55 protein-coding genes (1 of these 55 cut by a window edge) are annotated in these 57103 nt (G+C 71.7%); 36 read left to right on the top strand and 19 right to left on the bottom strand.

Features of this window, described 5'->3' with window-relative positions:
• Window positions 1-420 carry the 5' portion of a type IV toxin-antitoxin system AbiEi family antitoxin domain-containing protein gene (locus ABD671_RS19865; RefSeq protein ID WP_344735218.1) on the bottom strand. 513 nt of this gene lie to the left of the window's left edge, so only the first 420 of its 933 coding nucleotides appear in the window; it begins with the start codon at window positions 418-420; its stop codon lies beyond the left edge, outside the window.
• Between the two features lie 218 nt (window positions 421-638).
• Entirely contained in the window at window positions 639-1802 is a 1164-nt protein-coding gene (locus ABD671_RS19860) for a steroid 3-ketoacyl-CoA thiolase (RefSeq protein ID WP_344735217.1), read from the bottom strand.
• 120 nt (window positions 1803-1922) lie between these two features.
• Here ABD671_RS19860 and ABD671_RS19855 point away from each other — a divergent pair, with 120 nt between their 5' ends.
• A complete protein-coding gene (locus ABD671_RS19855; RefSeq protein WP_344735216.1) occupies window positions 1923-3161 on the top strand; it encodes a cytochrome P450 in 1239 nt (412 codons plus the stop codon).
• Between the two features lie 37 nt (window positions 3162-3198).
• On the top strand, window positions 3199-4446 hold the full coding sequence (locus ABD671_RS19850; protein ID WP_344735215.1) for a cytochrome P450: 1248 nt from the start codon (window positions 3199-3201) through the stop codon (window positions 4444-4446).
• Window positions 4447-4497: 51 nt separating this feature from the next.
• Here the strand turns inward: ABD671_RS19850 and map are convergent, their stop codons facing one another.
• Complete coding sequence (gene map / locus ABD671_RS19845; protein ID WP_344735214.1) at window positions 4498-5265, bottom strand: type I methionyl aminopeptidase; 768 nt, start codon at window positions 5263-5265, stop codon at window positions 4498-4500.
• A 101-nt stretch (window positions 5266-5366) separates the two neighbouring features.
• Between map and ABD671_RS19840 the strand changes: the two genes are divergently transcribed.
• Window positions 5367-5975, top strand: coding sequence for a ClpP family protease (locus ABD671_RS19840; RefSeq protein ID WP_344735213.1), 609 nt, complete (start codon window positions 5367-5369; stop codon window positions 5973-5975).
• On the top strand, window positions 5972-6571 hold the full coding sequence (locus ABD671_RS19835) for a ClpP family protease (RefSeq protein ID WP_344735212.1): 600 nt from the start codon (window positions 5972-5974) through the stop codon (window positions 6569-6571). Before ABD671_RS19840 ends, ABD671_RS19835 begins: the two co-directional genes overlap by 4 nt.
• Window positions 6572-6577: 6 nt before the next feature.
• Here the strand turns inward: ABD671_RS19835 and ABD671_RS19830 are convergent, their stop codons facing one another.
• From ABD671_RS19830 to ABD671_RS19815, 4 genes are all read right to left on the bottom strand, one after another.
• A complete protein-coding gene (locus ABD671_RS19830; RefSeq protein WP_344735211.1) occupies window positions 6578-6940 on the bottom strand; it encodes a helix-turn-helix domain-containing protein in 363 nt (120 codons plus the stop codon).
• A 149-nt stretch (window positions 6941-7089) separates the two neighbouring features.
• The gene (locus ABD671_RS19825) at window positions 7090-8253 is read right to left on the bottom strand and encodes a thiolase domain-containing protein (protein ID WP_344735210.1); all 1164 of its coding nucleotides are present in this window, start codon (window positions 8251-8253) and stop codon (window positions 7090-7092) included.
• Window positions 8253-9305, bottom strand: a complete 1053-nt coding sequence (locus ABD671_RS19820) for a thiolase domain-containing protein (protein WP_344735209.1) — start codon at window positions 9303-9305, stop codon at window positions 8253-8255. The genes ABD671_RS19825 and ABD671_RS19820 overlap by 1 nt, the downstream gene beginning before the upstream one ends.
• Before the next feature lie 12 nt (window positions 9306-9317).
• Entirely contained in the window at window positions 9318-10283 is a 966-nt protein-coding gene (locus tag ABD671_RS19815; RefSeq protein WP_344735208.1) for a Zn-ribbon domain-containing OB-fold protein, read from the bottom strand.
• A gap of 59 nt (window positions 10284-10342) precedes the next feature.
• Here ABD671_RS19815 and ABD671_RS19810 point away from each other — a divergent pair, with 59 nt between their 5' ends.
• The 4 genes from ABD671_RS19810 to ABD671_RS19795 all read left to right on the top strand — a co-directional run bounded on the left by ABD671_RS19810 (window position 10343) and on the right by ABD671_RS19795 (window position 15215).
• Window positions 10343-11386, top strand: a complete 1044-nt coding sequence (locus tag ABD671_RS19810; RefSeq protein ID WP_344735207.1) for an LLM class F420-dependent oxidoreductase — start codon at window positions 10343-10345, stop codon at window positions 11384-11386.
• 64 nt (window positions 11387-11450) lie between these two features.
• A complete protein-coding gene (locus tag ABD671_RS19805; RefSeq protein ID WP_344735206.1) occupies window positions 11451-12314 on the top strand; it encodes an oxidoreductase in 864 nt (287 codons plus the stop codon).
• A gap of 50 nt (window positions 12315-12364) precedes the next feature.
• Complete coding sequence (fadD8, locus tag ABD671_RS19800) at window positions 12365-13975, top strand: fatty-acid--CoA ligase FadD8 (protein ID WP_344735205.1); 1611 nt, start codon at window positions 12365-12367, stop codon at window positions 13973-13975.
• Window positions 13968-15215 (top strand): hypothetical protein, encoded by a 1248-nt coding sequence (locus ABD671_RS19795; RefSeq protein WP_344735204.1) that lies wholly within the window; start codon window positions 13968-13970, stop codon window positions 15213-15215. The genes fadD8 and ABD671_RS19795 overlap by 8 nt, the downstream gene beginning before the upstream one ends.
• 150 nt (window positions 15216-15365) lie before the next feature.
• Here the strand turns inward: ABD671_RS19795 and ABD671_RS19790 are convergent, their stop codons facing one another.
• The 3 genes from ABD671_RS19790 to ABD671_RS19780 are packed head-to-tail and all read right to left on the bottom strand — an operon-like array spanning window position 15366 to window position 17467.
• Window positions 15366-15929, bottom strand: coding sequence for a LemA family protein (locus ABD671_RS19790; protein WP_344735203.1), 564 nt, complete (start codon window positions 15927-15929; stop codon window positions 15366-15368).
• Window positions 15926-16603, bottom strand: a complete 678-nt coding sequence (locus tag ABD671_RS19785) for a DUF3137 domain-containing protein (RefSeq protein WP_344735202.1) — start codon at window positions 16601-16603, stop codon at window positions 15926-15928. Before ABD671_RS19785 ends, ABD671_RS19790 begins: the two co-directional genes overlap by 4 nt.
• A gap of 42 nt (window positions 16604-16645) precedes the next feature.
• Window positions 16646-17467: a crotonase/enoyl-CoA hydratase family protein gene (locus ABD671_RS19780; protein ID WP_344735201.1), complete on the bottom strand. Its 822-nt coding sequence runs from the start codon at window positions 17465-17467 to the stop codon at window positions 16646-16648.
• Window positions 17468-17513: 46 nt separating this feature from the next.
• Between ABD671_RS19780 and ABD671_RS19775 the strand changes: the two genes are divergently transcribed.
• Genes ABD671_RS19775 through ABD671_RS19765 form a run of 3 tightly spaced genes read left to right on the top strand, consistent with a single transcriptional unit; the run spans window position 17514 to window position 21759 of the window.
• Entirely contained in the window at window positions 17514-19154 is a 1641-nt protein-coding gene (locus tag ABD671_RS19775) for an acyl-CoA synthetase (RefSeq protein ID WP_344735200.1), read from the top strand.
• A gap of 6 nt (window positions 19155-19160) precedes the next feature.
• Complete coding sequence (locus tag ABD671_RS19770; RefSeq protein ID WP_344735199.1) at window positions 19161-20264, top strand: NAD(P)H-dependent flavin oxidoreductase; 1104 nt, start codon at window positions 19161-19163, stop codon at window positions 20262-20264.
• A gap of 7 nt (window positions 20265-20271) precedes the next feature.
• Window positions 20272-21759: an LVIVD repeat-containing protein gene (locus tag ABD671_RS19765; protein WP_344735198.1), complete on the top strand. Its 1488-nt coding sequence runs from the start codon at window positions 20272-20274 to the stop codon at window positions 21757-21759.
• Between the two features lie 27 nt (window positions 21760-21786).
• On the opposite strand, the gene ABD671_RS19760 is transcribed toward ABD671_RS19765, so the two are convergent.
• The 5 genes from ABD671_RS19760 to ABD671_RS19740 all read right to left on the bottom strand — a co-directional run bounded on the left by ABD671_RS19760 (window position 21787) and on the right by ABD671_RS19740 (window position 27646).
• Window positions 21787-21918, bottom strand: a complete 132-nt coding sequence (locus ABD671_RS19760; RefSeq protein ID WP_344735197.1) for a hypothetical protein — start codon at window positions 21916-21918, stop codon at window positions 21787-21789.
• 85 nt (window positions 21919-22003) lie between these two features.
• On the bottom strand, window positions 22004-23599 hold the full coding sequence (gene fadD1 / locus ABD671_RS19755; RefSeq protein ID WP_344735196.1) for a fatty-acid--CoA ligase FadD1: 1596 nt from the start codon (window positions 23597-23599) through the stop codon (window positions 22004-22006).
• 93 nt (window positions 23600-23692) lie between these two features.
• A complete protein-coding gene (locus ABD671_RS19750; protein WP_344735195.1) occupies window positions 23693-25321 on the bottom strand; it encodes an AMP-binding protein in 1629 nt (542 codons plus the stop codon).
• Complete coding sequence (locus ABD671_RS19745; protein ID WP_344735194.1) at window positions 25318-26424, bottom strand: acyl-CoA dehydrogenase family protein; 1107 nt, start codon at window positions 26422-26424, stop codon at window positions 25318-25320. The genes ABD671_RS19750 and ABD671_RS19745 overlap by 4 nt, the downstream gene beginning before the upstream one ends.
• Before the next feature lie 34 nt (window positions 26425-26458).
• Window positions 26459-27646 carry an acyl-CoA dehydrogenase family protein gene (locus tag ABD671_RS19740; RefSeq protein ID WP_344735193.1) on the bottom strand — a complete coding sequence of 396 codons (1188 nt, stop codon included), beginning with the start codon at window positions 27644-27646 and terminating at the stop codon, window positions 26459-26461.
• A gap of 145 nt (window positions 27647-27791) precedes the next feature.
• Between ABD671_RS19740 and ABD671_RS19735 the strand changes: the two genes are divergently transcribed.
• The 5 genes from ABD671_RS19735 (at window position 27792) to ABD671_RS19715 (ending at window position 31734) form a co-directional block, all read left to right on the top strand.
• On the top strand, window positions 27792-28955 hold the full coding sequence (locus ABD671_RS19735; RefSeq protein WP_344735192.1) for a 3-ketosteroid-9-alpha-monooxygenase, oxygenase component: 1164 nt from the start codon (window positions 27792-27794) through the stop codon (window positions 28953-28955).
• On the top strand, window positions 28955-29257 hold the full coding sequence (locus ABD671_RS19730; protein ID WP_344735191.1) for a hypothetical protein: 303 nt from the start codon (window positions 28955-28957) through the stop codon (window positions 29255-29257). Before ABD671_RS19735 ends, ABD671_RS19730 begins: the two co-directional genes overlap by 1 nt.
• Before the next feature lie 89 nt (window positions 29258-29346).
• The gene (locus ABD671_RS19725) at window positions 29347-30423 is read left to right on the top strand and encodes a 2Fe-2S iron-sulfur cluster-binding protein (RefSeq protein ID WP_344735190.1); all 1077 of its coding nucleotides are present in this window, start codon (window positions 29347-29349) and stop codon (window positions 30421-30423) included.
• Between the two features lie 132 nt (window positions 30424-30555).
• Window positions 30556-31023, top strand: a complete 468-nt coding sequence (locus ABD671_RS19720) for a hypothetical protein (RefSeq protein WP_344735189.1) — start codon at window positions 30556-30558, stop codon at window positions 31021-31023.
• 159 nt (window positions 31024-31182) lie between these two features.
• The gene (locus tag ABD671_RS19715; RefSeq protein WP_344735188.1) at window positions 31183-31734 is read left to right on the top strand and encodes a hypothetical protein; all 552 of its coding nucleotides are present in this window, start codon (window positions 31183-31185) and stop codon (window positions 31732-31734) included.
• Window positions 31735-31923: 189 nt separating this feature from the next.
• Here the strand turns inward: ABD671_RS19715 and ABD671_RS19710 are convergent, their stop codons facing one another.
• On the bottom strand, window positions 31924-32277 hold the full coding sequence (locus ABD671_RS19710; RefSeq protein WP_344735187.1) for a hypothetical protein: 354 nt from the start codon (window positions 32275-32277) through the stop codon (window positions 31924-31926).
• A gap of 195 nt (window positions 32278-32472) precedes the next feature.
• Window positions 32473-33159 (bottom strand): MBL fold metallo-hydrolase, encoded by a 687-nt coding sequence (locus ABD671_RS19705; RefSeq protein WP_344735186.1) that lies wholly within the window; start codon window positions 33157-33159, stop codon window positions 32473-32475.
• Between the two features lie 252 nt (window positions 33160-33411).
• On the opposite strand from ABD671_RS19705, the gene uvrA reads away from it, so the two are divergent.
• The 6 genes from uvrA (at window position 33412) to whiA (ending at window position 42082) form a co-directional block, all read left to right on the top strand.
• Window positions 33412-36498: an excinuclease ABC subunit UvrA gene (uvrA, locus tag ABD671_RS19700; RefSeq protein ID WP_344735185.1), complete on the top strand. Its 3087-nt coding sequence runs from the start codon at window positions 33412-33414 to the stop codon at window positions 36496-36498.
• A 123-nt stretch (window positions 36499-36621) separates the two neighbouring features.
• Window positions 36622-37086 (top strand): Rieske (2Fe-2S) protein, encoded by a 465-nt coding sequence (locus tag ABD671_RS19695; RefSeq protein ID WP_344735184.1) that lies wholly within the window; start codon window positions 36622-36624, stop codon window positions 37084-37086.
• Between the two features lie 84 nt (window positions 37087-37170).
• The gene (uvrC, locus tag ABD671_RS19690) at window positions 37171-39129 is read left to right on the top strand and encodes an excinuclease ABC subunit UvrC (protein ID WP_344735183.1); all 1959 of its coding nucleotides are present in this window, start codon (window positions 37171-37173) and stop codon (window positions 39127-39129) included.
• The gene (gene rapZ / locus ABD671_RS19685; RefSeq protein WP_344735182.1) at window positions 39126-40004 is read left to right on the top strand and encodes an RNase adapter RapZ; all 879 of its coding nucleotides are present in this window, start codon (window positions 39126-39128) and stop codon (window positions 40002-40004) included. The genes uvrC and rapZ overlap by 4 nt, the downstream gene beginning before the upstream one ends.
• Window positions 40001-40999 carry a gluconeogenesis factor YvcK family protein gene (locus ABD671_RS19680; RefSeq protein WP_344735181.1) on the top strand — a complete coding sequence of 333 codons (999 nt, stop codon included), beginning with the start codon at window positions 40001-40003 and terminating at the stop codon, window positions 40997-40999. Before rapZ ends, ABD671_RS19680 begins: the two co-directional genes overlap by 4 nt.
• Window positions 41000-41095: 96 nt before the next feature.
• A complete protein-coding gene (gene whiA / locus ABD671_RS19675; RefSeq protein WP_344735180.1) occupies window positions 41096-42082 on the top strand; it encodes a DNA-binding protein WhiA in 987 nt (328 codons plus the stop codon).
• 18 nt (window positions 42083-42100) lie between these two features.
• Here the strand turns inward: whiA and ABD671_RS19670 are convergent, their stop codons facing one another.
• Together ABD671_RS19670 and ABD671_RS19665 are read right to left on the bottom strand one after the other, a co-directional pair.
• Complete coding sequence (locus ABD671_RS19670; RefSeq protein ID WP_344735179.1) at window positions 42101-42820, bottom strand: endonuclease/exonuclease/phosphatase family protein; 720 nt, start codon at window positions 42818-42820, stop codon at window positions 42101-42103.
• Complete coding sequence (locus tag ABD671_RS19665; RefSeq protein ID WP_344735178.1) at window positions 42817-43317, bottom strand: M23 family metallopeptidase; 501 nt, start codon at window positions 43315-43317, stop codon at window positions 42817-42819. Before ABD671_RS19665 ends, ABD671_RS19670 begins: the two co-directional genes overlap by 4 nt.
• Before the next feature lie 369 nt (window positions 43318-43686).
• On the opposite strand from ABD671_RS19665, the gene gap reads away from it, so the two are divergent.
• From gap to ABD671_RS19595, 14 genes are all read left to right on the top strand, one after another.
• Window positions 43687-44682, top strand: a complete 996-nt coding sequence (gene gap / locus ABD671_RS19660; RefSeq protein ID WP_344735177.1) for a type I glyceraldehyde-3-phosphate dehydrogenase — start codon at window positions 43687-43689, stop codon at window positions 44680-44682.
• Between the two features lie 2 nt (window positions 44683-44684).
• Window positions 44685-45896 carry a phosphoglycerate kinase gene (locus ABD671_RS19655; protein ID WP_344735176.1) on the top strand — a complete coding sequence of 404 codons (1212 nt, stop codon included), beginning with the start codon at window positions 44685-44687 and terminating at the stop codon, window positions 45894-45896.
• Between the two features lie 3 nt (window positions 45897-45899).
• Entirely contained in the window at window positions 45900-46697 is a 798-nt protein-coding gene (tpiA, locus tag ABD671_RS19650; protein WP_344735175.1) for a triose-phosphate isomerase, read from the top strand.
• A gap of 30 nt (window positions 46698-46727) precedes the next feature.
• Window positions 46728-46958: a preprotein translocase subunit SecG gene (gene secG / locus ABD671_RS19645; protein WP_344735174.1), complete on the top strand. Its 231-nt coding sequence runs from the start codon at window positions 46728-46730 to the stop codon at window positions 46956-46958.
• 122 nt (window positions 46959-47080) lie between these two features.
• Window positions 47081-47440 carry an RNA polymerase-binding protein RbpA gene (locus ABD671_RS19640; protein WP_344735173.1) on the top strand — a complete coding sequence of 120 codons (360 nt, stop codon included), beginning with the start codon at window positions 47081-47083 and terminating at the stop codon, window positions 47438-47440.
• A gap of 46 nt (window positions 47441-47486) precedes the next feature.
• Window positions 47487-48524 (top strand): N-acetyl-gamma-glutamyl-phosphate reductase, encoded by a 1038-nt coding sequence (gene argC / locus ABD671_RS19635; protein ID WP_344735172.1) that lies wholly within the window; start codon window positions 47487-47489, stop codon window positions 48522-48524.
• Window positions 48525-48558: 34 nt separating this feature from the next.
• A complete protein-coding gene (gene argJ / locus ABD671_RS19630) occupies window positions 48559-49710 on the top strand; it encodes a bifunctional glutamate N-acetyltransferase/amino-acid acetyltransferase ArgJ (protein WP_344735171.1) in 1152 nt (383 codons plus the stop codon).
• Complete coding sequence (argB, locus tag ABD671_RS19625) at window positions 49707-50639, top strand: acetylglutamate kinase (RefSeq protein WP_344735170.1); 933 nt, start codon at window positions 49707-49709, stop codon at window positions 50637-50639. The genes argJ and argB overlap by 4 nt, the downstream gene beginning before the upstream one ends.
• Window positions 50636-51841 (top strand): acetylornithine transaminase, encoded by a 1206-nt coding sequence (locus tag ABD671_RS19620; RefSeq protein ID WP_344735169.1) that lies wholly within the window; start codon window positions 50636-50638, stop codon window positions 51839-51841. The genes argB and ABD671_RS19620 overlap by 4 nt, the downstream gene beginning before the upstream one ends.
• Window positions 51838-52776, top strand: coding sequence for an ornithine carbamoyltransferase (gene argF, locus ABD671_RS19615; protein ID WP_344735168.1), 939 nt, complete (start codon window positions 51838-51840; stop codon window positions 52774-52776). Before ABD671_RS19620 ends, argF begins: the two co-directional genes overlap by 4 nt.
• 2 nt (window positions 52777-52778) lie before the next feature.
• Window positions 52779-53363 (top strand): arginine repressor, encoded by a 585-nt coding sequence (locus ABD671_RS19610; protein ID WP_344735312.1) that lies wholly within the window; start codon window positions 52779-52781, stop codon window positions 53361-53363.
• Entirely contained in the window at window positions 53360-54790 is a 1431-nt protein-coding gene (gene argG, locus ABD671_RS19605) for an argininosuccinate synthase (RefSeq protein WP_344735167.1), read from the top strand. Before ABD671_RS19610 ends, argG begins: the two co-directional genes overlap by 4 nt.
• Entirely contained in the window at window positions 54790-56214 is a 1425-nt protein-coding gene (gene argH, locus ABD671_RS19600; RefSeq protein WP_344735166.1) for an argininosuccinate lyase, read from the top strand. The genes argG and argH overlap by 1 nt, the downstream gene beginning before the upstream one ends.
• A gap of 1 nt (window position 56215) precedes the next feature.
• Window positions 56216-56818 (top strand): DNA-3-methyladenine glycosylase, encoded by a 603-nt coding sequence (locus ABD671_RS19595; RefSeq protein WP_344735165.1) that lies wholly within the window; start codon window positions 56216-56218, stop codon window positions 56816-56818.
• Window positions 56819-57103 lie beyond the last annotated feature (285 nt).

Raw genomic sequence — 57103 nt, 5'->3', positions numbered from 1 at the left:
AACGGTGCGCGCCGGTGAGGTGATCCAGTGGTCGTCGAAACGGCTGATGTCCTCGACTCGGCACTGACCGACATGGTGGTGCACCCGCGCTCGCGTGCGCTGTCCGGTGCCGTCCAGGTCGGTCAGATGGACCGTCGACAGGTCGAGCCCCCAGGACGGGCCGCCCCACGCGAGCGCTGCGCTCACGTGCGAGAGCGCGACCTCGGAGGTGTACAGCCGCATCACGCCGTGACTGAGGATGCGGTGGCGATCCTCGGGTGTGGCGACCCGCCACGCGCCGGCATCGCAGTAGACGCCGTGGCGCAGTCGCACGAGCTCGCCGCTCCGGACCATCCGATGGAGCACCAGATCGTTCACCCCGGCCATCACGGCGTCGCGGCGGAGGAGCACTCCGAGGTCGTCGAAGAGGGGAATCAGCATGGGTGCCAGGGTCACCAGCCTGCCGCACCAGGAGAAGTGCCCTCGCGCTCCCTGGGGATGACGGGCCCGGCGACGCGGCTGTGGAGGAAAGGTGTGCCGCGTGGGCACGTTGCCGAAACTTTCGGCTCGCGTGTGAAGGTTCGGCCGGGAACCGAAAGATTCAGCGGGTACCCGCCGAAACTTCGGCGGTCACCCGCCGAATCTTTCGGCCACCACCCTCACACCCGCTCCACCACCGTCCCCGTCGCCATGGCACCCCCGGCGCACATCGAGAGCAGGGCGGTGGTGCCGTCGCGGCGCTCGAGTTCGTGGAGGGCGGTGGTGATGAGGCGGACGCCGGTGGCGCCGACGGGGTGGCCGATGGCGATGGCGCCGCCGTTGACGTTGACCTTGTCCATGTCGGGGCGGTGCACCGAGGCCCACGACAGGACGACGGAGGCGAAGGCCTCGTTGACCTCGAAGAGGTCGAAGTCCGACATCGCCATGCCGGTGCGCTCGAGGATGCGGCGGGTGGCGTCGACCGGCCCGTCGAGGTGGAAGTAGGGGTCGGAGCCGACGAGGGTGTAGGAGCGCAGCCGCGCCCGCGGGGTGAGGCCGAGGGCGCGGGCCTTGTCCTCGTCCATGATGAGCACGGCCGAGGCACCGTCGGAGATCTGGGACGACGTCCCGGCGGTGTGCAGCCCGTCGGGCAGCACCGAGCGGAGCCCAGCGAGGCCCTCGAGCGTGGTCTCGCGCAGACCCTGGTCGGTGTCGACGACGCGGGTCTCGCCGGTCGGCTTGCCCTCCTCGTCGAGCACGGGCGCCTCGAACGGCGCGATCTCGCGCTTGAAGCGGCCCTCGTCGACGGCGATGCGCGCCTTCTGCTGGGAGGCGAGGCCGAAGGCGTCGAGGTCGGCGCGGGTGATGCCGCGGTGGGCGGCGATGCGGTCGGCGGCCTCGAACTGGTTGGGCATGTCGATCGTCCAGTCGTCCGGACGCGGGTCGCCCAGGCCCGGGGGCACGTTGGCGCCGAGCGGGATGCGCGACATCGCCTCGACGCCGCACGCGATGCCGACGTCGATGGTGCCGGCGGCGACCATGTCGGCGACGAGGTGCGCAGCCTGCTGGCCCGAGCCGCACTGGGCGTCGATCGCGGTGCCGGCGGTGTGCAGCGGCAGCCCCGCGTGCAGCCACGCGCGGCGCACCATGTCGTTGCTCTGCTCGCCGGCCTGGGTGACGCACCCGCCGATGACCTGCTCGACGAGCGCGGGGTCGATGCCCGCGCGCTCGCAGACCTGCTTCTGCACGAAGCCGAGCAGGACGGCGGGGTGGACGCCGGCCAGCCAGCCCTTGCGGCGGCCCAGGGGCGTGCGGACGGCGTCGATGATCACAGGGGTACCCATGCGCTCAAACTAGAACACGTTCTGATTCTGAGACAAGACACGCCGCGACTGGCTTCCGCGCGTACCGTCGGTATGTAATCCTGCTCACTAGAACCTGTTCCACCTTCGAGGGAGATCTCCGTGACCGTCGCCGACGCCCCGCTCGCCCCGTTCGACCCCACCGACCCCGACCTGATGGCCGAGCGGGTGCCGCACGAGGAGCTGCTGGCGCTGCGTCGCACGGCCCCGGTCTCCTTCGTCCGCCAGGGCGTCGAGGCGCGCGGCGGCTTCCCCGACCACGAGGGCTTCTGGGCGCTCAGCCGGCACGCCGACGTCGCCGCGGTCAGCAAGAACCAGGCCGACTTCTCCACCCGCGAGACCGGCGTGATCATGCGCTTCGCCCCGGAGATGACCAAGGAGGAGCGCGAGGCGTCGGGCTTCCTGCTCATCAACCACGACGCCCCCGACCACACCAAGCTGCGCCAGATCGTCTCGCGCGCCTTCACCCCGCGCGCGATCAACGCCCTGCACGACAACCTCAAGGACCGCGCCCAGAAGATCGTCGCCGAGGCGATCGAGAAGGGCGAGGGCGACTTCGTCGAGGAGGTGGCCGCCGAGCTCCCGCTGCAGGCCATCGCCGAGCTGCTCGGCGTCCCGCAGGAGGACCGCGGCAAGCTCTTCACCTGGTCGAACCAGATGATGTCCTACGACGACCCCGAGGTGGAGGGCGATCAGATGGTCGCCTTCGCCGAGATCCTCGCCTACTCGATGGCGCTGGCCGACGAGCGCCGCCGCCACCCGCAGGACGACATCGTCACCAAGCTCGTCAGCGCCGACGTCGACGGCCGCGGTCTGACCGACGACGAATTCGGCTTCTTCATGATCCTGCTCGCGGTGGCCGGCAACGAGACCACCCGCAACGCGATCACGTGGGGCATGCACGCCTACCTCACCAACCCCGAGCAGTGGGAGCTCTTCCGCGCCGAGCGGCCGCGCACCGCCACCGACGAGATCATCCGCTGGGCCACGCCGGTCACCGCCTTCCAGCGCACGGCGCTGCGGGACGTCGTCGTCGGCGGCCAGGCGATCCCGGCCGGCGAGCGCGTCGGCCTGCTCTACGCGAGCGCCAACTTCGACGAGGACGTCTTCGTCGACCCCTTCACCTTCAACATCCTGCGCGACCCCAACCCGCACCAGGCCTTCGGCGGCCACGGCGCGCACTACTGCATCGGCGCCAACCTGGCTCGTCTCGAGGTCGACCTGATGTTCAACGCGATCGCCGACACCGGCGTCGCCATCGAGCTGCGCGGCGAGCCCAAGCGCCTGCGCAGCGGCTGGCTCAACGGCGTCAAGGAGATGCAGGTCGCCTACCGGCGCTGACCTGCGGCCCGCCACCCATCTGCGAAGGAGCACCCCCGTGACCGTCAGCGACGTCCTGCCCGAGGGCATCTCGGACTTCACCGACCCCGACCTCATCGTGCAGGGCATCCCGCACGACGCGTTCCGTGCGGCCCGCCAGCAGCATCCGGTCACCTGGGTCGAGCAGGCCAAGGGCACCTACGACGGCATGTCGACGGAGTCCGGCTCGGGCTACTTCGCGCTGACCCGGCACGCCGACGTCGCCGCGGTGTCGAAGAACAGCAAGGACTGGTCGGCGGAGGAGAACGGCGCGATCATCCGGTTCTCCGAGGGCATGCTGCGCGAGCAGATCGAGCTGCAGCGGGTCATCCTGCTCAACCAGGACCCGCCGCACCACACCGCCCACCGGGCGATCGTCGCGCGCGGCTTCACCCCGCGATCCATCGGCGACCTCGAGAACCTGATGGAGCAGCGGGCCCGCCAGATCGTCGGGGACGCCGTCGCCCTCGGCTCGGGCAACTTCGTCGAGCAGGTGGCCGCCGAGCTGCCGTTGCAGGCGATCGCCGACCTCATCGGCGTCCCGCAGGAGGACCGGCACAAGCTGTTCGACTGGTCGAACCAGATGCTGGCCTCCGACGACGACCCCGACATCGAGGGGCAGCCCGACGTCGCGGCCGCGGAGATCCTGGCCTACTCGATGATGATGGCCGCGGAGCGCAAGGCCGACCCGCGCGACGACATCGTCACCAAGCTCATCAACGCCCACAAGGGCGATCGCGGCCTGACCGACGACGAGTTCGGGTTCTTCGTGATGATGCTCGCGGTGGCGGGCAACGAGACCACCCGCAACGCCATCACCCACGGCATGAACGCCTTCTTCGACTTCCCCGAGCAGTGGGAGCTGTGGAAGGCCGAGCGCCCGGCCACGATGGTCGACGAGGTCGTGCGGTGGGCCAGCCCCATCAGCGTCTTCCAGCGCACCGCGCTGAACGACACCGAGGTCGGCGGCGTGCCGATCGCGAAGGGCCAGCGGGTCGGGCTCTTCTACGCGAGCGCGAACTTCGACGAGGAGGTCTTCACCGACCCCTACACCTTCGACATCACCCGCGACCCCAACCCCCACGTCGGGTTCGGCGGTCACGGTGCCCACTACTGCCTGGGCGCCAACCTTGCCCGGCAGGAGATCCGGCTGATCTTCGAAGCCCTCGCCGACGCAGCCCCCGACATCCGCAAGCTCGCCGAGCCCAACCGGCTGCGGCACGCCTGGGTCAACGGCATCAAGACCCTCGAGGTCGCCTACCGCTGAGCGGCGGCGCGGACGCCGTCCGGGGCAACCCCAGGACGGCGTCCGGCCGGATCAGTCGCGCGCGGTGAGCACCAGCGGGCCGTCGGCGGTGATCGCCACGGTGTGCTCCATGTGCGCCCCGCGCGAGCCGTCGGCGCTGCGCAGCGTCCAGCCGTCGGGGTCGGTGAAGATCTCGTCGGTGGTGTGCAGGAACCACGGCTCGATGGCGATCACCAGGCCGGGCTTGAGCTTGAAGCCACGGCCGGGGCGGCCGTCGTTGGGCACGTGCGGCTCGCCGTGCATCGTGCGCCCCACGCCGTGGCCGCCGAACTGGGTGTTGATGCGCAGCCCGGCCTCGCGGGCCACGGTGGCGATGGCGTGGGAGATGTCGCCGATGGCGTTGCCCGGACGCGCGGCCGCGATGCCGGCCTCCAGCGCCCGCCCGGTGACCTCGATGAGACGCAGGTCCTCCTCGCGCGGCGTCCCGACGACGACGCTCAGCGCGGAGTCGGAGACCCAGCCCTCGACCTTCGCCGCGAAGTCGACGCTGAGCAGGTCGCCGTCGCGCAGGGTGTAGTCGAAGGGCAGCCCGTGCAGGACGGCGTCGTTGACCGAGGTGCACAGCACCTTGCCGAAGGGCGAGGCGCCGAAGCTCGGGTGGTAGTCGATGTAGCAGGACTCCGCGCCGCGCTCGCGGATCATCCGGTGCGCCTCGGCGTCGAGGTCGAGCAGGTTGACGCCGACGTCGGCGACCTCCGCGAGCCGCGTGATGACGTCGGCGACGAACCGGCCGGCGGCCTTCATCTCCTCGATCTGGGTCGGGGTGCGCAACTCGATCATGCGACCAGCCTAGGCACCCGGTGACCGGCGCTCTGCTGTGGGCTGATCGGCTCAGCGCAGAAGTCCTGGAACCGGCCCGGACGGCGCTCCACGGTGGAGTCATGACCACCATCGTGAACACCCCGTCGGCAGCCGACCGGCTGCTCCACCAGCGCATCCTCCTGCTCGGTCAGGAGGTCGACGACGACATCGCGAACCGGCTCTGCGCCGAGCTCCTGCTGCTCTCGGCCGAGGACCCGACCCGCGACATCTCCCTCTACATCAACTCACCCGGCGGCTCGGTGAGCGCCGGGCTCGCGATCTACGACACGATGCGCCTGATCCCCAACGACGTCAGCACCCTGGGCCTCGGCCTCGCCGCCAGCATGGGCCAGTTCCTCCTCGGTGCCGGGACGCCGGGCAAGCGGTTCGTGCTGCCCCACACCCGCGTGCTGCTGCACCAGGGCTCGGCCGGCATCGGCGGCACCGCCATCGATATCGAGATCCAGGCCGAGAACCTCGAGCACACCAAGAACGTGATGCTCGGGCTGATCGCCGAGCACAGCGGCCAACCGGTGGAGAAGGTCGAACGCGACTCGCGCCGAGACCGCTGGTTCAGCGCGCAGGAGGCGGTCGACTACGGCCTGGCGGACGCCGTCCTGGCCTCCGTGCCGTCGGTGACGCCGGGCGGCCGCGGCAGCACCTTCGGTCTGGCGGGGGTGCGGGCATGAGCACCTACACGATCCCGAGCGTGGTCGAGCGGACGCCGCGCGGCGACCGGGCCGTCGACGTCTACAGCCGGCTGCTGGGGGAGCGGATCGTCTACCTCGGCACCGAGATCGACGACGGTGTCGCCAACACCGTCATCGCCCAGCTGCTGCACCTGGAGGCCGACGACCCCGACGGCCCGATCAGCCTCTACCTCAACTCCCCGGGCGGATCGGTCACCGCCATGTTCGCCATCTACGACACGATGCGCTTCATCCGGCCGCCTGTCGGCACGACCTGTATCGGCCAGGCGGCGTCCTCGGCCGCGCTGCTGCTGGCGGCGGGGGAGCAGGGACGGCGTTTCGTGCTGCCGCGCTCGCGGGTCGTCCTCCACCAGCCGAGCGGCGGCGGACGCGGCACGCTCCCCGATCTGGCCGTGCAGGCGGCCGAGATCGTGCGGCTGCGCGCGGAGATGGAGGAGGTGCTGGCCGCCCACACCGGCCAGTCGATCGAGCGGTTGCGCGAGGACACCGAACGCGACCTCATCCTGCCCGCGCGGGACGCGGTGGCCTACGGGCTCGCGGACGCCGTCCTGGAGGCCCGGAAGGCCGTCGCGTGAACGGGCTCAGACCGCGAGGCAGAGGGGGCCGGTCGGCGCGATCCCGTGCGGCTCGCCGCCCAGCGTGCGGCTGACGGCCGTCGTCAGGTCGAGCAGGCCGAGCCCGAGGGCGCCGCTGACCGCCGCGAGCACCTCCGAGCTCGGCTCCTTCAGGCCCCGCTCGATCTCGGAGAGATAGGGCAGCGAGATGCCGGCCGCGGCCGCGACGTCGGCCAGCGTGCGGCCGGCGGCGAGTCGGGCGGCGCGGAGCTGGGCGCCGACCAGCTCGCGCCACAGCGGCTCGGGCTCGCTGCGCTCACTGGGCTCACTGCGCTCGATGGCTCGCGCCGGCGTCCGGTCGACGGGGGTGAAGGTCAGCAGCTCGCCCATGGTCCGAGGCTACGCCGGCTTCGTAGGAGAGGCCGAGAGGTTCTGCTGTGGGCGGAACGGCCCGCGAAACGTGCACTGGGACGGCGAATCCTCGCCGTCCCAGTGCACGGTTCTTCGGTCGACCGAAGGACCGTGCAGGCGCCACGGCCTCAGTTGCTCGGCTTCTCCGACCCCACGACCCACATCGCGAAGAACTGCGATCCGCCGCCGTAGGCGTGGCCGAGGGCGCGTCGGGCGCCGTCGATCTGGTGCTCGCCGGCCTGGCCGCGCACCTGGAGGGCGGCCTCGCCGAAGCGGAGCATGCCCGAGGCGCCGATCGGGTTGGAGGAGAGCACGCCGCCGGAGGCGTTGACCGGGATGCGCCCGTTCATCGCGGTGGCGCCGGACTCCGTGAGCTTCCAGCCGGCGTTCTCCTCGGCGAAGCCGAGCGACTCCAGCCACATCGGCTCGAACCAGGAGAAGGGCACGTAGATCTCGGCGGCGTCGATCTCGTCGATGGGCGAGGTGATGCCGGCCTGCTTCCACAGGGCGGCCGCGGCGTCGCGGGAGGCCTGCGGGTTCACCTGGTCGCGCTCGGCGGCCGTGGTGGCCTCCGACCGCATGATCGTGCCGTGGATCCAGGCCGGGTTCGGCGAGGCCGCGGCGGCGTCCTCGTCGACGATCACCAGCGCGCAGGCGCCGTCGGAGGACGGGCAGGTCTCGTCGTAGCGGATCGGGTCCCACAGCATCTGCGAGGCGAGCACCGATTCCACGGTGGTGCCCTCGTTGTGGAGGTGCGCGAACGGGTTCTTCAGCGCGTTGGTGCGGTCCTTGGCGGCCACGATCGCGCCGATGTGGTTCGGCGCGCCGGAGCGGCGGATGTAGGAGCGCACGTGGGGCGCGAAGTAGCCGCCGGCTCCGGCGTGCACGGGCATGTTGAACGGCACGGGCACCGAGAGCGCCCACATCGCGTTGGACTCCGACTGCTTCTCGTAGGCGACGGTGAGCACCTTCTTGTGCACCCCGGCCTGCACGAGGGACGCCGCCACGATCGCCGTCGAGCCCCCCACGGACCCGGCGGTGTGGACGCGCAGCAGCGGCTTGCCGGCCGCGCCCAGCGCCTCGGCCAGGAACAGCTCGGGCATCATCACGCCCTCGAACAGGTCGGGGGCCTTGCCGACGACGATCGCGTCGATCTCGTCCAGCGTCATGCCGGCGTCCTCGAGGGCGCGGTCGATGGCCTCGCGGCACAGCCCGGCCATGGAGACGTCCTCGCGCTTGGCGCGGTGGTGGGTCTGGCCGACGCCGACGACGGCGGCGGGTCGCTTGCTCATCAGTTGCTTCCTTCGAGGGTGCACAGGAGGTTCTGCTGGAGGGCCGGGCCGGAGGTGGCGTGCGCGAGCGCCTTGCCCACCTCGCCGTTCCAGATGCGGGTGGCCGCCTCGCCGACGCGGATGCCGCCGCCGGAGAACATCGGGTTGCCCGTCAGCGGGCCGCCGGAGGGGTTGATGCGGACGTCGTCGCCCAGGCCGAGCTCGCGGCGCAGGATCAGCTCCTGGTGGCTGAAGGGCGCGTGCAGCTCGGCGATCTCGACGCCGTCCAGGTCGAGGTGGCGGGCCGCCGCGGCGGTGGACGCCGACCGGGTCAGGTCGCGCGCGCCGAGGTGCATGGGGTCGATGTTGTGGGCGATGCCGGTGATCCAGGCCGGACGCTCCCGCACCTCGCGGGCCTTGTCGCCGGCGGCCAGCACGATCGCGGCGGCGCCGTCGGTGACGGGCGCGCAGTCGTGCTTGCGCAGCGGGTCGGCGTAGACCGGCCGCTCCAGCAGCGCCTCGACCGACGAGCCGCCCTTGCGGATGGCGTGCTCGTTCTTCTCCGCGTCGGTGAGCGATCGGTGCGCGACCTCGGCCATCGCCTGCTCGTCCCACAGGCCGGCGTCGATGCCCGCGCGCGCCTGGAGGCCGGCGAGGGAGACGGTGTCGGGCCACAGCGGGGTCATCGTGTACGGCTCGAGCTGCAGGGCCAGGGTTCGGCGCAGGACGCCGGCCGAGCTCTTGCCGAAGGCGTAGACCAGGGCGGTGTCGACCTCGCCGGTCTGGATCTTCAGCCAGGCCTCGTACATCGCCCAGGCGAGGTCCATCTCGACGTGCGACTCGTTGACCGGCGGGATGACGCCGATCGCGTCGACCGCCTGGACGAAGGAGAACGAGCGGCCCGCGAGGTAGTCGGAGGAGCCGGAGCACCAGAAGCCGACGTCGGCGCGGGTCCAGCCCGTCTGCTCGTAGCACTCCTGGAACAGGGGGACCAGCAACTCGACGCAGGTCGGGGACCCGTCGAACTCTGCCATCTGTCGCTGGGCGAACCCGACGACGGCCACGTCACGCATGCGCAGTGCCTTTCAGAGGTGGTTCTTGTAGGTCTCGAAGTCCGCGTCCGGCTCACCGGTCGGCGCGAAGTGGCTGATGTTCTCGATCGTGGTGCCCCACTCCTCGCGGGGCTTCCACACCGCCTTGACCCGCATGCCCATGCGGACCTCCTCGGCGGGGATGTCGAGGATCAGGTGCAGGACGGCGATGTCGGCGCCGTCGAGCAGCACGTACGCCGAGACGTACGGCGGGGTGATCCTCTGGCCGAGGAAGGGCACGTTGACGACGCAGAAGGTCGTGACCGTTCCGGTGTCGGAGAGCTCGACTTCCTCGTCGGTCGGCGTGCCGTCGGTGGGGCAGGCGGCCCGCGGCGGCACGTAGACCTTGCCGCAGCTGGGGCAGCGCTGACCGAGGATGCGGCCCTCGGCGAGGCCGCGGTAGAACGCGGACTCCTCGGGGGAGGCCGCGTAGACGTAGTCGAGGGAGACCGGGGTGATGACGCCGGTGACGGGGTGGTCCTCGACCAGCCCGCCGCCGGCCGGGGAGTCGCCCTCGGCTCCGGCAGGGAGCGGCTCGAATGCCTCGATGTCGGTGATCGCGCCGATCCGCTCGGCCGCCCAGCGGATGCGCACGCGCATGCCGGTGGAGACCTCCTCGGGCGAGGCGACGTCCAGGGCGTGCAGGAAGGGCCGCGTGGCGCCGTCGAGCCGCACCAGCGCGAAGGCGAAGGGACGGTCGAAGGGCTGCGCCTTCACCGGCTCGGGCACCCACGTCCACGACATCACGGTGCCGACGGGGGAGACCTCCACGAAGTCGGTGAGGGCCGCGTGGGTCACCGGGTCGTACTCCGGCGGCGGGACGACGACCTCGCCGTCGGAGGTGCGCCCGCCGACCACGACGCCGTCCCGGAGACCGGTCAGGAACCGGCCGATGACCGGGCCGGTCGAGCGGGTGTAGTCGAAGGCGACGGTGACGGGGGCCTGCAGCGTTCTCGACATGCGACCGAAAGTAGAACACGTTCTATCCGTGAGGCAAGCCTCGTGAGAAGGTGTCCGCCATGAAACTGGGACTTCAGCTGGGCTACTGGCAGGCGCAGCCGCCGACCAACCACGCCGAACTCGTCAAGGCCGCCGACGAGAGCGGGTTCGACGCCATCTTCACCGCCGAGGCCTGGGGCTCCGACGCCTTCACGCCGCTGGCCTGGTGGGGCCGCGAGACCCGCAACGTGCGCCTGGGCACCTCGATCGTGCAGATGTCGGGCCGCACCCCGACCTCGATCGCGATGCACGCGCTGACCCTCGACCACCTCTCCGGCGGCCGCATGGTGCTCGGCATGGGCGTGAGCGGCCCCCAGGTCGTCGAGGGCTGGTACGGCCAGCCGTTCTCCAAGCCGCTCGCCCGCACCCGCGAGGTCGTCGAGATCATCCGCAAGGTGCTGGCCCGCGAGGGCGCGGTCACCAACGACGGCCCCCACTACCCGCTGCCCTATCGCGGCGAGGGATCGGTCGGGCTCGGCAAGCCGCTCAAGCCGATCACCCACCCGCTGCGTGCCGACATCCCGATCTGGCTCGGTGCCGAGGGTCCGAAGAACGTCGCCCAGACCGCCGAGATCGCCGACGGCTGGATCCCGATCTTCTACACGCCGGGCTCGGCCGGCATGTACCAGCCGTGGCTCGACGAGGGCTTCGCACGGCCGGGCGCACGGCGCACGCGTGCCGACTTCGAGATCGCGGCCACCTGCCACCTCGAGATCGTGCCGGACGCCGCGGCCAAGCAGGCCGCGATCGACGCCATGAAGCCCTTCGCGGCCCTCTACATGGGCGGCATGGGCGCCAAGGACGCCAACTTCCACAAGCAGGTCTTCGAGCGGATGGGCTACGAGCAGCTCGCCGGCACCGTGCAGGAGCTCTACCTCACCGGCCGCAAGGACGAGGCCGCGGCGATGATCCCCGACGCCCTCATCGAGGACCTCCACATCATCGGCACCGAGGGCGAGGTCAAGGAGAAGGTGGCCCAGTGGGCCGAGACCGGCGTGACCACACTGATGCTCAGCCTGCGCACCACCGACGAGGTGCGCCGCATCGCCGACCTGCTCGCCTGAACCACCCCGCCGGGATCGCCGGACGGCGCCGGCGCGAGCTTGTGCCGCCGGGGAGAGTGGAGCCATGACGACTCTCCCCGGCGGTACGACGTCCCTCGGCCCGGGCGGGCCGGCGATCTCCCGGATGGGCTTCGGCGCGATGCAGCTGGCCGGACCCGGGGTGATGGGGCCGCCGAAGGACGCCGACGCCGCCCGCGCCGTGCTGCGCGAGGCGATCGCGCTCGGCGTCACGCACATCGACACCAGCGACTTCTACGGTCCGCACCTGGTCAACGAGCTCATCCGCGAGGTGCTGCACCCCTATCCCGAGGCCCTGACGATCGTCACCAAGGTCGGGGCCCGCCGCAACGAGAAGGGCGACTGGCTGCCGGCCGGCCGGCCCGAGCAGCTGCGCGACGCCGTCCACGACAACCTGCGCCACCTCGGCGTCGAGGCGCTCGACGTCGTCAACTACCGGGTGATGCCGCCGGTCGCCGGCGAGGCCCGGTTCGCCGACGGCTTCGGAGCGCTGGCCGAGCTGCGGCAGCAGGGCCTCATCCGGCATCTGGGGCTGAGCGAGGTGACGCCCGACCACCTGGCGTGGGCGCAGGCGATCGCGCCGGTGGTGTGCGTGCAGAACGAGTACAACCTCGCCCGGCGCGACGACGACCCCTTCCTCGACCAGCTCGAGGTGCTCGGCATCACCTACGTGCCCTACTTCCCGCTCGGCGGCTTCTCCCCGCTCCAGTCCTCGATCCTGGACGCCGTGGCGGCGCGGCGCGGCGTCTCGCGCCAGCGGGTGGCGCTGGCCTGGCTGCTCCAGCGCTCGCCGGCGATCGCCGTCATCCCGGGCACCTCCTCGGTCGAGCACCTGCTCGACAACGTGGCCGCCGTCGACCTGGTGCTCGACGAGCAGGACCTGCTCGACCTGGAGGAGATCGGCGGCTGACGCCGGCGCGATCCTTGCCGTGAACTAGAACGCGTTCTAGTGTGCGGAGCGTGACCGACACGCTCCGCACCCCAGCCCACAACGGCCACCTGATGGTCGCCGCGCTCAAGCGCCACGCGAACCGCCCGATCGTCCACCTCGGCGACGTCACGCTGACCGGCCGGGAGACCTCGGAGCGCATCTCGCAGTACATCCAGGCCTTCGAGTCCCTCGGCGCCGGGCGCGGCACCGCCGGTGCGCTGCTCGCCCTCAACCGTCCCGAGGTGCTCTTCATCCTCGGTGCCGGCCAGACCCAGGGCTTCCAGCGCACCTCCCTGCACCCGCTCGGCTCGGCCGACGACCACGCCTACATCATCAACGACGCCGGCATCTCGACCCTCGTGGTCGACCCGTACTTCGCCGACCGGGCCGTCGAGCTGCTCGGCGCCTGCCCCGGCCTCAAGCAGATCCTCACCATCGGCCCGGTGCCGCCGCAGCTCGCCGACGTCGGCACCGACCTGACCGAGGTGGCGGCGTCCTTCGCGCCGCAGCCGCTGCACGCCGCACTGCTCGAACCCGACCACATCACCTCGATCACCTACACCGGCGGCACCACCGGCAAGCCCAAGGGCGTCGTCGGCACCGTGCGGGCGTTCTCGACGATGGCGCAGATCCAGATGGCCGAATGGGAGTGGCCGGCCGAGCCGCGCTTCCTCATGTGCACCCCGCTCTCGCACGCCGGCGCGGCCTTCTTCGTGCCGGTGGTGCTCCAGGGCGGCACGCTCTTCGTCTCCGCGCGCTTCGACCCCGCCGAGGTGCTGCGCACCATCGAGGAGAAGCGCATCAACTCGCTCATGCTCGTGCCCACGATGCTCTACGCGCTCATGGACCACCCCGACTCGCACACGCGCGACCTGTCCTCCCTCGAGACCGTCTACTACGGGGCCTCGGCCATCAACCCGGTGCGCCTGAAGGAGGCCATCGAGCGGTTCGGCCCGATCTTCGCGCAGTACTACGGGCAGTCCGAGGCGCCGATGGTCATCACCTACTTCCCCAAGGGCGACCACGTGGACGCCGAGGGGCGCCCCGCCGAGCACCGGCTGACCTCCTGCGGCCGGCCGTCGGCGTACCTGCGCACCGCGCTGCTCGGCGAGGACGGCGAGCCGGTGGCGCCCGGCGAGCCGGGCGAGATCTGCGTGGCGGGGCCGCTGCTCTCGGCCGGGTACTGGCAGCTGCCCGAGGCGACGGCCGAGACCTTCCGCGACGGCTGGATGCACACCGGCGACGTCGCGCGCGAGGACGAGGACGGCTTCTGGTACATCGTCGACCGCACCAAGGACATGATCGTCACCGGCGGTTTCAACGTCTTCCCGCGCGAGGTCGAGGACGTCGTCGCCGAGCACCCGATGGTCGCCCAAGTCGGCGTCATCAGCACCCCGCACGAGAAGTTCGGCGAGGCGGTCACCGCGATCGTCGTCCTGCGCGCCGACGCGCCGCGCGACGAGGAGTCGATCGCCACGATGACGGCGGAGATCCAGGAGGCGGTCAAGCAGCGCAAGGGTTCGGTCCAGTCGCCCAAGCAGGTGATCGTCGCCGAATCGCTGCCGCTGACCGGTCTCGGCAAGCCGGACAAGAAGGCGCTGCGCGCGCAGTTCTGGACCGGCGAGCGCTCTGTTGGGTGAGGCCACCAGCCGCTACGCCGGGCTGACCCGCGAGCAGCTCGCCGTCCTGGTGCCCGAGCTGCTGCTCATCGGGCAGCTCATCGACCGCTCCGGGATGGCGTGGTGCATCTCCGCCTTCGGGCGCGAGGAGATGGAGCAGATCGCGATCGAGGAGTGGGCCGGCTCCTCGCCGATCTACACCCGGCGCATGCAGCGGGCGCTCGGCTACGCGCCCGAGGCGCCGGGTGAGGGCGACGTCGTCACCATCTTCAAGGGGCTCCAGCTCGACATCGGCGCCCCGCCGCAGTTCATGGACTTCCGCTACACCGTGCACGACCGCTGGCACGGGGAGTTCCACCTCGACCACTGCGGCGCGCTGATGGACGTCGAACCGATGGGGCCCGACTACGTGCGGGGCATGTGCCACACCATCGAGGACCCCACCTTCGACGCCACCGCGGTGGCCACGAACCCCCGCGCCCAGGTGCGCCCGATCCACCGGCCGCCGCGTACGCCGTCCGACCGGACGCCGCACTGCGCCTGGTCGGTGGTCATCTCGCCCGATCACCCGCCGGTCTCGCCGCTGGCGCCGTACTTCGCGATCGAGCGCACCCGGGCGGCGTCCCTCGAGCTCGCGCCGATCGACCCGGACGACGACGGCGCGGGCGACTACGCCGGCCCGCTCGTCTCCGACCTCGACTTCGCGGCGTTCTCCCACAGCGCGCTCGTGCGGATCGCCGACGAGGTGTGCCTCCAGATGCACCTGCTGAACCTCTCCTTCGTGCTCGCCGTCGAGGCGCGCGCCCGGGACGCCCAGCAGATGCACGAGATCTGCACCAAGCAGCTCGTCGGAGTCGCCGGCATCGCCGCCGAGCGCATGCGGCGCGCCCTCGACCTCCCGGCCGACGCCGACGGGGCGCTCGCTGTGCTCCGCCTGCACCCGCTGCTCAATCCGGCGGCCTATGTGGCGGCCGACGTCGCCGGAGGGGCGCTCACGGTCACGGGGGGAGCGGCCGCCGAGGACGGCGCCTGGATCACCCTGTGCGGCCCCGACGCGCCCGCGCCGCTGCGGGCGATCGTGCGGGCCGTCGACCCGCACCTCGACGTCGAGGTCGCGGGTGACGGCGAGGCATGGACGGCCCGCATCGTCGTCCGCGAGCAGCCGGCAGCCGAGGCCGGCGAGGTCGCCGTGACCCGCTTCTCCACCGGCGCGGCGTTCGCCTTCGAGCCCCGCCGCTCCCTGCCCCTGACGGTGGTCTGAGCGCGCCCGGAACGAGCGGTCGAGGTACGAGCGGAGCGAGCCGCGAGACCCCCGCACCTGGCCGCCGACCGGTACTGGAGGCCGTTCGTCTCGCCGGGTCTCGCGGCTCGTCGCTGGCGCTCCTCGCACCTCGACCACCGAGGTGGCACCTCAGCCCAGGTCGACCGACGGGACGGCGCGCACGGCGGCGTCGCGGATCTCGAAGAACTCCGCAGGCCGGAAGCCGAAGGCGTTCGCGACGAGGCTGGAGGGGATGGTGCGGCAGCGCGTGTTGTAGGCGCGCACGTTGCCGTTGTAGAAGCGGCGGGCGGCGGCGATGCGGTCCTCGGTGATGACGAGCTCGTCCTGGAGGTCGAGGAAGTTCCGCGATGCCTTCAGGTCCGGGTAGGCCTCGACCCGGGCCAGCACCTGGCCGAGGGAGCCGGTGAGGGCGTCCTCGGCGGGGGCGCGCCCGGCCGGCGAGCCCGCGGACGCCGCCAACGCGCCCTCACGGGCGGCGACGAGCGCGCCGAGCACGGCTGCCTCGTGGCTGGCGTAGCCCTTCACGGTGGCCACGAGGTTCGGGATGAGCTCGTGGCGACGGGTCAGCTCGACGTCGATGCCCGACCACGACTCGGCGATCAGCGCCTGCTGGGAGGCGAAGCGGTTGTACATGACCACGACCGCGATCGCGACGAGCACGACGACCGCGATCACGATGTAGAGCGCGATCATGCGCGACCCTCCTTCAACTCCTGCCACAGGAACTCGGGGACGAGGTCCAGGATCGAGTCCATCACGCCGAGTCGGGCGTCGATGCCGGTGGGGTCGTACTCGCCGTCCTCGACCAGCAGCATCGCGTCGCCCTCGAAGCGCCAGGCGATCTCGGTGAACCGCATCAGGTGCTCCATCATCCGCGGGTGGAGCACGGCGGAGGCGAACCGGCGGTCGGGGGAGTTGATGCGGAAGGCGCGGTTGAAGTCCTCGGACTCCAGCTCGATGTCGGTGTTGAACAGGCGTCCGGCGAAGCGTTCGAGGAAGTTCTCGGGGTCGACGACGAGCCCCGGCGTCCACACGCCGAGCTCGACGACGGTCAGGCAGTAGCGGTAGGTGACGGTGCGCGATTCCTTGCCGTTGCCGTGCCGCTCCTTGTAGCGGTAGTCGAACGCCGTGAAGCGCCGGTCGAGGTGGGTGCCGCGGATGACGTTGGTCGCGCGGCGCCCGAAGCCGCGGCCGAACGGGTCGCCGGCGAAGCGACGGGTCAGCGCGGGGTCCGCGGCGGTGTAGCTCCACCCGCGCCCGGCGGCGTAGGCGGCCAGCGCCTCGCGTCGGCGCTTCTCGGCCAGGTAGGAGAGGTAGGCCAGCAGCACGCCGACGAGCAGCACGCCGGCGATGATGAGTCCGAGCACGGGCCCAGCATGCCCGAGCGGGACCTCCGCACGCGTGCCGCGTCAGCGACCTTCGAACCGCGGCGCCCGCTTCTCCAGGAACGCCCGCGGGCCCTCCTTGGCGTCGGCGGAGGAGAACACGGCGGCGCCGATGCGGGCGTCGTCGGCCCAGCACTCGTCCTCGTGCTTGCCCTCCGACATGCGCATCGTCCGCAGGATCGCCTGGACGGCGAGCGGGCCGTTGGCCGCGATCTGGTCGGCGATCTCGCGGGCCTTGGCCAGCGCTTCGCCGTCGGGGACGACGTGCCCGATGAGGCCGAGCTCCTTGGCCTCGGGGGCGCCGAGGGTGCGGCCGGTGAGCAGCAACTCGGCCGCCACCGTGTACGGGATCTGGCGGGGGAGCCGGACCGCGGAGCCGCCCATCGGGTAGAGGCTCCAGCGGGCCTCGGCCACCCCGAACCGCGCCGACTCGCCGGCCACCCGGATGTCGGTGCCCTGGAGGATCTCGGTGCCGCCGGCGATGGCCGGGCCCTCGACCGCGGCGATGAGGGGCTTGGTGAGGCGGAAGCCCTTGAGCAGACCCTTGATGACGGTCGGGTCGTAGCTGCCGTCCTCGAAGCTCTCCGACGGGGGCTTCTCGTTCGCGGTCTTGAGGTCCATGCCGGCGCAGAAGTAGCCGCCGGCGCCGGTGAGGATGCAGACGCGGATCTCGGGGTCGTCGTTCACCCGGTCCCAGGCCGACTCCATGATCCGCAGCATCTCCGAGGAGAGCGCGTTGCGGCGGTGCGGCCGGTTCATGGTGACGATGAGGACGTGGCCGTCCTGCTCGACGAGGCAGTCGGGGGCGGTCTCGGCGGCGTCCGGCTCGGTGATCGCGGCGGTCATGGCCGTGATGCTAGCCACAAACGAGAACGTGTTCTAGTCTTCGGCCGTGGCCCTCAACATCGCCGATCTCTTCGAACACGCCGTCGACGCCGCGCCCGACAAGCCCGCTGTGAAGGTGGGCGAGCGCACGATGACCTACGCCGAACTCGAGGCGGAGTCCAACCGGCTGGCCCACTACCTCGCCTCCCGCGGCGTGGGCGCGGGCGACCACGTCGCCGTCTACGCCAAGAACTCCCTCGAGCACGTCGTCTCGGTGCTCGCGGTCTGCAAGATCCGCGCGGTCAACATCAACGTCAACTACCGCTACGTCGAGGGGGAGTTGGACTACCTCTTCGACAACGCCGACGTCGTCGCGCTGCTCGTCGAGCGCACCTACGCCCCGCTCGTGGCCTCCTGCTACCCCAAGCACGAGAAGCTGCAGACGGTCGTGGTGATGCCCGACGTCCTCGAGCCCGACGACACCTCCGACATCTCCGCCTTCGACGGCGTGCTGTGGGACGACGCCCTCGCCGACCAGAGCGCCGAGCGCGACTTCGGCCCGCGCAGCAACGACGACCTCCACATCATCTACACCGGCGGCACCACCGGCTTCCCGAAGGGCGTCATGTGGCGTCACGAGGACTTCTGGCGCGTTCTCGGTGGCGGCATCGACTTCATGACCGGTCAGCCGCTGGAGGAGTACGACCAGTCCGCGCAGGCCGCCCAGGACGGCCGCATGGTCACCTTCCCGCTGAGCCCGCTCATGCACGGCGGCGCGCAGGCCGGCCTGCTCATGCACCTCTTCGCCGGGCACCTCACGATCCTCGAGCCGAAGTTCGACGCCGTGCGCACCTGGGAGATCATCGAGCGCGACGGCGTCCAGCTGATCTTCATGACCGGCGACGCGATGGCCCGCCCCCTCATCGAGGCCTACGAGGCCAAGGCCGCCTCCGGGACGCCGTACGACTGCCCGAACCTGCTGGCGATCTCCAGCAGCGCCGCGATCTTCAGCCCGCCGGTCAAGGAGCGCTGGATGAAGGCGTTCCCGAACTCCTTCTTCACCGACTCCATCGGCGCGAGCGAGACCGGCTTCCAGGGCACCGGCCTCCAGGACGCCGCGAACATCAGCCCCGACGGCCCGATCGTCGCGCTCGGTCCCCACGTCGTCGTCCTCGACGAGGACAACCGGCCGCTCGACATCGCCACCAACGTCGGCAAGGTGGGCCGGCTGGCCCGCGGCGGGCACGTGCCGGTCGGCTACTACAAGGACGAGCGCAAGTCCGCCGAGACCTTCCTGGTCATCGACGGCGAGCGGTACTCGGTGCCCGGCGACTTCGCCCGCATCGAGACCGACAACCGCGTGACCATGCTCGGCCGCGGCTCGAACTGCGTGAACACCGGCGGGGAGAAGGTGTTCCCCGAGGAGGTCGAGATGGCCATCAAGCGCCACCCCTCCGTCTACGACGTCCTGGTCGTCGGCGTCCCCGACGAGCGATACGGCCAGGCGGTCACCGCCGTCGTCGAACTGCGCGAGGGCGCCACCTTGGAGCTGGAGGAGCTGCGCGAGTTCCTGCGCGAGTACCTCTCGGGCTACAAGCTGCCGCGTCAGATGACGGTGGTCGACCAGATCCCGCGCAATGCCACCGGCAAGGCGCAGTACCCCCGGGCCAAGGAGTTGGCCCTCGAATCCCTCGCGACTGGAGTCTGATCAGCCATGCGTACACCGATCTGCGACCTCTTCGGCATCGAGTACCCGATCCTCGCGTTCACGCCCTCGCAGCACGTCGCCGCCGCCGTCACGCGCGCGGGCGGGCTCGGCGTCCTGGGCTGCGTGCGGTTCAACGACACCGACGAGCTCGACGAGACCCTGACCTGGATGGACGAGAACACCGACGGCAAGCCGTACGGCGTCGACATCGTCATGCCGATGAAGATCCCGACCGAGGGCACGTCGGTCGACCTCGGCGCGCTCATCCCCGACGACCACAAGCGCTTCGTCGATGAGACCCTGCTCAAGCTCGGCGTCCCGCCGCTGCCCGAGGGCGAGGGACGCGAGGGCGTGCTCGGCTGGCTGCACTCGGTGGCGCGTTCGCACGTGGACGTCGCGCTCAACCACCGTCCGGTCTTCATCGCCAACGCGCTGGGCAGCCCGCCGGTCGACGTCATCGAGAAGTGCCACGAGGCCGGGCTGAAGGTCGGTGCGCTCGCCGGTGCCGCCAAGCACGCGAAGAGCCACGTCGACAACGGCGTCGACATCATCATCGCCCAGGGCTACGAGGCCGGCGGTCACACCGGCGAGATCGCCTCCATGGTGCTGGTGCCCGAGGTCGTCGACGCGGTCGGCCCCGACGTCCCGGTGCTCGGTGCCGGCGGCATCGGGTGCGGTCGTCAGGTGGCGGCGTCCCTCGCGCTCGGCGCGCAGGGCGTGTGGACCGGTTCGATCTGGCTGGGCACCGAGGAGTACCGCAACCTCGCCGGAAACAAGGGCTGGGAGACCGCGTTCCTGCGGGCCACCTCCAGCGACACCGTGCGCACCCGCATCTACACCGGCAAGCCAGCGCGTCTGCTCAAGACCAAGTGGACCGAGGCCTGGGCCGAGGAGGGCGCACCCTCCCCGCTGCCGATGCCGCTGCAGAACCTCCTGGTGGCCGAGGCCCACAACCGCATCAACGCCTCCGGCGACCCCGACGTCATCTCGATGCCGGTGGGCCAGATCGTGGGCCGCATGAACGAGGTGCGCCCGGTCGCCGACGTGATGGCCGACCTGGTCACCGAGTTCGGCGAGGCCGTGGCTGCGCTGAACAAGATCAACGGCTGATCCGATCATGACGAGGCGGGTCGGGCTCGGGACGTCCCCGAGCCGGCCCGCCCGTCGCCGTCTCCTCCTCACGGTCCTCGCGCTCCTCGCGACCGGCGGCGGTCTGGGCTGGCAGGGTGGTCTCTCGGCCAGCGGCCGGGACTTCCCGCCACCGGTCCCCGCTGCGGTGTGCGACGCGGGATCGCGGCCGGAGACCGGGGTCCAGGGCCGGGTGCCGTCCTCCGACTACGCCAGCGGACGCGCGGCGAAGGGCTACACCTGCAACGCCCGCGTCGTCGCCCACCAGGGCACGTCCGGCGGCTTCAAGGTGCTGCGCTACGTAGACGCCGCCGGCCGGGCGTGCGCGTACTACGACGCGAGTCAGCCGATCCCCATCCGGCTGCCCGGACAGCTGACGTTCCTGACCGGCCCCGGCACCGGCGTCTCCGTCCTCGACATGACCCGCCCGACGCGCCCGCGGCTCGCCACCTCGTTGACCACCCCGACGATGCTCAGCCCCCACGAGAGCCTGCTCGTCAACCCCCGCCGCGGCCTGCTCGCCGCGGTCATGGGCAACACCTTCGCCTCCGTCGGCGTGCTGGAGGTCTACTCGATCGCCGAGGACTGCCGTTCGCCCCAGCTCCTCTCGCGCACCACCGAGCCGCTCCTGGGCCACGAGAGCGGCTGGAGCCACGACGGTCGCACGTTCTACGCCTCCAGCTCGGGCGGCCAGACGCTGACGGCGATCGACCTCGACGACCCCACCGCACCGCAACGGATCTTCACCGTCGTCGGCGTGAACTACCACGGCATGCGGCTCTCGCCGGACGATCGCACGCTGTACGTCGCTCACATCAGCGACGACCTGAGCGGCCTGACGCTGCCCGGGAAGGGGCTGCGCATCCTCGACGTCTCGCAGATCCAGGAACGACGGCCCTCGCCGACCGCGCCGGTGATCGCCGACCTCACCTGGCCCGAAGGCTCCATCCCACAGGTGGCTCAGCCGTTCACTCGCGGCGGGCGCAGCTACCTCCTGCAGGTCGACGAGTTCTCCACCGTCGGACTCAACGACGGATCCCTCGACGTCGCCCGAGCCACCGTAGGCGCGGCCCGGATCATCGACGTCACCGACGTGCGTCGTGCACGGGTCGTCTCCCGTCTGCGGCTCGCCGTGCATCAGCCCGCCGCCCGCATCGAGGCGGCGGGCGATCCGGGCGCGGGCGACGTCTTCGGCGGCTACACCGCGCACTACTGCTCGGTGCCGACCGAGATCTCGCCGCGACTCGCGGCCTGCTCGATGATCGGCTCCGGACTACGGGTCTTCGACATCTCCGATCCAGCCCGCCCCCGCGAGGTGGCCTACGTCAACGAGCCGACCGAGGCCGGGTCGGCCGCACTCTCCCAACCTGCGTGGGATGTGCGTCGCCGCCAGGTCTGGTTCAGCGACCAGAACTCCGGCTTCTACGTCGTCCGGCTCACCGGTCGGGCGGCGGCGCTGCTGCGGCCCGGGCTCTGAGCCCGGGGTCGCGCGACGACCGCGAGGTCAGTGACCGACGGCGCCCAGCGCCCACAGCGGGACGGCGAGCCCGAGCAGGAACAGCACGACGGCAGCTGCCAGCCAGCTGCGGACGGCGCGGCGCGCTCGCTCCTGCGGGCACGTCAGGGGTTCGGTCACATGATGACGGTAGGCGCGCGCCGGTCCGCGGCCCAGGGCCGGAGACCAGGCTTGACCGCTCGCGGGAGCGAATGGCCCACCTGGACTAGACGGGTGTCGTCCGAGGTGTCGGCGTGCCGTAGCTGCGCCCACGCTCCGCACGTGCCCACAGCGTGCCGTGGGCGGTGACGCCCTCGGCGATGAGCTCGCGCTTGAGCACCTTGTTGGTGGCCGTGCTGGGCAGATCGGCCTCGAAGCGCACGTAGCGCGGCCACGCCTTGGGGGAGAGGTCGGGCTGCTCGGCGAGGAACGCCTCGAACTCCGCCGGCGTGACCTGCTGGCCGTCGCGCAGCACGATGGCCGCCATCACCTGGTCGCCGACCCGTTCGTCGGGCACCGCGTAGACCGCGACCCGGCTCAGCTGCGGCAGGCGCTGGAGCACGCGCTCGATCGGCGCGGCCGCGAGGTTCTCGCCGTCCACCCGCATCCAGTCGGCGGTGCGTCCGGCGAGGTAGACCCAGCCGTCGGCGTCGCGGTAGGCCAGGTCGCCCGACCAGTACATGCCGTGACGCATGCGGTCGGCGTTGGCTCCCTCGTCGTTGTAGTAGCCCTGGAAGAACCCGGCGCCCTGGGTGTTGACCAGCTCGCCGATCGCCTCGTCGGGGTTGAGCAGCACGCCGTGCTCGTCGAGCTCGGCGACGGCGCACTCGGTGACGGTCTCGCTGTTGTAGATGGCGACGTCGGGGTAGGCCTTGCCGATCGAACCACGGGGGGTGCCCGGTTCGCGGGTGATGATGATGGCCAGCTCGGTGGAGCCGAAGCCGTCCCACACCTCGCAGCCGAAGCGTCGGGAGAACTCGTCGATGTCCTGGTCGCCGGCCTCGTTGCCGAACGCCACCCGCAGCGTGTTGTCGGCGTCGTCGAGCTGCTCCGGGGTGGCCAGCACGTAGGCCAGGGGCTTGCCGACGTAGTTCATGTAGGTGACGCCGTAGCGGCGCACGTCGGCGAGGAACCGGGACGCCGAGAAGCGCGCCGGCACCATCGTGGCGCCGCTGCCGACCGCCACGGCCCACCCGGCGACGACGGCGTTGGAGTGGAACAGCGGCATCGAGAGGTAGCAGACGTCGTCGGGGGTGATCGCGTAGCGCTGCACCAGGTGCACGCCCGAGAACAGCACCGTCAGGTGGCTCACCTGCACGGCCTTGGGGTCGCCGGAGGTGCCGGAGGTGAAGATCATCATGAAGGTGTCCATCGCCTCGACCGTGCGGAAGTCGGTCGGGGTGACGGTGGCGGCGGCCAGCATCGCGTCGTAGGCGGGGGAGTCGACCTCGACCACGCGGACGCCGTCGAGGTCGAGGCCCTGGAGCAGCGGCAGGTGCTCGGCGTCGGTGAGCAGCACCTGGCACTCCGAGCGCCGGACGTCGGCGACCAGACCGGCGCCGCGTCGCGTGGTGTTGATGCCGGCGAGCACGTAGCCGCCGAGCGCGGCCGCGGCCATGCTGCGCAGCATCGGCGGGGTGTTGCCCAGCAGGGTGCCGACGTGGAGCCGCCGCTCGGGCGCGGCGAGCGACAGGAGCGCTGCGGCCTCCGCCTCGGCCTCGGCGAGGTGCTCGGGCCAGGTCCAGCTGCGCTCCCCGTGGCGGATCGCCACCCCGTCGTCCGCACTGCGTTCGCGGAGCCACTGCTGGATCGTCTCGGCCATGGGGCGCCTCTCGGGGAGTCGGAATTGACGCTCGTCAAAATATGGTGTGGGTCACAGCAGGTCAAGGCTGCAGGTTTCCCGGTCAGCCGGGTCTCACGGCCGCACCCGGTACGCCGTCCCGCGCGGCTCCCGCTCCCACAGCACCCCACCGGACGCCGTCGCGCCGGCCACGCCGGCCGCCGCGAGGTCGCGCTTGATGATCTTGGTCGTGGCCGTGCGGGGCAGCTCGTCCACCGCCCGGTGCACCCGCACCCAGCGGGGCCGGGCCTTGGGCGAGAGGTCGTCCTGGTCGTCGAGGAACCCGGCGAACGCGGCGGGCGACAGGTCGGGCGCGACGATCGCGGCCATCACCTGGTCGCCGATCCCAGGCGCGCCCGAAGCGGCGTCGCCGGGGTCGGGCACCGCGTAGACCGCGGCCGAGGTGATCGCCGGATGCCGCAGCAGCACCCGCTCGATCGGCGCGGCAGCGAGGTTCTCGCCGTCGACGCGCAGCCAGTCGGCGGTGCGCCCGGCGAAGTAGATCCAGCCCTCGGCGTCGCGGTAGGCAAGGTCGCCCGACCAGTACATGCCGTGCCGCATGCGGTCGGCCTCGGCGTCCGGGTCGTTGTAGTAGCCCGCGAACGCACCGGCGCCTTCCGTGTTCACGAGCTCGCCCGTGGCCTCCTCGGCGTTGAGCAGCCGCCCGTGGTCGTCGAAGACGGCGTCCGGCGTCTCGGCCAGGGTCTCCGGATCCAGCACTCGGACGCCGGGGGCCGGGCGCCCCAGGGCGCCCGCCGGCATCCCGGGCTCGCGGCGCACGATGACGGCGTTCTCGGTCGAGGAGTAGGAGTCGACCACCGTGCAGCCGAAGCGCTCGCCGAAGGCCGCGATCGAGCGCTCGTCGGCCTCGTTGCCGAAGACGATCCGCAGCGGGTTGTCGGCGTCGTCCGGGTGCGGCGGGGTGGTCAGCACGTAGCTCAGCGGCTTGCCGACGTAGTTGGCGTAGGTGGCGCCGAAGCGTCGCACGTCGGGGAGGAAGCCCGACGCGCTGAACCGCGCGACCGCCACGCCGGCGCCCTGCGCGAGGGCGGGCGCCCAGCCCGCCATGACGGCGTTGGAGTGGAAGAGCGGCATCGAGACGTAGGCGACGTCGTCCGACCCGAGCCCGAAGCGCTCGCCGAGCAGCACGCCCGGCGCGGCCACCTTCGCCTGGGTGATGCGCACGGCCTTGGGGTCGCCGGAGGTGCCCGAGGTGAAGATCAGCATCATCAGGTCGTCGGGGCCCACCGCGAGGTCGGCCGGCTCCGGTGAGGCGGCCGCCACGAGCGCCGCCCACTCCTCGCCGTCGATGTCGACGACCGCGCCCTCCGGCAGGGCGCCATCGGGCAGCAGGTGGGCGTGCGCGGCGTCGGTGAGCACGAGCGCCACATCGGCGCGGGCGCAGTCGCCGGCCAGCGCCGCGCCCCGCCGCGTCGGGTTGAGGCCGACCGCCACCACACCGCCGAGCCCGGCGGCGGCGAGGAGGTGCAGGTACTCCGGCCGGTTCTCCAGCAGGACGCCGACGTGCGGCGGCCGCCCGGGAGCGAGCTCGGCCAGCAGAGCGCGCAACGCCGAGGACCAACGCGCCGCCGTCGCCACCGTCTCGGCCCACGTCAGCCGGACGCCGTCCCCGAGCAGGCCGTTGCCGGCGTCGTCGCGTCGCGCGAGCAGTTGCTCGCGGACCGTCGGCGGGGGAGCGGTCACACCGGCTCGGCGGCCAGCACGCGGCCGATCGCCAGCGCCTGCTCGGTGGCGCTGCCGAAGGCGAACTCGAAGCGCTTCGCGGCGGTGAAGTAGCGGTGCGCCTCGCCGTCGAGGTCGATGCCGACGCCGCCGTGGATGTGCACGGTGGTGTGGGCCAGCCGGTGCGCGGCGTCGGCGGCCCACAGCTTCGCGCTGGCCACCTCGACCTCGGCGGGCAGGCCCTCGACGAGCCGCCAGACCGCGCTCCAGAGCACGAGTCGCTGGCCGAGCACGTCGATGTAGCCGTCGGCGAGGCGCTGGGAGACGGCCTGGAAGGTGCCGATCGGTCGTTCGAACTGCTCGCGGGTGCGGGCGTAGGCCGAGGTCAGCTTCAGGGCGCCCTCGGTGACGCCGAGCAGCTCCGCGGCGGTCGCCACCGTCAGCAGCTGTCCCAGCCGGGACGCCGTGGAGCCGTCGAGGGTGCCGACCAGCGTCGCCGGGACGCCGTCGAGGTCGAGCCGGGCGACGGCGTCGCGGTCGCTCGTGCGCTGGGGGACGACGCCCAGGCCGGCCGCGCCGGACTCGACGAGGAACACCCCGGTGCCCTCGCCGGCCGCGGTCGCGGTGACGAGGTAGGCGGAGGCGACCGTGCCGGCGCGGACGATCGCCTTCGTGCCGTGCAGGGTCCACGCGTCGCCGCTGCGCCGGGCCTCGGTGGCCGGACGGGTCGGCAGCTGGCTGCGCTCCTCGGCGACGGCGGCGGTCAGCACGCTCTCACCGGACGCCGCACGGGGCAGCCAGGCGGCCTGCTGCTCGGGCGAACCGGCCTCGGCGAGCAGGGCGCTGGTCGCGCCGTGCACGGCCAACGGCACTGGCGCGACCCGGCGTCCGGCCTCGACCAGCACGCGGCACAGCTCGATGAGCCCGAGTCCGGCGCCGCCGTGCTCCTCGGGGAGCTGGAGCGAGAGCAGGCCCGCGTCGGCCAGGGCACGCCACAGGTCGCGGTCGAAGCGGTCGCCCGCGTTCTCGACCTCGGTCATGCGGGCCGGCGAGGTGTGGTCGCCGATGATCTGCGCGGCGAGCTTCGCGGCGTCGTCCTGCTCGGCGGTGAAGGTGAAGTCCATGGGGTCCGTCCTGGAGTCGGGTCGGTGGCGGTGGTCAGCGCTTCGCGGCGGGGAGGCCCAGCCCGACGTAGCCGATGATGTCGCGCTGGATCTCGTTGGTGCCGGCGCCGAAGGTCATCACCAGGGAGGAGCGGTAGAAGCGCTCGAGACGGCCCGCGAGGACGGCGCCCTCGGAGTCGCCGGTGATGCCGGCGTTGGGGCCGACGATCTCCATGAGCGAGCGGTACACCTCGATCGCCAGCTCTGATCCGTAGATCTTGGTGGCCGAGGCCTCCGCCGGCGAGAGCGGGACGCCGAGGTCGGCGTCGGAGGTGAGCTTCCAGTTGAGCTGGGTGAGCATCTCGACCCGCGCGTGCGCGCGACCGAGCGCGATCTGCACCCACTCGGCGTCGATGACCCGCTGACCGTCGGGGTTCTTGGTCTGCTGGGCCCATTCGCGCACGAGCTTGATCGACTGCGTGAGGGGCGCCGCCGAGGTGAGCGCGACGCGCTCCTTGTTGAGCTGGTCGGTGATGAGCGACCAGCCGCCGTTGAGCTCCCCGACGAGGTTCGAGACCGGCACGCGGACGTTCTCGTAGTAGGTCGCGCTGGTGTGGACGCCGGCCACCGTGTGCACCGGGGTGTAGCTGAAGCCGTCGGCGTCGGCGGGCACGAGGATCATCGAGAGGCCCTTGTGGCGCGGCAGGTCGGCGTCGGTGCGGCACGCCAGCCAGATCCAGTCGGCGTACTGGATGAGGGAGGTCCACATCTTCTGGCCGTTGATCACCCACTCGTCGCCCTCGCGCACCGCGCGGGTCTTCAGTGAGGCGAGGTCGGTGCCCGAGCCGGGCTCGGAGTAGCCGATGGAGAAGTGCAGGTCGCCGGCCAGGATGCGGGGCAGGAAGTAGTCCTTCTGCTCCTGGGTGCCGTAGTGCATGATCGTCGGCCCGACGGTGTTGAGCGTCAGGTAGGGCACCGGCACACCGGCCACGGCGGCCGCGTCGGTGAAGATCAGCTGGTCGACCATCGAGCGGGCCTGGCCGCCGTACTCCTTCGGCCAGCCGATGCCCAGCCAGCCGTCGGTCCCGAGCTGGCGGATCACCTGCTTGTAGATGCCGGCGTCGCCGAACTCGCCGGTGGCCGCGGAGAGCCCGGCGCGCACCTCGGGGGTGACGAGGGCGTCGAAGTACTCGCGCAGTTCCTCCCGCAGCTTGATCTGCTCGGGTTCGAGGGCGAGATGCATGGGGCGCTCCGATCGGCACAGGGGGTCAGGGCGGCGGACGCCGTCGCATCGGGGACACGACGGTGGAATCCTGGGTGTGGCTGGCACCACACGCGCAAAAACTATAACCTGTTCTCGTTTTGGTCCACAGCTACGGAGGACACCGATGAGCGACACCGCCACCCGCCTGCTCGACCAGGGCTCGGCCCCGCAGCGTTTCGCGCGCGGCTGGCACTGCCTCGGCCTGGCCTCCGAGTTCGCCGACGGCGCACCGCACGCCGTCGAGGCCTTCGGCGGCAAGCTCGTCGTGTGGGCCGACTCCCACGGCGAGCTCCAGGTGCTCGACGGCTACTGCCGCCACATGGGCGGCGACCTCACGCAGGGCGAGGTCAAGGGCGACGAGATCGCCTGCCCGTTCCACGACTGGCGCTGGGGCGGCGACGGCAGGTGCAAGGCCATCCCGTACGCCCGCCGTGTGCCGCTGCGGGCCCGCACCCAGCGCTACGAGACCGCGATCGTCAACGACCAGCTGCTCATCTGGCACGACCCCGAGGGGGCGCCGGCCGACCGCGACATCCTGCCGCCGCAGCTCGCCGGCCTCGACGAGGGCCTCTACACCGACTGGATCTGGAACCGCGAGCACATCATCGGCTCGCACTGCCGTGAGCTCGTCGACAACGTCGTCGACATGGCGCACTTCTACTACGTGCACTTCGCGTTCCCGACGAGCTTCCGCAACGTCTTCGAGGGCCACACCGCGACCCAGTTCATGGAGTCCAAGGGCCGCCCCGACAAGACCGACGGCTACTCCAGCTCCGACCTCTTCTTGAAGTCCGAGGCCACTTACTACGGGCCCGCGTACATGATCAACTGGCTCGACACCGACTACAAGGGCTTCAACACCGAGGTCATCCTCATCAACTGCCACATCCCCACCGGCCCGAACTCCTTCCTGCTCCAGTACGGCATCACCGTCCGCAAGCCCGAGGGCATGGACGACGCCACCTCGAACTTCATCGCCGGCAAGTACGCCGAGATGTTCGGCAGCGGCTTCCTCCAGGACGTCCACATCTGGAAGAACAAGGTGCCGGTGCAGAACCCGCTGCTGTGCGAGGAGGACGGTCCCGTCTACCAGCTGCGCCGCTGGTACGAGCAGTTCTACGTCGACCGCGCCGACATCGACCCCGAGATGACGGCCCGCTTCGAGTTCGAGGTCGACACCACCAAGGCCAACGAGTACTGGCAGGCCGAGGTCGCCGAGAACCTCCAGAAGCGCGCCGCCGCCGAGGCCGCCGCTGCCGAGGCCGAGACGGCGTCCACGGGCGCCTGATGGCCTCCTTCGTCCCCGCGTCCGCCGAGACGCTCGAGGACCAGCGGCTCTACACGAGCGCCCGGCTCACCGAGGTCGCGTGCCTCGACTGCCTGGCCCGCGTGGGCGTGAAGAAGAACAGCGAGCACCACACGTCGGTGCAGTGGAGCGCCGAGGCCGTGGCGGCGTGTCCCGTGTTCGCCCGTCGGACGCCGGGGGAGCGCGACCGCTCCTTCCATCACGCTTGTGAGCGGATGGCGGCGAGCATCGAGGCCGCCGTCCGGGACGGCGCGGTGCCGATCGGCGCCGAGGACGGCTACTGAGCCGCAGCGCCGCCCTCCCTCCTCACGCCCCGAGCACCCAGAGCACCCCGACCGCCCCGACCACCCAGCCAGCGAGGTAGCGCGCACCCGTGGACATCGAGTCCTTCGTCCTCACCGTCGTCGACGTCGTCGAGGAGACCCCCGACGCCCGGTCGGTCTCCTTCGCCATCCCGGCGGGAGCCGAGGAGGCGTTCCGCTACAAGCCCGGCCAGTTCCTGACCCTCGCCGTGCCCAGCGACCTCACCGGTCTGGCGGCCCGCTGCTACTCGCTCTCCTCCAGCCCCCACGACGGCGGCCCGCTCACCGTCACCGTCAAGCGCACGGTCGACGGCTACGCCTCGAACTGGATCTGCGACACGCTGCGCCCCGGCGACACCCTGCGCGTGCTGCCTCCCAGCGGCATCTTCAGCCCGGCCTCGCTCGACGCCGACCTGCTCCTCTTCGCGGGCGGCAGCGGCATCACCCCGATGATGTCGATCATCCGCACCGCGCTCGCCGAGGGATCGGGGCGCATCGTGCTCTTCTACGCCAACCGCGACGAGCGGTCGGTGATCTTCGCGCCCGAGCTGACCCGGCTGGCGGCCGAGCACCCCGACCGCCTCCAGGTCATCCACTGGCTGGAGTCTGTGCAGGGCCTGCCGAGCGCCGAGCAGCTGCGGGCGTTCGCCGCCGAGCGGCTCAGCTGGGACGCCTTCTGCTGCGGCCCGGCGCCCTTCATGAAGCTGGTCATGGCCACGCTGAAGGAGCTGGAGTTCCCGCGCGAGCGGCGCCACCAAGAGAAGTTCGTCTCCCTCGGCGGCAACCCCTTCGGCGACGCCGTCCTGGCCGAGGCGGCACCGTCGGCGCAGGAGGCGGACGCCGTCGACGTCCCGGCGTCCGGGCTGGCGGGTCCGGCGCGACTCGAGGCCGAGCTCGACGGCGTCGTCCACACCTCCGACGACTGGGACCCGCAGACGACCCTGCTCGAGCACCTGGAGTCGCGTGGCGTGAAGGCCCCCTACTCCTGCCGCGAGGGGGAGTGCTCGGCCTGTGCGGTCCGGCTGCTCGAGGGCGAGGTCGTCATGCGCCACAACGACGTCCTCGAGGACGACGATCTCGCCGACGGCATCCGGCTGGCCTGCCAGGCGGTGCCCGCCACCCCGACGGTCCGCGTCACGTACCACTGATCCGCTTGCTGCCCCGGCCGGTCCAGACCATCGGAGCGCCCCATCCGCCGCAGCCGTAGCCGACGCGCCCCCAGCGCGTTGATGCGGTGGGAGAGCCGCTCGGGAGGGCGGCATGCAGGAGGGAGTGGCGACATGGTCCTCGCCGTCGTGGTGTTCATCTGCGCGCTGTGCTGCCTGGTCACGCGACCGGCCGCGCCGGCGGCTCGGCGTCGCCGGGAGCAGGCGGCGGCCCGCCGTCGCCTCGAGCACATCCGGCGCGATCCGGCCGAGGTCGGTCCGGGCGACGTCGAGTCCGCTCTGGCAGCCGCCGGGATCGGCCCCTTCGACGTGGCCCTCGTGATGCTGCACGCCGAGCGACGCATGCTCAGCCCCCTCATGCTCTGGTCGCTCATCGAGCGCTTCGGCGCACGGGTGACCGCCATCGCCGTGGTCGCCGAGACCTCGATGGGCGAGCTGGCCGCGCACCTGATGCGCGACCGCACCCCCGACGCCGAGGCGCTGGCGGTCTTCGCGGCCGCCAACGGCCTGAGCGCCGCCGTCTGCGGCTCTGCGGCCGACCCGGGATCCTCCGTCCGGTCGACCGGTCATGGTCCGTTCTGACCATCGCCCCTGATCACCTCGGCAGCCCCGCCCGCGTCCGGTCGTGGGTGTCGTGTGCGGCGTCCGATGCCGAGACTGGGAGGTCACACCCCACGTCCGGGGAGGACCCCCCGCCGGCGCCAGCCGGACTCCTCGCCGGACGCCACGGAAGGAGGGGTCGTGGACACGGTCGTCCTCATCGCGGTTCTCGCCGTCACCGCCGGAGTCCTCGTCGGCGTCGCTGCTCCGCGGCGCACGCGTGACCGCCGCCGGGACGACGACCGACGGCTGCGTCTGCTCGAACGGTTCCCCGAGCGCGTCAACAGCGCCGATCTCGACCGGCTGTTCCGGGCCCTGGAGTTCCCGGACGACGAGATCCGCATGCTCCTCGACAAGGCCCGCGATCGCGAGATCACGCCCTTCACGATGTGGATGTGGACCCGACGCTTCGACGTCCACACCCTCGCGGTCGTCCTCGCCGCCGACCTCACCCACCAGCACCTGGTGGAGCACCTCGCGGCGGGCACCCTGCCCGATCTCGACGAGCTGCGGGTCTTCGCGGCGCTCAACGGGCTCACGATGACGGGCCGCGCGGGTGCGGCTCAGCCGACCCAGGCGACCCGCTCCGCTCAGTCGGCCCCCGCGGTGTCTCGACCGCGGCAGGTCGACGATCCCCCGATCGCCGACCTGCCGATCATCCACGAGCCCGGTACGTGGCCAGGGGCGGCCTGAACGTCCGTCCTCGCGGATCGGTCTTTCCGGGAGACCGGGTCCTCCTCCCCCGAGCAGGTCCCGGTCTCCCGCAGCCGCCGGCCCCGTCGCTCGAGGCGACCGTGGCTCCGAGCCGACGGCTGCGTCAGCGGTCCGAGAGCGTGCGCTGCGCCCTCGGAAGCGCGACGTTCGGTGTGTCCGGCGGCCGCCTCAGGCGGCGCCGGCGGCCCGCTGGGCCCGCTTGGCGTTGAGCTCGTCGCCCGCCAGGAGGGTCTCGCACCGGCCGCAGAGCACGGTCCCGGACTCGTGCTCCGACTCCTCGTGCTCGGCCTCGTGCTCGGCCTCGTGCTCGGTGTGCTGCTCGACGGCAGCCTCGACGGTCGCGTCGACCGCGGCGTCGGCCTCGACCGACATCTCGGGCTCGACCGAGACCTCGGCCTCGGCGACCGGGACGCTCGGGCCGTCGGTGGCATCGACGGCGGCGTCACGGGCGGTACGGGTGGCGCGGCGCGAGAGGTAGGCCTCGGTATGGCGACCGGGCGCGCGGCGATTTCTGCGGAACATGGCTCGCTCCTAGAGATGGGGTCCAGCGGTGGTACCGCTCACCAGAACCCGGTTTGTGGCATCCGGGTTACGCCTCGGAGCAAGGAAACTGGTGTGTCCTGAGAACCCGGGTCGCGAGACCCGGGAAGAACGCCGTTCGGGGGGCCCGATGCCCCGGGCCCGGGGGCCATGTGTCCCGCCGCGAGGAGACCTGGGTCACCAGCCCCGGGCGCGCCACTCCGCCAGGTGCGGCCGCTCGGCGCCCAGGGTCGAGTCGCCGCCGTGGCCCGGGTAGAACCACGTGTCATCGGGCAGGGTGCCGAAGATCTTCGTCTCCACCTCGTCGATGAGCTGGGCGAAGGCCGCGGCGTCCCCGAAGGTGGCCCCGACGCCGCCCGGGAAGAGCGTGTCGCCGGTGAACAGGTGCGGGTGCCCGGCGGGATCGCGGAAGACGAGCGCGACGGAGCCGGGGGTGTGGCCGGCGATCGCGATCACCTCCAGCTCCGCCTCGCCGACACGGACGACGTCGCCGTCGCCTACCGTGCGGTCGACCGGCACCCCGGTCTGCTCGGTGATCGCGGCCGCGTCCGGAGCGCCGGCCACCACGCGGGCGCCGGTGGCGGCCACGACGGCGGCGAGGGCCCGGTGGTGGTCCCAGTGCTGGTGGGTGGTCACCACCGTCGCCACCCCGGCGTGCCCGATGAGGTCGAGGAGGGTGGCGGCGTCGTCGGCGGCGTCGATGAGCGCCTGCTCTCCCGTGCGCGTGCAGCGCAGCAGGTAGCAGTTGTTCGCCATCTTCTCGTCGACCGCGAGCTTGGCGATCGTCAGACCGGTCAGCTCGCGGACGGCGGGGGCGCCGCCGGGGGAGACGTCGCCGGTGTAGGTCGCAGGGAAGTCGCTCACGATGCTCCGATCGAAGAGGTGCCGCGGGAATCCGGCGCGGGCGGACGGCGTTGCCCGGACGCTGGCGGACGCCGGCGAACGCCGACGGACAGGGCCGTGGCCGTGGCCGACGGCCCGGGTGTGGAGGCCGATGCCGCGCCTTCGTGGTCACCGTAACGTGATTGTCGGCGGCCCGTGGCACGGTGGCACGGCATGCCCCCTAGGATGGCGAACACCTGTTCGAAACCGAATCGACGACGCGAGGACGACCCTGTGGCAGACCAGCTGATCATCCGTGGCGCGCGTGAGCACAACCTCCGCGACGTCTCGCTCGATCTGCCCCGCGACTCCCTCATCGTCTTCACCGGGCTCTCCGGGTCGGGCAAGTCCTCCCTGGCCTTCGACACCATCTTCGCCGAGGGGCAGCGCCGCTACGTCGAGTCGCTCTCGGCCTACGCCCGACAGTTCCTCGGCCAGATGGACAAGCCCGACGTCGACTTCATCGAGGGCCTCTCGCCGGCGGTCTCGATCGACCAGAAGTCGACCTCCCGCAACCCGCGCTCGACCGTCGGCACGATCACCGAGGTCTACGACTACCTCCGCCTGCTCTACGCCCGCGCCGGCCGTGCCCACTGCCCGACCTGCGGTGCCCCGATCGAGCGCCAGACGCCGCAGCAGATCGTCGACCGGCTCCTCGCCCTGGAGGAGGGGCGGCGCTTCCAGGTGCTCGCACCGGTGATCCGCGGTCGCAAGGGCGAGTACGTCGACCTCTTCCGGCAGTTGCAGGCCCAGGGATTCTCCCGAGCGCGGGTCGACGGCGAGATCCACCCGCTCGACGCGCCGCCCACCCTCGACAAGCAGAAGAAGCACACGATCGAGGTCGTCGTCGACCGGCTCGCGGTCAAGGAGTCGGCCAAGCGGCGCCTCACCGACTCCGTCGAGACGGCCCTGGGCCTGGCCGGCGGACTCATCGTCATCGACTTCGTCGACCTCGACGCCGCCGACCCCGGCCGCGAGCTGAAGTTCAGCGAGAAGATGGCCTGCCCCAACGACCACGCCATCGACACCGACGAGCTCGAGCCGCGTTCCTTCTCCTTCAACTCGCCGTTCGGGGCCTGCCCGGCCTGCAGCGGCCTGGGCACCCGCATGGAGGTCGACCCCGAGCTCGTCGTCCCCAACCCGTCGGCCACCCTCGGCGAGGGTGCCATCTCACCATGGAGCCACGCCCACATCGCCGACTACTTCCTGCGTCTGCTCGCGGCGTTGGGCGAGGAGCTCGGCTTCGACCTCAACACCCCGTGGGAGGACCTCCCCGCCCGGGCGCAGCGCTCGATCCTCGACGGCCACGGCTCGAAGGTCCACGTCGTCACCCGCAACCGCTACGGCCGCGAGCGGGCCTACTACGCCGACTTCGAAGGGGTGCGCTCCTACGTCGAGCGGCGCCACCGCGAGGCCGAGTCCGACACCAGTCGCGAGCGCTTCGAGGGCTTCATGCGCGAGGTGCCGTGCCCCACCTGCCGCGGGTCGCGGCTCAAGCCGGTGTCGATGGCGGTCACCCTCGGCGAGCGGGCCGCTGGCGGGCTCAACATCGCCGAGGTGTGCGCCCTGCCGATCAGCGAGGCGTCGGCCTACCTCGAGGCCCTCGAGCTCAGCGCCCGTGAGCGCCAGATCGCCGAGCGGGTGCTCAAGGAGATCCAGGAGCGGCTCCGCTTCCTCCTCGACGTCGGCCTCGACTACCTCTCCCTCGACCGGCCCTCCGGCTCGCTCTCGGGCGGCGAGGCGCAGCGCATCCGGCTCGCCACCCAGATCGGTGCCGGCCTCGTCGGGGTGCTCTACGTCCTCGACGAGCCCTCCATCGGGCTGCACCAGCGCGACAACCAGCGCCTCATCGAGACCCTCGTCCGGCTCAAGGAGCTCGGCAACACCCTCATCGTCGTCGAGCACGACGAAGACACCATCCGCGTCGCCGACTGGGTCGTCGACATCGGCCCCGGCGCCGGCGAGCACGGCGGTCGGGTCGTGCACTCCGGTCCGGTCAAGGAGCTCTACGAGCACCCCGACAGCCTCACCGGTCAGTACCTCTCGGGCCGGCGCGAGATCCCGGTGCCCGAGGTCCGCCGTCCGCGTACCAAGGGGCGCGAGCTCAAGGTCCTCGGCGCCCGCGAGCACAACCTGCGCGACGTCGACGTCGCCTTCCCGCTCGGGGTGTTCGTGGCCGTCACCGGCGTGTCCGGATCCGGCAAGTCCACCCTCGTCAACGACATCCTCTACACCTCGCTGGCCAAGCAGATCTACAACGCCCGCGCGATCCCGGGGCGGCACCGTGCGATCACCGGTCTCGAGCACGTCGACAAGGTCATCCACGTCGACCAGTCGCCGATCGGCCGCACGCCGCGCTCCAACCCCGCCACCTACACCGGCGTCTTCGACCACGTCCGCAAGCTCTTCGCCGCCACCCCCGAGGCGAAGATGCGGGGCTACCAGCAGGGGCGCTTCTCCTTCAACGTCAAGGGCGGACGCTGCGAGGCCTGCGCCGGCGACGGCACGTTGAAGATCGAGATGAACTTCCTCCCCGACGTCTACGTGCCCTGCGAGGTCTGCCACGGGGCCCGCTACAACCGCGAGACCCTCGAGGTGCACTACAAGGGCCGGACCATCGCCGAGGTCCTCGACATGCCGATCGAGGAGGCCGTGGAGTTCTTCGCCGCCGTCCCGGCGATCGCCCGGCACCTGAAGACCCTCGTCGAGGTCGGCCTGGGCTACGTCCGGCTGGGGCAGCCCGCCACCACCCTCTCCGGTGGCGAGGCGCAGCGGGTCAAGCTGGCCGCCGAGCTCCAGAAGCGGTCTACGGGGCGCACGGTCTACGTCCTCGACGAGCCGACCACCGGCCTGCACTTCGAGGACATCCGCAAGCTGCTGCTCGTGCTCGGCCGCCTGGTCGACCAGGGCAACACCGTGCTGGTGATCGAGCACAACCTCGACGTCATCAAGACCGCCGACTGGATCGTCGACATGGGGCCCGAGGGCGGCTCGCGCGGCGGCACCGTGGTCGCCGAGGGCACGCCCGAGCAGGTCGCGGAGGTGCCCGAGAGCCACACCGGTCGCTTCCTCGCGCCGCTGCTCGCCGGCCGCGAGGCTCGGCAGCCCACCCGCCTGCGGCCGGCCGACGAGGCGCCGGCGCCTGCTCGGGCCACCCGGCGCCAGGCGGCCACCCAGCAGGCCAACGCCCGTGCCGCCGCCCGCTCGGGCGCAGCCTCCGGTGGCGCGACGACGGCACCGGCGAAGAAGACCGCGTCGGCCACGACGGCGAAGAAGGCGACGGCGAAGAAGGCGACGACGAAGGGTGGCACCCGGTCCTAGCGCGGCGGCGCCAGGGTCGGAGAACCGCGGATCCTCGACCCTGTGAGGCCGATCCGGACGCCGGGTACTCTCTCGCTTTCAACTACCGCCTCATCCGCCGTCCCACCCGACGAGAGGTCCGACATGTCCGATCAGCACCGCCCCGCCGTCCCTGCTGCGCTCACCCGGCGCCGCACCCTGACCGGGGCTGCCGGCCTCGGCGTGGCCCTGCCGCTCCTCGCCGCCTGCGGGTCCGACGACTCCGGCTCCGACGCCGGCGCCGACGCCGGTTCCGGCGCGGGCGACAGCGGCACGGGCGGGTCCGGCTCCGCCATCGCGACCAGCGACATCCCGGTCGGGGGCGGCGAGATCATCGCCGACGCCGGTGTCGTGGTCACCCAGCCGACCGAGGGCGAGTTCAAGGCCTTCTCCGCCACCTGCACCCACACCGGCTGCCAGGTCGGGTCGGTGAGCGACGGCAAGATCATCTGCCCCTGCCACGGCTCGCAGTTCTCCATCACCGACGGCTCGGTCCTCCAGGGCCCGGCGAGCAGCCCGCTCGCCGAGCAGACCGTCACGGTCGCCGGGGGCGAGATCACCCTCGGCTGACGCCCCGGTCCGCCACCGGGCCGCCCCCGGGCCGGCACTGGGCCGGAAAGTGGGACTGTCGGTGCCGCTACGTAAGGTGAAGCCGTGTCCGTCCCGTACCGCCCCGAACCGGGGTCGATCCCCACGAATCCCGGGGTGTACCGGTTCCGTGACGGACGCGGTCGGGTCATCTACGTGGGCAAGGCCAAGAGCCTGCGCGCACGGCTGTCGTCCTACTTCCAGGACGTCGCGAACCTCCATCCCCGCACGGCGACGATGGTCCACACCGCGGCGAGCGTGGAGTGGACCGTCGTCAACACCGAGGTCGAGGCGCTCCAGCTCGAGTACTCCTGGATCAAGGAGTTCGACCCGCGCTTCAACGTCAAGTACCGCGACGACAAGTCCTACCCGTGGCTGGCGGTCACCGTCGGGGAGGAGTACCCGCGGGTGATGGTCGGCCGCGGTGCCAAGCGCAAGGGCACCCGGTACTTCGGCCCCTACAGCCACGCGTGGGCGATCCGCGAGACCGTCGACATCCTCCTGCGTGTCTTCCCGATGCGCTCGTGCAGCAGCGGGGTGTTCAAGCGGTCGTCCCAGGTCGGTCGTCCGTGTCTGCTCGGCTACATCGACAAGTGCTCGGCCCCCTGCGTGGGTCGGGTCAGCGCGGAGGAGCACCGCGCGATCGTCGACGACTTCTGCGATTTCATGGGCGGTCGCACCCAGGCGTTCCTCAGGCGCATCGAGCAGGAGATGCTCGCCGCCTCCGACGCCTTGGAGTTCGAGCGTGCCGCGCGGTTGCGCGACGACCTCGGCGCGATGCACCGGGCGCTGGAGAAGCAGGCGGTCGTCCTCGGCGACGGCGCCGACGCCGACGTCATCGCGTTGGCCGAAGACCCCCTCGAGGTCGCCGTCCAGGTCTTCTACGTCCGCGGCGGTCGCATCCGCGGTCAGCGTGGGTGGGTGGCCGACCGCGTCGAGGAGGGCGAGACCGCCGAGCTCGTCGAGCACTTCCTGCTCCAGCTCTACGCCAGCGAGTCCGACAGCATCCCGCGCGAGGTCCTGGTGCCGGCCCTGCCGCCCGATGCCGAGACCCTCGAGGCCCTGCTGAGCGACCTGCGTGGCGCCAAGGTCTCGATCCGGGTCCCGCAGCGCGGCGACAAGCGCACGCTCCAGGAGACCGTCGCCCAGAACGCCCAGCAGGCGCTGGCCCTGCACAAGACCAAGCGCGCCAGCGACCTGACCACCCGCAGCAAGGCCCTGGAGGAGATCCAGGAGGCCCTCGAGCTCGACGAGGCGCCGCTGCGCATCGAGTGCTACGACATCTCCAACCTCCAGGGCACCGAGGTGGTGGCCTCGATGGTCGTCTTCGAGGACGGCCTGGCCCGCAAGAGCGAGTACCGCCGCTTCGTCATCAAGGGCGTCGACGGCCAGAACGACGTCGCCTCGATGCACGAGGTGATCACCCGGCGGTTCCGCCGCCTGCTCGACGAGCAGGCCCGGTCGGCGACGGTCGAGGGCGAGTCGGGCCCGATGCTGGTCGATCCCGAGACCGGTCGGCCCCGCAAGTTCGCCTACGTGCCCGGGCTCGTGGTCGTCGACGGCGGTCCGCCCCAGGTGGCCGCCGCGCAGCGGGCGCTCGACGAGCTCGGCATCGACGACGTCCCGGTCTGCGGCCTGGCCAAGCGACTCGAGGAGGTCTGGGTGCCGGGGGAGGAGGACCCCGTGATCCTCCCGCGCACCTCCGAGGGGCTCTACCTGCTCCAGCGCATCCGCGACGAGGCCCACCGCTTCGCCATCGGCCACCATCGCTCCCGGCGCAGCAAGACCATGGTCGAGAGCGCCCTCGACGACGTCCCCGGTCTGGGAGAGGTCCGCCGCAAGACCCTGCTCAAACACTTCGGGTCGCTCAAGAAGCTGCGCGAGGCCAGCGTCGAGGAGCTCGTCCTGGTGCCCGGCATCGGGGAGCGCACGGCGCTCGCCATCAAGGACGCCGTCGCGACGGCGTCCGCGACCCGCAAGACTGTCTCCGTCAACACCGCCACCGGTGAGATCGAGGAGTCATGAGCATCGACCACATCGGCGACCCGGGCCCGCTCGTCGTCGTCACCGGCATGACCGGCGCCGGCCGCTCGACCGCGGCGAAGGAGCTGGAGGACCTCGGCTTCTACGTGGTCGACAACCTCCCGCCGAGCCTGCTGCGCGACGTCGTCCGCCTCGTCGACGAGAGCCGCGGTCGCAGCCAGCCGATCGCCGTGGTCGTCGATGTGCGCTCCGGTTCCTTCTTCGACTCCCTCCAGGCCAACCTCGCCCAGGGCGACACCGGGCGCACCGCCACGCTGCTGTTCCTCGAGGCCACCGACGAGGTCCTGGTCCGTCGTCAGGAGGCCGCTCGGCGGCCGCACCCGCTCCAAGGGAGCGGGCGCCTGCTCGACGGGCTCCACCGCGAGCGCGCGGTCCTCGCCGACCTGCGTGGCGACGCCGACCTCGTCATCGACACCTCCTCGCTCAACGTGCACCAGCTCACCGATCGCATCGCCGAGGCGTTCGGCTCGCCCGACAGCACGGGGTTGCGCATCCGCGTCGTCAGCTTCGGGTTCAAGTACGGCATCCCGGTCGACGCCGACTTCGTCGCCGACATGCGGTTCCTCCCCAACCCGCACTGGATCCCCGAACTGCGGCCCGGCACCGGTCGCGACCCGGAGGTCTCCTCCTACGTGCTCTCGCGCGACGGCGCTGCGGAGTTCCTCGACGGCTACGTGCCGGTGCTCGCGGGTGTCGCGGGCGGCTACCTGCGCGAGGGCAAGCGCTTCATGCGCATCGCCGTCGGGTGCACCGGCGGCAAGCACCGCTCGGTCGCGATGACCGAGGAGATCACCCGTCGGCTTCAGGAGCTCGGGTTCGCCGCGACCGCCACGCACCGCGATCTGGGGCGGGAGTGAGCGCCCCGGTCGAGCCCGGTCCCCTCGAGCGTGCCCAGTCGGTGGTGGCGCTCGGGGGTGGTCACGGTCTGTCCGCCACCCTGCGCGCTCTGCGTCGGCTGCATGCCGACCTCGTTCTCGACGAGCTGACGGCCGTCGTCACCGTCGCCGACAACGGCGGTTCGAGCGGTCGGCTCCGCGGCGAGTTCGGGGTGCTCCCGCCGGGCGACCTGCGGATGGCCCTCGCAGCGCTGTGCCAGGACGACGACTGGGGCGACACCTGGGCCGGCGTCCTGCAGCACCGGTTCGCCGGCGACGGCGAGATGAACGGGCACGTCGTCGGCAACCTGCTCATCGTGGCGTTGTGGGAGCAGCTCGGCGACCACGTGCGCGCCCTCGACCTCGTCGGCGACCTCCTCGGCGCGGTCGGACGGGTGCTGCCGATGGCCCTCACCCCGCTCGACATCCGCGCGGAGGTCCGCGGCATCGACGCCGCCGACCCCGACGCCGTCACGGTCGTGCGGGGTCAGGTGGAGGTCGCGACCACCGACGGCGTCATCGCCTCGGTGGCCCTCGAGCCCGCCGATCCGACGCCGTGCCCCGAGGCGATCGCGGCGATCGCCGACGCCGACTGGGTGGTGCTCGGCCCGGGCTCGTGGTTCACCTCCGTCATCCCGCATCTGCTCGTGCCGGCGATGCGCGATGCGCTGATCACCACCGCGGCCTCGGTGATCCTGGTGCTCAACCTCGAGCAGCAGGACGGCGAGACACCCGGCTTCAGCCCGGGCGACCATCTCGCTGTGCTGTCCGAGCACGCCCCCGATCTCAAGATCCACACCGTCGTCGCCGACCGGGCCGGGGTCGGCAACGACCTCGAGGAGCTCGCGCACCTGGTCTCGGCCTTCGGCGCCCAGCTGGTCGTCGACGACGTCGCCATGGCCGACGGCTCCGCCCGTCACGATCCCGAGCGGCTCGCTGCGGTCTTCGAGCGCGTCATGACCGCCGGCGTCCGCTGAGCCCCACCTCGAGGTGTCCGCGCGGCGGGCGCCGGCGGGTCCGCACCCGACCCCCGGGGTGCCGAGGGTGATTGACGGATGTGTGAGGATCGGCCTATGGCGATGACGGCGCAGGTGAAGGCGGAGCTGGCCAGCACGCAGATCACGAAGCCGTGCTGTCGCAAGGCCGAGGTCGCCACCATCTTCCGCTTCGCCAACGGCCTGCACCTGGTCAACGGCCGCATCGTGCTCGAGGCCGAGCTCGACACCGGAGCCGCCGCCCGGCGGCTGCGCAAGGACATCGCCGAGGTGTACGGCCACCAGTCCGACGTCGTGATGGTGCAGGGCAACGGACTGCGCAAGGGCACCCGGTACGTCGTCCGGGTCGTGCGCGACGGCGAGGCCCTCGCCCGCCAGACCGGGCTCGTCGACAACCGCGGTCGGCCGGTGCGCGGTCTCCCGCCTGCGGTCGTGGCGGGCGGCAGCTGCGACGCCGTGGCGGCCTGGCGCGGCGCGTTCCTGGTGCACGGCTCCCTCACCGAGCCGGGGCGTTCGTCCTCGCTGGAGGTCACCTGCCCCGGCCCCGAGGCCGCACTGGCCCTCGTCGGCGTCGCCCGCCGCCTCGGCATCCAGGCGAAGGCGCGGGAGGTGCGCGGCGTCGACCGCGTCGTCATCCGCGACGGCGACGCGATCGGCCAGCTGCTGACCCGGCTCGGCGCCCACGAATCGCTCATGGCATGGGAGGAGCGCCGCATGCGGCGCGAGGTCCGGGCCACCGCCAACCGCCTCGCCAACTTCGACGACGCCAACCTGCGCCGTTCGGCGCGGGCCGCCGTCGCGGCGGGCGCGCGGGTCGAGCGGGCCATGGAGATCCTCGGCGAGGAGGTGCCCGATCACCTGCGGATGGCCGGCACCCTGCGGCTCGAGCACAAGCAGGCCAGTCTCGAGGAGCTCGGCCAGCTGCACGAACCGGTGCTCACCAAGGACGCCATCGCCGGACGCATCCGGCGCCTGCTCGCGATGGCCGACAAGCGGGCCGAGGAGCTCGGCATCCCCGACACCGAGGCGTCGTTGACCCCCGAGCTGCTCGGCGAGGACTCCTGACCGGAGGGCTGGTCGGCCTCAGCCGATCCGCCACAGGATCGCCTCGTGGTCCGATCCGCCGCGGCCGAGCCGCTGGCGCGTGGCCAGCCCGTCCCGGACGACGGCCGCGTCGACCCCGGCGCCGGTGACGTACCGCGCTCCGATGCCGGCCGCATACTCCTGGCCTGACGCCCCGGGTGGCTGGGTGAGGGTCTGGTTGCGGTCGCCGAGCTCGACGTAGGTCTCCCGCCGCCCGGCCCGCGAGGTCGCGAAGTCCCGGAGCATCGCGCTCTCCTCCCGGTAGCTGTCGGTGTTGACCCGGGGCATCGGCACCCGGTGCACCGCGATCAGCAGATAGGCGCGACCGCCGTGGTCGAGCCCGACGTAGGGGAACACCCGTCCGTGCCGGTCCCGCCGTTCGGGCCCACGCCACGGCAGGTCGTGGCGCAGGAACCCGCGCTCGGTGACGTCGAGGTCGGGGCCGCGACGCACCAGCACGACGACGTCATGGGCCTCCGGTGCGCCGGACGTCGTGTCGTAGACGACCCGCCACTCCTCGCCGAACGCGGTCGCGATGTCGCGGGCGTGTCCGTAGACCTCGTTGAGGGTCGCGACGTCGGGACCGTGCTCGGCCAGCCAGGCCTGGAGTCGATCACGCACCGCAGGGAAGGGCCGGCCGACCTTGATGTTCCACGAGAGCACGGTCAGTCCCGGGTAGGTCTCGGGTGGCCTCCGGTCCGCCTCGGCCGGCGTCGTCACGTCGGCTCCGTCGTGGAGATCCGCTTGACCACGATGGGGTCGACGTCGCTCTCGTACCGCCCACCGGCCGGTCGGACCTCGAAGTGGAGATGTGGGCCCGAGACCTTCCCGGTCGCACCGGTCTCCCCGACCACGGTTCCCGGCCGGACCCGCTGGCCGACTCGGACCCGCGTGCGCGAGAGGTGGCAGAAGCCGAGGTCGCGACCGCCGGTCGAGCGCACTACGACGATCGTTCCGTACGGCCAGCCCCACGATCCGCCGCCCTCGCTCGCCTGCACCACCTCGCCCCAGACCGGGGAGATCGCGAGGGAGCCGACGACGCAGGCGTGGTCCTCGCCGGTGTGTCGTCCGGCGTCGTAGTTCGAGTCCTTCACGCCCCACGGATAGGTGACGGGCAGCGGCTCGAGGGTGCGCGCATCGAGCGCGGGTTCGATCAGGGCGCCGGACCGTCGTCGGCGGATCGTGCTCCGTTCGAGCGGGGTCGGGATGATGCCCATCGCACGGGCCTCCTGTCCGGGCTGGGGGATCGGCGCGGTGCGCCGCCGGCATGGGGGGCGGGTGGACGCCGAGCTGCTCGGCCGTCTCCACGCTGCCGGGTCGGCGCCGGCGTCCGCCACCCCGGTGCGGACCGGCCTCGACACCCCCGGGGGTATATAGGCACCCTGGTGGGTTGGCCCGCGGCACGGCGCCCGCAGGCGGCGCCCGCCACCGCCGCCGCGCGGGCGGCGCGCCGTGACGAGGGTTACTCGCACGTACCGCGGGACATCCCACCGGGCCGGGGTGTCGGTGCCGGTAGGGTCGGCGCCGGATCGATCGAGTCCTTGATCGGTTCCCACACGCCATACAACCCCCGTCGAGGAGCAGCAGTGACCGTTCGCGTAGGTATCAACGGCTTCGGCCGGATCGGCCGGAACTTCTTCCGCGCCGTCCAGGCCGCCGGTGCGGATGTCGAGATCGTCGGCATCAACGACCTCACCGACAACAAGGTGCTGGCCCACCTGCTCAAGTACGACACGATCCTGGGCGTCCTCGGCGAGGACGTCGAGGCGACGGACGACGCCATCGTCGTCGGCGGCCGCACCATCAAGGTGAGCGCCGACCGCGACCCCGCGAACCTCGCCTGGGGCGACCTGGGTGTCGACGTCGTCGTCGAGTCCACCGGCTTCTTCACCGACGCGACCAAGGCGAAGGCCCACGTCGACGCCGGTGCGAAGAAGGTCATCATCTCCGCGCCCGCCTCCAACGAGGACATCACCGTCGTCATGGGCGTGAACCACACCCAGTACGACCCGGCCGCGCACACGGTCATCTCGAACGCGTCCTGCACCACCAACTGCCTGGCCCCGATGGCCAAGGCGCTCAACGACGCGATCGGCATCAACAAGGGCCTGATGACGACGGTGCACGCCTACACCGCCGACCAGAACCTCCAGGACAACATCCACAGCGACCTGCGCCGCGCCCGCGCCGCCGCGCTCAACATCGTGCCGACCTCGACCGGTGCCGCGAAGGCCATCGGCCTCGTGCTGCCCGAGCTCAAGGGCAAGCTCGACGGCTACGCGCTGCGCGTGCCCACCCCGACCGGCTCGCTCACCGACCTCTCCTTCGAGGCCTCGCGCGAGACCTCGGTCGAGGAGGTCAACGAGGCCGTCAAGGCGGCCGCCGACGGCAAGATCCTCAAGTACTCGACCGCGCCGATCGTCTCCTCCGACATCGTCACCGACCCGGCGTCCTGCATCTTCGACGCCCCGCTCACCAAGGTGATCGGCAACCAGGTCAAGGTCGCGGGCTGGTACGACAACGAGTGGGGTTACTCCAACCGTCTCGTCGACCTCATCGCCTACGTCGGCGAGACCCTCTGATCGTGGGGGAGTACGCCGGCCTGGGCGACGTCAGCGGTAAGCGCGTCCTCGTCCGTTCCGACCTGAACGTGCCGCTCGACGCCGAGCGCACCATCACCGACGACGGCCGCATCCGTGCCAGCGTCCCCACCATCCGCGCGCTGGCCGAGGCCGGCGCGCGGGTGGTGGTGGTCGCGCACCTCGGCCGTCCGAAGGGCGCACCGGAGGAGCGGTACTCGCTCGCGCCGGTGGCGACCCGTCTCGGTGAGGTGCTCGGCGCGCCCGTCGCCTTCGCCGGCGACACCGTCGGGGAGTCCGCCCACGAGGTCGTGGCCGGGCTCGCCGACGGCGAGGTCGCCCTGCTGGAGAACGTCCGATTCAACCCGGGCGAGACCAGCAAGGACGACGCCGAGCGCGGCGCCTTCGCGCGCCAGCTCGCCGAGCTGGCCGACGCCTTCGTCTCCGACGGCTTCGGTGTCGTGCACCGCAAGCAGGCGAGCGTCTACGACGTCGCCCAGTTGCTGCCCTCGGCGATGGGTGCCCTGGTCTCCACCGAGATCGGCGTCCTGCGCCGGCTGACCGAGGAGCCCGCGCGTCCCTACGTCGTCGTGCTCGGCGGCTCGAAGGTCTCCGACAAGCTGGGCGTCATCGACAACCTGCTCGGCAAGGCCGACAAGCTGCTCATCGGCGGCGGCATGGTCTTCACCTTCCTCGCGGCCCAGGGGCACGAGGTCGGCAAGAGCCTGCTCGAGGTCGACCAGCTCGACACCTGCCGCGAGTACCTGAAGCGGGCCGAGGAGTCCGGCGTGCAGATCCTGCTGCCGGGCGACATCGTCGTCGACACCGAGTTCCCGGCCGGCGAGCGCACGCCGCAGCCGGTCGTCGTGCCGGCCTCGCAGATCCCGGCCGACTCCCTGGGCCTCGACATCGGCCCGGCCTCGGCCGCCGACTTCGCGGCGGCGCTCGCCGACGCGCAGACGGTCTTCTGGAACGGTCCGATGGGCGTCTTCGAGGTGCCGGCGTTCGCCGACGGCACCCGGGTGGTCGCCGAGGCGCTCACCCGCACCCGCGACCACGGCGGCCTCTCGGTCGTCGGTGGCGGCGACTCCGCCGCCGCCGTGCGCACGCTCGGCTTCGACGAGTCGACCTTCGGCCACATCTCGACCGGTGGCGGTGCGTCGCTGGAGTACCTCGAGGGCAAGGAACTGCCCGGCATCACGGTCCTGGAGGGCTGACGCATGGCTGCATCCGCACGCACGCCGCTCATGGCGGGCAACTGGAAGATGAACCTCAACCACCAGGAGGCCGTGCACCTGGTGCAGAAGCTGGCCTGGACGCTCTCGGACAAGCGCCACGACTACGCCAAGGCCGAGGTCGTCGTCATCCCGCCCTTCACCGACCTGCGGTCGGTGCAGACGCTCGTCGACGGCGACCGCCTCGCCGTGAAGTACGGCGCGCAGGACGTCTCGGTGCACGAGTCCGGCGCCTACACCGGCGAGATCTCCTCGGGCATGCTGGCCAAGCTCGGGTGCTCCTACGTCGTCGTCGGGCACTCCGAGCGGCGCGAGTACCACGCCGAGACCGACGCGATCGTCAACGCCAAGGCCCACCGGGCCCTGGGCGACGGCATGACGCCGATCGTCTGCGTTGGCGAGGGCCTCGAGGTGCGCCAGGCCGGGGAGCACGTGGCGTACACGCTCGCCCAGGTCGACGGCTCCCTCGCGGGCTTCACCCCCGAGCAGGTCGCCGGCCTCGTCGTGGCCTACGAGCCCGTCTGGGCGATCGGCACCGGCGAGGTCGCCACGCCCGACGACGCGCAGGAGGTCTGCTCGGCCATCCGGGCCCGCATCGCCGAGACCCACGGCGCCGACGCCGCCGCCGGACTGCGCATCCTGTACGGCGGTTCGGTGAAGGCCGCGAACGTCGCCGGCATCATGGCCAAGGACGACGTCGACGGCTGTCTGGTGGGCGGCGCGAGCCTCCAGGCCGACGAATTCGGCGGCATCTGCCGGTTCTACGACATGCCGGCGCTGTGACCCGGCCGGCGTGACATAGGATTCCCGACTGTGGAACTGCTCTTCACGATCGTCCTGGTCCTGGCCAGTGTGCTGATGATCCTCCTGGTGCTCCTGCACAAGGGCCGCGGTGGCGGCCTCTCCGACATGTTCGGCGGTGGTGTCTCCAGTTCGTTGGGCGGTTCGTCCGTCGCCGAACGCAACCTCGACCGCCTCACGGTCGGCATCGGCGTCATCTGGTTCGCCTGCGTCGTCGCACTGGGTCTCCTCAAGGCCTACTGACGCGCGCGGCGTTCGGGCGCCGCACCCACCCCCGCCGTACACCGTCGTCCGGCGTCCGACTTCCCCACGTCCGACGGGTCGCCCCACGCGACCCGCCCCCCTTCCGATGAGGAGAGACCGCCATGGCCGGTGCAGGGAACGCCATCCGTGGTAGCAGGGTCGGTGCCGGCCCCATGGGCGAGGCGGAGCGCGGCGAGGCCGCACCCCGCCAGGCGATCAGCTACTTCTGCTCCAACGAACACCGCTCGGTGGTGACCTTCTCGGTCGAGGCCGCGGTGCCCGACTCCTGGGACTGCCCCAAGTGCGGGCTGCCGGCCGGTCGCGACGCCGAGAACGCGCCGCCGGCCCCGAAGATCGAGCCGTACAAGACGCACCTGGCCTACGTGAAGGAGCGGCGCTCGGACAAGGAGGCGGCCGAGATCCTCGACGAGGCCCTCGCCCTCCTCCGGTCGCGCCGCAAGTCCGGCGACCTGATCTTCTGAACCCCCACAACCCCGCATGCACAAACATGCGGGGTTGTGTATAGTCATGCATATGGGTACGGGAGCACGGATCGCGGTCGCGGGCGCCAGCGGCTACGCCGGCGGTGAGATCCTCCGTCTCCTGCTCGGGCACCCGGGGGTTGAGATCGGGGCCCTCACCGGCGCCTCGAACGCCGGCACCGCGCTCGGCGAGCTCCAGCCCCACCTCGTGCCGTTGGCCGACCGGGTGCTGGAGCCGACCACGGCCCAGGTGCTCGCCGGCCACGACGTCGTCTTCCTCGCACTGCCGCACGGTCAGTCCGGTGCGGTGGCCGCCGAGCTCGGCGACGACGTCGTCGTCATCGACTGCGGTGCCGACTTCCGGTTGCGCGACGCGGGGGAGTGGGCGCACTACTACGGCGGCGAGCACGCCGGCACCTGGCCCTACGGCCTGCCCGAACTGCCCGGCCAGCGCGAGCAGCTCGTCGGTGCGCGGCGGATCGCCGTCCCGGGCTGCTACCCGACCGTCTCGACCCTCGCACTCGCCCCGGCGGTCGCGGCCGGCCTGGTGACCCCGGACGTCGTCGTCGTCGCCGCCTCCGGCACCAGCGGCGCCGGCAAGGCGGCCAAGCCCCATCTGCTGGGCAGCGAGGTCATGGGCAACCTCAGCGCCTACGGCGTCACCACCCACCGCCACACCCCCGAGATCGCCCAGAACCTCGGGCTGCTCACCGACGCCGACATCTCGGTGAGCTTCACCCCGGTGCTCGCGCCGACGCCGCGCGGCATCCTGGCCACCGCGAGTGCTCCGCTCGCGCGCGACCTCACCACCGAGGAGGCGCACGCCGTCTACGCGGCGGCCTACGCCGACGAGCCGTTCGTGCACATGCTCCCCGCGGGCCTGTGGCCCCAGACCCAGTCGGTGATCGGCTCGAACGCCGTCCAGATCCAGGTCGCCGTCGACACCCGCGCCCGACGACTCATCGCCGTCGGCGTCGTGGACAACCTCGCGAAGGGCACGGCCGGCGGCGCGATCCAGTGCATGAACCTGGCCCTCGGTCTGCCCGAGACCACCGGCCTGAGCTCCGTCGGCCTGGCGCCCTGACGCCGCCGACGCCCACCGACAGGATCCGATCATCATGAGCATCACCCATCCCCAGGGCTTCCGGGCCGCCGGCGTGGTCGCCGGCCTGAAGTCCACCGGCGCGAAGGACCTCGCGCTCGTCGTCAACGACGGCCCCACCTTCGACTCGGCCTCGGTCTTCACCAGCAACCGCTGCAAGGCCAACCCCGTGCTGTGGAGCCAGGAGGTCGTCAAGGACGGCGTCGTCAAGGCCGTCGTCCTCAACTCCGGCGGCGCCAACTGCTACACCGGCCCCGACGGCTTCCAGACCACCCACGCGGTCGCCGAGCAGGTGGCCGCGCGCGTCGGCATCGGCGCCATCGACGTCGTCGTCTGCTCGACCGGCCTCATCGGCCTGGCGAACGACCGCGGTGCGCTGCTCGCGGGCGTCGACGCCGCCGCCGAGCAGCTCGCCGCCGACGGGGGAACCGCCGCCGCCGAGGCGATCATGACCACCGACTCGGTGAGCAAGCAGGTCGTCGTCGAGGGGGCCGGCTGGTCGATCGGCGGCATGGCCAAGGGCGCGGGCATGCTGGCCCCGCAGCTGGCCACGATGCTCGTCGTCCTCACCACCGACGCCGTGGTCCCCGCCGCGGAACTCGACGCCGCGCTGCGTGCCGCGACGCGGGTCTCCTTCGACCGGCTCGATTCCGACGGCTGCATGTCGACCAACGACACCGTCACCCTGCTGGCCAGCGGCGCCTCCGGCATCACGCCCACACCGGCCGACTTCACCGCGGCGCTCACGCAGGCCTGCACGGACCTCGCGATGCAGCTGCTCGCCGACGCCGAGGGCGCCGACCACGAGATCGCGATCACCACCGTCAACGCCGCGAGCGAGGACGACGCCGTCGCCGTGGGCCGCAGCGTCGCCCGCAGCAACCTCTTCAAGGCCGCGATCTTCGGCAACGACCCCAACTGGGGCCGGGTGCTGGCCTCGATCGGCACCACCGACGCCGTCTTCGACCCCGCCGACCTCGACGTCGCCATGAACGGCGTCTGGGTGTGCCGCAACTCCACCCCGCACGCCGACCCGGCGACCGTCGACCTGAAGCCGCGCTCGGTCAGCGTGACGATCGACCTCAAGTCGGGCGACCACCGGGCGACGGTGTGGACTAACGACCTCACCCACGCCTACGTCCACGAGAACAGCGCGTACTCCTCATGATGTTCAGCGAAGTCCAGCCCGCCGACCCGGCCAAGGCCGCGGTCCTCGCCGGGGCGCTGCCCTGGCTCAAGCGCTACCACGGCCGCATCGTGGTGGTGAAGTACGGCGGCAACGCGATGACCGACGAGACCCTCAAGCGCGCGTTCGCCGAGGACGTCGCCTTCCTGCGCTTCGTCGGCTTCAAGCCGGTCGTCGTGCACGGCGGCGGCCCGCAGATCTCGCAGATGCTCGACAAGCTCGGTATCGAGTCGGAGTTCCGCGGCGGCCTGCGCGTCACCACGCCCGAGGCCATGGACGTCGTCCGGATGGTGCTGGTGGGTCAGGTGCAGCGCGAGCTCGTGGGTCTGATCAACGAGCACGGCCCGCTGGCCGTCGGCCTCTCCGGCGAGGACGCCGGTCTCTTCACCGCCGAGCCCACCAACACCGTCGTCGACGGCGAGGAGGTCGACCTCGGTCTGGTCGGCGAGGTCAAGCAGGTCCGCCCCGAGGCGGTGCTCGACCTGATCGAGGCCGGTCGCATCCCGGTCGTCTCCAGCGTCGCGCCCGACGAGCGCGGCCTGGTGCACAACGTCAACGCCGACACCGCTGCCGCAGCCCTGGCGGTGGCCCTCGGCGCGGAGAAGCTGCTCGTGCTCACCGACGTCGAGGGGCTCTACCGCGACTGGCCGCACAGCGACGACGTCATCTACGAGATCAGCCCGCAGGCGTTGGCCGAGCTCATCCCGACGCTGGCCAGCGGCATGGTGCCGAAGATGACCGCGTGCCTCCAGGCCGTCCAGCAGGGCGTGCCCCGCGCGACGGTCGTCGACGGCCGCGAGCCCCACGCCGTCCTGCTCGAACTCTTCACCGACGAAGGTGTCGGCACCCAGGTGCTGCCCGGCGTCCAGACCAAGATCCGCAAGGCGCGGCAGAAGGCGGTCACCAAGTGAGCGACCAGAGCGGTCTCGAGCAGACCTACGGCGAGCGGTACGCCGCCAGCCTGATGAACACCTTCGGCGCCCCGAAGCTCGTGCTGACGCGCGGCGAGGGCCCCTACGTCTGGGACGCCGACGGGCGGCGCTACCTCGACCTGCTCGGCGGGATCGCCGTCAACGCCCTGGGCCACGGCCATCCGGCGCTGGTCGACGCGGTCACCACGCAGCTCTCGACGCTCGGCCACATCAGCAACTTCTTCACGAGCGCGCCGCAGGTCGAGCTCGCCGAGGCTCTGGTGCGCCTGCTCGACGCCGACGCCCCGGCGAAGGTCTTCTTCACCAACTCCGGCACCGAGGCCAACGAGGCCGCGTTCAAGCTCACCCGGCGCACGGGACGTACCCGCATCGTGGCCGCCGAGGGCGCCTTCCACGGCCGCACGATGGGCGCGCTGGCGCTCACCGCGAAGGCCGCGTACCGCGAGCCGTTCGAGCCGTTGCCCGGCGAGGTCGTGTTCGTCCCCTACGGCGACGCCGAGGCGCTGGCCGCCGCGGTCGACGACACCACGGCCGCGATCGTCCTCGAGCCGATCCAGGGCGAGGCCGGCGTCGTCGTCCCGCCGGAGGGCTACCTCGCCGCCGCGCGGCGCATCGCCGACGAGCACGGCGCGCTGCTGTGGTTCGACGAGATCCAGAGCGGCATGGGCCGCACCGGTCACTGGTTCGCCCACCAGCACCCGGCCATCGGCGGTGTCACCCCCGACGTCGTCACGCTGGCCAAGAGCCTGGGCGGCGGGTTCCCGATCGGCGCCCTCATCGGCATCGGCCGCGCGGCCGAGCTCTTCGAGCCCGGCAACCACGGCACCACGTTCGGCGGCAACCCGGTCGCGTGCGCTGCCGGCCTCGCGGTCATCGGCGTCATCGAGAACGCGGGTCTGCTCGAGCGGGTCGCCGTCCTCGGTCAGAAGATCCGCGACGGCCTGGCCGCCGACCCCCGGGTCGTCGAGGTCCGCGGCGAGGGCCTGCTGATCGGCCTCGACCTGGTCGCGGAGTCCAGTGCCGCGGTCGCCGCGGCCGCCCAGGACGCCGGGTTCATCGTCAACGCCCCGACGCCGACCCGCATCCGGCTCGCCCCGGCCTACGTCCTCACCGAGGACGACGTCGACTCCTTCCTCGCCGCCTGGCCCGGCATCCTCGACGCCGCCGGGGTGACGGCATGACGGGCACGCTGCGCCACCTCCTCGCCGACGACGACCTGTCGCCGGAGGAGCAGGCCGAGGTCCTCGCGCTGGCAGCCGAGCTCAAGGCCGCGCCCTACAGCGTCCGCCCGCTCGAGGGTCCGCAGTCGGTGGCGATGATCTTCGACAAGCCGACCCTGCGCACGCAGGCCAGCTTCGGCGTCGGCATCGCCGACCTCGGCGGCCACCCGATGCTCATCGACGGCGCCCTCGCGGGCATCGGCGTCCGCGAGTCGGTCTCCGACGTCGCGCACGTGCTCGGGCGGCAGGTGTCCGCCATCGTGTGGCGCACCTACGAGCAGTACAAGCTCGAGCAGATGGCGGAGTTCTCCGGCGTCCCGGTGATCAACGCGCTCACCGACGACTACCACCCCTGCCAGTTGCTCGCCGACCTCCAGACCGTGCAGGAGCACAAGGGCAGGCTCGCCGAGCTGCGGGTCGCCTTCGTCGGCGATGCCGCCTGCAACATGGGCAACTCCTGGCTCCTCGCCGGAGCGACGGCCGGCATGCACGTGCGCCTCAGCGGCCCCGAGGGCTATGTGCCGGCGCCGGCGATGTTCGAGCGCGCGGCCGCGATCGCCGCCACCACCGGCGGATCCGTGGGGTCCGACGCCGATCCGGTCGACGCCGTCACCGGCGCCGACGTCGTGGTCACCGACACCTGGATCTCCATGGGCAAGGAGGACGAGGCCGCCGAGCGCGAGCGGGTCTTCGGTCCGTGGTCGCTGACCGAGGAGCTCCTGGCCCACGCCCAGGACGACGCCATCGTCATGCACTGCCTGCCCGCCTATCGCGGCAAGGAGATCGCCGCCTCGGTGCTCGACGGCCCGCGCAGCGTCGTCTGGGACGAGGCCGAGAACCGCCTGCATGCCCAGAAGGCCGTGCTCACCTGGCTCCTCGCGCGAGGACGGGCGTGACCGTGTCCGAGTTCGCCCTGCGCCCCACCACGAAGAGCGCCCGCCACCAGCTGATCGTCGAGCTGGTCGGGCAGCACGAGGTGCACAGCCAGGGCGAGCTGGCGGTCCTGCTCGCCGAGAGCGGCGTGCGGGTCACCCAAGCCACGTTGTCGCGCGACCTCGTCGAGCTCGACGCCGTCAAGGTGCGCGCACCCAGCGGTGCGCTCGTCTACGCCGTCCCCGGCGAGGGCGGCGACCGCCGACCGGCCGCCCCGGTCGACTCCGCGGCCGCGCGGTCGCGTCTCGCGCGTCTGTGTGCCGAGCTGCTCGTCTCGGCCGACGCCAGTGCCAACCTCGTCGTCCTGCGTACGCCGCCGGGTGCCGCGCAGTTCCTGGCCTCCGCGGTCGACAAGGCCGACTACGCCGACGTCCTGGGCACCATCGCCGGCGACGACACCGTGCTCCTCATCGGACGCGACCCGGCCGGCGGCGACGCCCTCGCCCACCGGTTCACCGAGCTGGCCGACCACTCCACCGACGTCCATGACGTCGCCCCGATCGCAGCACCGCACATCGAGTCAGATCACGACATGAAGGAACGCCCGTGAGCAAGGTCCTCACCTCCCTGCCGAAGGGGGAGCGCGTCGGCATCGCGTTCTCCGGCGGCCTCGACACCTCCGTCGCCGTCGCCTGGATGCGCGACAAGGGTGCGGTGCCCTGCACCTACACCGCCGACATCGGGCAGTACGACGAGCCAGACATCTCCGGCGTCCCGGCGCGCGCCCTCCAGTACGGCGCCGAGATCGCGCGTGCGGTCGACTGCCGTCGTCCGCTGGTCGAGGAGGGCCTGGCGGCCTTGGCGTGCGGTGCCTTCCACATCCGTAGCGGCGGCCGCGCCTACTTCAACACCACCCCGCTGGGCCGCGCCGTCACCGGCACGATGCTGGTGCGCGCGATGCACGAGGACGGCGTCGACATCTGGGGCGACGGGTCGACCTTCAAGGGCAACGACATCGAGCGCTTCTACCGCTACGGCCTGCTCGCGAACCCCGAGCTGCGCATCTACAAGCCGTGGCTGGACGCCGAGTTCGTCACCGAGCTCGGCGGTCGCGCCGAGATGAGCCAGTGGCTCGTCGAGCACGGGCTGCCGTACCGCGACTCCCAGGAGAAGGCGTACTCCACCGACGCCAACATCTGGGGCGCCACCCACGAGGCGAAGACGCTCGAGCACCTCGACGTTTCGCTGGAGACCGTCGAGCCGATCATGGGCGTGCGCTTCTGGGACCCCACGGTCGAGATCGCCACCGAGGACGTCACCATCGCCTTCGAGGCCGGCCGCCCGGTCGCCATCGACGGCGTCCGGTACGACGACCCGGTCGCTCTGGTGCACCAGGCCAACGCGGTCGGCGGGCGCCACGGGCTCGGCATGTCCGACCAGATCGAGAACCGCATCATCGAGGCCAAGTCCCGCGGCATCTACGAGGCGCCGGGCATGGCGCTGCTGTGGATCGCCTACGAGCGGCTGCTCAACGCGATCCACAACGAGGACACGCTGGCCAACTACCACGCGGAGGGACGCCGTCTCGGCCGGCTGCTCTACGAGGGCCGGTGGCTCGACCCGCAGGCGCTGATGCTGCGCGAGTCGATCCAGCGGTGGGTCGCCTCCCTCGTCACCGGCGAGGTCACCCTGCGGCTGCGCCGCGGCGAGGACTACACGATCCTGCGCACCGACGGACCCGCCTTCTCCTACCACCCCGACAAGCTGTCGATGGAGCGCACCGAGAACGCCGCCTTCGGTCCGACCGACCGCATCGGCCAGCTGACCATGCGCAACCTCGATATCGCCGACTCCCGCTCGAAGCTCGAGCTGTACGCCGCCCAGCCGCTCGACCAGGGCCAGGTGCTCGTCGAGCACGGCACGCTCTTCGGCGAGCTCCCCGCCGGCGGCGCCGAGCAGATCGCCTCGAACCCGCAGGCCGACGGCGAGCACGTCGAGGTGCTCGACAGCGCGGCCATGGAGTTCGGGACCGACTGATGGGGGAGCTGCGCGCGACCAACGAGGGCAAGCTGTGGGGCGGCCGCTTCGAGGGCGGCCCGTCCCCGGAGCTCGAGGCGCTGTCCCGGTCCACCCACTTCGACTGGCGGCTCGCGCTCTACGACATCGCCGGGTCCCACGCCCATGCGAAGGCACTGGGCGCGGCGGGTCTGCTGACCGCCGAGGAGGAGAACGAGCTCCACCGCGGGCTCGACGTCCTCACCGAGGCCTTCACCTCCGGTCGCCTGCAGCCGGCCGCCTCCGACGAGGACGTCCACGGCGCCCTCGAGCGGCTGCTCATCGAGGAGGTCGGGCCGGAGATCGGCGGCAAGCTGCGGGCGGGGCGTTCGCGCAACGACCAGATCGCGACGCTGTTCCGCTGCTACCTGCTCGACCACGCCCGGGTCGTGGCCGGCCTCGTGCTCGACCTCGTCGATGCGCTCGCCGGTCAGGCCGAGGCGCACCTCGGCGCGATCATGCCGGGCCGCACGCACCTCCAGCACGCACAGCCGGTGCTGCTCTCCCACCACCTGCTGGCCCACGCGTGGTCGCTGCTGCGCGACGTCGACCGGCTGGGGGATTGGCAGGACCGCGTGCGACCCGACTCGCCCTACGGGTCTGGTGCCCTGGCCGGCCAGAGCCTGGGTCTCGATCCCGTGCTGGTCGCCGCCGAGCTGGGCTTCACCGGCTCCAGCGCGAACTCGATCGACGGGACGGCGTCGCGCGACTTCGTCGCGGAGTTCGCGTTCGTCTGCGCCCAGATCGGCGTCGACGTCTCGCGCCTGGCCGAGGAGATCATCGTCTGGGCGACCCGCGAGTTCGACTTCGTGACGCTCCACGACTCGTGGTCGACCGGGTCGAGCATCATGCCGCAGAAGAAGAACCCCGACATCGCGGAGCTGGCCCGGGGCAAGAGCGGGCGCCTCATCGGCAACCTCGCCGGCCTGCTCACCACGCTCAAGGCGCTGCCGTTGGCCTACAACCGCGACCTCCAGGAGGACAAGGAGCCGGTCTTCGACTCCCTCGACACCCTCGAGGTGCTGCTGCCCGCGTTCACCGGCCAGGTCGCCACCCTCACCTACAACACCGAGCGCATGGCCGAACTCGCGCCGCAGGGCTTCTCGCTCGCCACCGACATCGCCGAATGGCTGGTGCGGGAGGGGACGCCGTTCCGCATCGCGCACGAGCTGGCCGGCGCGTGCGTGCGTGCCGCCGAGGCCAAGGGCACCGAGCTCGACGGCCTGACCGATGCGGAGTTCGCCGCCATCTCGCCCCTGCTCACGCCGCAGGTGCGCCTGGTGCTGACCGCGCAGGGGTCGGTGGAGTCCCGCAACGGCCGGGGCGGCACCGCACCGGTCCGGGTGGCCGAGCAGCTCGAGGAGCTGAGGACGGTCGCGAAGGCGGCCCGTTCGCGCCTGGGCTGAGATGGACCTCGCCAGTGCCCTGAGCCGGCCGGCGCCCGACGTGGCGCCGGACCTGCTCGGGGAACTGCTGCATCACGGCGGCGTCACCCTGCGCATCACCGAGGTGGAGGCGTACGGGGGAGCCGACGATCCGGGTTCCCACGCCTTCCGTGGCCGGACCGCGCGCAACGGCACGATGTTCGGGCCCGCCGCGCGGATGTACTGCTACTTCACCTACGGCATGCACGTATGCAGCAACGTCGTCACCGGGGCGGACGGCGAGGGGTGCGGCGTCCTGATCCGCGCCGGCGAGATCGTCGACGGGCTGGACCTGGCCCGCTCACGACGACCGGGTGCGAGCGATCGCGACCTGGCCCGGGGGCCCGCACGGCTAACCCGGGCGCTGGCGATCACGCTCGAGCACGACGGCACCGACCTCGCGGCGGGAGAGGTGAGGCTCGAACTGCAGCCGACCCCGACGTCTCGCGTGCGTACCGGTCCGCGCGTCGGTCTGCGAGCTGCACCGGACAGACCGTGGCGCTTCTGGATCGAGGGCGATCCGACGGTCTCGAGCTACCGTCCGGCAGCCCCGATCGGACGCCGCCGACGGCCGGATCGAGCGTGAAGGGGGGCCGATTTGGCGCCCCCGCAACCCTCGTGTAACTTTCTCGTCGTCGCCGAGAGCGGCCCGCGGAGCAGGGGCGGACAGCCCCGAAGAACCGCGAGTCGTCATGTGCGGCCCGGCTCAGCCCGGAGGGTCCGACGTCAAGTTGACTCGCCGAAGAGGGTCAGGTAAGTTTCTGCAGGTTGCCCCGGCGGCACTCCGCGAGGAGTGAGGCGGGAAGCGTCTGATTCTTGAGAACTCAACAGTGTGTTTGGATAGTCGACGAATTAGTTTGATGCCCTGTCG

The sequence above is a fragment of the Nocardioides fonticola genome, from assembly GCF_039536805.1.
GTDB classification, from domain to species: Bacteria; Actinomycetota; Actinomycetes; order Propionibacteriales; family Nocardioidaceae; genus Nocardioides; species Nocardioides fonticola.
The sequence above is the reverse complement of the archived record's forward strand: the minus strand, read 5'-3'. Positions and strand labels throughout refer to the sequence as shown.

Bases quoted from the DNA above. Each gene is read 5' to 3' on its own strand.
- argF (WP_344735168.1), top strand. From the start codon at position 51,838: ATGACGGGCACGCTGCGCCACCTCCTCGCCGACGACGACCTGTCGCCG.
- ABD671_RS19860 (WP_344735217.1), bottom strand. From the start codon at position 1,802: ATGGGTACCCCTGTGATCATCGACGCCGTCCGCACGCCCCTGGGCCGC.
- ABD671_RS19665 (WP_344735178.1), bottom strand. From the start codon at position 43,317: ATGGGCATCATCCCGACCCCGCTCGAACGGAGCACGATCCGCCGACGA.
- argB (WP_344735170.1), top strand. From the start codon at position 49,707: ATGATGTTCAGCGAAGTCCAGCCCGCCGACCCGGCCAAGGCCGCGGTC.
- ABD671_RS19830 (WP_344735211.1), bottom strand. From the start codon at position 6,940: ATGGGCGAGCTGCTGACCTTCACCCCCGTCGACCGGACGCCGGCGCGA.
- argC (WP_344735172.1), top strand. From the start codon at position 47,487: ATGCATATGGGTACGGGAGCACGGATCGCGGTCGCGGGCGCCAGCGGC.
- argJ (WP_344735171.1), top strand. From the start codon at position 48,559: ATGAGCATCACCCATCCCCAGGGCTTCCGGGCCGCCGGCGTGGTCGCC.
- ABD671_RS19825 (WP_344735210.1), bottom strand. From the start codon at position 8,253: ATGAGCAAGCGACCCGCCGCCGTCGTCGGCGTCGGCCAGACCCACCAC.
- ABD671_RS19710 (WP_344735187.1), bottom strand. From the start codon at position 32,277: ATGTTCCGCAGAAATCGCCGCGCGCCCGGTCGCCATACCGAGGCCTAC.
- rapZ (WP_344735182.1), top strand. From the start codon at position 39,126: ATGAGCATCGACCACATCGGCGACCCGGGCCCGCTCGTCGTCGTCACC.
- ABD671_RS19790 (WP_344735203.1), bottom strand. From the start codon at position 15,929: ATGATCGCGCTCTACATCGTGATCGCGGTCGTCGTGCTCGTCGCGATC.
- ABD671_RS19840 (WP_344735213.1), top strand. From the start codon at position 5,367: ATGACCACCATCGTGAACACCCCGTCGGCAGCCGACCGGCTGCTCCAC.
- ABD671_RS19640 (WP_344735173.1), top strand. From the start codon at position 47,081: ATGGCCGGTGCAGGGAACGCCATCCGTGGTAGCAGGGTCGGTGCCGGC.
- ABD671_RS19720 (WP_344735189.1), top strand. From the start codon at position 30,556: ATGGTCCTCGCCGTCGTGGTGTTCATCTGCGCGCTGTGCTGCCTGGTC.
- fadD1 (WP_344735196.1), bottom strand. From the start codon at position 23,599: ATGGCCGAGACGATCCAGCAGTGGCTCCGCGAACGCAGTGCGGACGAC.
- ABD671_RS19820 (WP_344735209.1), bottom strand. From the start codon at position 9,305: ATGCGTGACGTGGCCGTCGTCGGGTTCGCCCAGCGACAGATGGCAGAG.
- ABD671_RS19595 (WP_344735165.1), top strand. From the start codon at position 56,216: ATGGACCTCGCCAGTGCCCTGAGCCGGCCGGCGCCCGACGTGGCGCCG.
- ABD671_RS19735 (WP_344735192.1), top strand. From the start codon at position 27,792: ATGAGCGACACCGCCACCCGCCTGCTCGACCAGGGCTCGGCCCCGCAG.
- ABD671_RS19740 (WP_344735193.1), bottom strand. From the start codon at position 27,646: ATGCATCTCGCCCTCGAACCCGAGCAGATCAAGCTGCGGGAGGAACTG.
- ABD671_RS19770 (WP_344735199.1), top strand. From the start codon at position 19,161: ATGCGTACACCGATCTGCGACCTCTTCGGCATCGAGTACCCGATCCTC.
- ABD671_RS19805 (WP_344735206.1), top strand. From the start codon at position 11,451: ATGACGACTCTCCCCGGCGGTACGACGTCCCTCGGCCCGGGCGGGCCG.
- ABD671_RS19765 (WP_344735198.1), top strand. From the start codon at position 20,272: ATGACGAGGCGGGTCGGGCTCGGGACGTCCCCGAGCCGGCCCGCCCGT.
- tpiA (WP_344735175.1), top strand. From the start codon at position 45,900: ATGGCTGCATCCGCACGCACGCCGCTCATGGCGGGCAACTGGAAGATG.
- map (WP_344735214.1), bottom strand. From the start codon at position 5,265: ATGATCGAGTTGCGCACCCCGACCCAGATCGAGGAGATGAAGGCCGCC.
- ABD671_RS19745 (WP_344735194.1), bottom strand. From the start codon at position 26,424: ATGGACTTCACCTTCACCGCCGAGCAGGACGACGCCGCGAAGCTCGCC.
- ABD671_RS19780 (WP_344735201.1), bottom strand. From the start codon at position 17,467: ATGACCGCCGCGATCACCGAGCCGGACGCCGCCGAGACCGCCCCCGAC.
- ABD671_RS19730 (WP_344735191.1), top strand. From the start codon at position 28,955: ATGGCCTCCTTCGTCCCCGCGTCCGCCGAGACGCTCGAGGACCAGCGG.
- whiA (WP_344735180.1), top strand. From the start codon at position 41,096: ATGGCGATGACGGCGCAGGTGAAGGCGGAGCTGGCCAGCACGCAGATC.
- ABD671_RS19695 (WP_344735184.1), top strand. From the start codon at position 36,622: ATGTCCGATCAGCACCGCCCCGCCGTCCCTGCTGCGCTCACCCGGCGC.
- argH (WP_344735166.1), top strand. From the start codon at position 54,790: ATGGGGGAGCTGCGCGCGACCAACGAGGGCAAGCTGTGGGGCGGCCGC.
- ABD671_RS19810 (WP_344735207.1), top strand. From the start codon at position 10,343: ATGAAACTGGGACTTCAGCTGGGCTACTGGCAGGCGCAGCCGCCGACC.
- ABD671_RS19815 (WP_344735208.1), bottom strand. From the start codon at position 10,283: ATGTCGAGAACGCTGCAGGCCCCCGTCACCGTCGCCTTCGACTACACC.
- ABD671_RS19835 (WP_344735212.1), top strand. From the start codon at position 5,972: ATGAGCACCTACACGATCCCGAGCGTGGTCGAGCGGACGCCGCGCGGC.